The following is a 40,556-nucleotide window of genomic DNA, read 5'->3' on the forward strand; positions in this document are numbered from 1 at the left end:
TGCACCGCCTCCCGCCGCCGACTTCGGAGCCCGCCGATCGTTATTTCCTCTGCAGGCGCGTCTGAGGGGCCGAGACGACCCAAATCTTCAGGGGCCAAATCTTCAGGGGCCAAGTCTTCAGGGGCCAAGTCTTCAGGGGATCGTATAGACTGCTATCTCCCGCTCAATGCCGCGCAGCGAGACCTCGTGGGGCACGGGCGTCAGCGCGTTCCTGTGCAACAGATCGGCGGTGAGATTGTCGTCGACCACCGCACGAGTGGCGAAGATCGCCTGTGCGTTGGCAAGGTTCTGAACCCGTGAAGCAATGTTGACCGTCTGGCCGAAATAGTCCTGTCGCTCGTTCATGGACACGGCGATGCAGGGGCCGGCATGGACTCCGATCTTGAGCAGCAGATCCTCGCGCCCGCTCTTGTCGTTGAGCTCACGCATGGCATCGCGCATCCTGAGGGCCGCGGCAATCGCACGATCAGGCGTCGCGAAGGTCGCCATCACCGCATCACCGATCGTCTTCACCACCGCGCCCGCCTCCGCCGCGACGATCTCATGCAGAACCTGGAAATGCTCGCGCACGAGATCGAAGGCTGAAAGATCGCCCACCCGCTCGTAAAGCTCGGTCGATCCGCGCAGGTCGGTGAACAGGAAGGTCAGGCTGGTGATTTTCAGGCGCTGGTTGATGTCGAGCGTATCCGTGCGATAGAGATCGCGAAAAGTCTGGTTGGTGAGCAGGCGCTTGGCGGTCAGGAAGGGCCGGCGTTTGCCCAGGAAATCATGCAATTCCTGGCCGGCGATGAAGACCGTCGGCAGCACGCGGGCATCGGTCCTGTTCTCCAGCGAAATTCGCAACGGGCCGGGTTGCATCTCCAGCGTCTGGTTCTGGACATGGTCGCGGTCGAACACCAAAGAGAGGCTTCGGCGCTCTTTTGTTGGTTCGCCCTTCCCGTCGATGAACTGCACTGAATGGGTGACCGGCTCGAAGACGATGACGAATTCAGACGGAAGCTGTATGGGCAGAACCGCCTTTTCACCAGGGGCAAGCTCGATATCCTCCAGCGAGAATGCTTCCATCTTCTTCGCGAAATCCTCTTCCGGCAGATCGACGCCGGACGCCCAGTAGATCTGGCGAAAATATTCCATCAACGGCAATTCGTGTGGATTGTGAGCGGCAATCCTGCGCACGCGGGGGCTGACGGTGAATGTCACCTCGACCATCTCGTCGAGGGTCGGCGAATAGCCCTCGGAGCATAGCGCGCAGGTGTATTCGTCCTTCTGCAAGGTTTTCAGCGTGGCGTTGGTGTCGAGCACGCCGCCACAGCCGGGGCATAGAACATTCCAGGAAATGTCGAAGATGCCCACCCGTGCCGCATGGAGAAAGGCGCTTATGGCGCGCTCCTCGTCGAGGCCATGCTTGCTGGCGAAGGCTGGCACATTGATGCGACAAAGCTCGCGGTCGTTGCCCTCCTCGATGGTTCGCTTGATCGCGTCGATTGCCAGTAGATCGACATCGGTCGATTGCCGCAGAAGCGAGAACAGATCCTGAGCTTCGTTCATCGTGCAGGCTCCGGGAAATGCACCCTAGAGGCGTGTTGGCCGGACCGGTTTTCGGTCCGAGCGCTCCATCTTACTTCGAAACGGACCGTACGGCCATTCGAATGGATAAGCCGGTGACAGCTCAATTTCCATTCGGGCGGATTTTCACCGGCCGCAAGCGGCACTATGATGGGTCCATGAGGCATTCATCTTTGGGACTTTCTCCCATGCCGACATCCGACAACCCGCCATTTCCCGCGGCTCTGCGCCTTTTCTCGGTGGTGGTCATCATCGTCCTGATCGTAGGCGCCTGCCTGTTTTTTGCGCCTGTGCTGGTCAAGCCGCGCTGGCCTTGGGCCGTCACGCCGTTCAATGCCCGCTTCCTCGGCGGCTTCTACACCGCCGAAATGGTCATGATGGTGGCGTTGCTGGTCTGGAACCGTTGGTCGCCCGGCAGGCTCGTGCTCGTCATGGCCTTCATCTTCACCGTCATCGTGTCGGTGGCTTCGTTCATCAATCTCGGCTATTTCAACTTCGAGCGCAAAGCGCCCTGGCTCTGGTTTTTGGTCTATCTTGCTTCGGTCGCGGTATCCGGGCTGTTCCTGTGGCGGACCAGGGCCCGTCCTTCTGCAAAAGGCGTGATCTTAAACCCCGCATGGCGCGGCTACATGCCGGTGGAATCGGCGATCCTTGGGCTCTATGGAGTCGGCCTGTTGCTGTTTCCCCTGACATTCAGCGGCTTCTGGCCATGGCCGATCGATGCCTTCCACGCTCAGGTCTACAGCGCTATCTTCCTCGCCGGTGCGGGCGGTGTGTATCTCGTCTGGAGAAGCGCGCCGCGCGAGGAACTGCTGGTGCTCGGCTTGGCGCAGTTTCTGGTTGGCCTGCTTGCCATCCTTGGCCTCGTCATCACCGACGCTGCGGTGCACCGGATCGACTGGACGGCGACCGGGACATTGCGCTGGCTCGCCCTTTTCGGCTGGATCGGCATCAGCGGCGTCTTCAAACTCTACGCCGCCTCCCGGTTTTTAGCTCGCAATCGGCATAGGTTGCGGAGACGGCTGGATTTTTAGGTGACGTCCGGTGCATCGTGCCGGGCCGATTGCTTTGCCGGGAGCGCCATGACCAGCACGACCTCGCCATCTTCCGAGAAAATCCAGCCGCAGCTCCGGTCCGTCCGGCTAAGCGATGCGGAGGCGCTTTGCGCTATCTTCAACATGCCGGGCTTCCGCTGGGGCACGCTCAGGATGCCCTTCGAGATGGTGGAGCAGGTGGAGCGGCGCATCGCCAAGTCCGGCCAGGAAACCACCTGGATCGTTGCGGAGTTGGACGGCAAGGTCGTCGGCCATGGCAGCCTAGTCGTGCAGGGTTCGCCGCGCCGTTCGCATATCGGCGAAATCAATATCGGCCTTGACGATGCCTTTGTCGGCAAGGGCATCGGCTCTGCCATACTTGGCGCGCTGCTTGACGTGGCCGACAACTGGCGCGCCCTGAAGCGGGTCGAATTGACGGTCTATGCCGACAACGAACCGGCCGTCCGTCTCTACACAAGCCACGGCTTCGAGGTCGAAGGCCGGCATGTGAAGGCCGGTTTTACCGACGGGCAGTACCACGACCTGCTGAGCATGGCCCGGCTGCGGTTCTGAGATCCGCTGCTTGGCCTTAACTGTTTGGCCAATCTAACAATTCGTGCCGGCGAACAGGTGATTGCTCATGGAGAGCTCCGTAGGATACGGTCAATTTCGTCTCACACCATTTTGATCGAGTTGACAGTCTACGTGTGGGCCGGCTGCATCCAGCACGTCTGGTCTCCCTTGGCGTTTGCGCCGCAAGTGGCTAGACGGGACCAATGACCGCTGTCTTTGACCCAACCCCTACGCCTCCGGTGGAAATTCTGGCAGTGCTGTCGCTGCTCTGCCCGGAAGTTGTGCGTGACATAGAGCAGAACTGGAATGCACCGGTTTCCGATTATGCCCGCCATCTGTGGCGGCCGGTGGCAAGGCCTGCTTCGGGCCCGGCGATCGCTGCCCGCTCGATCCTGCGCGAAGTCCTGCGTCAGCGCCTTGGGGTGATCATGCAGCCTGAAGAGATCGGCAAGGCCCTCGAAGAGTTCGAGCACAGACCGGTGATTCAGTCCGGCCTGCACTGCCTGCTTCTGATGGACCGGATCACCTTCGATGCCCTCCTGCTTGCCTGGCTCGGCGCGGTCGAAAACGGGCTCTCGGCCTTCTTCAGCTTCATGGGAACGACGATGACCATGGAGACAATTGGCCGGGAGGGGCCGGGATGGCTCGATGTCGGTGACGACAAGGTCAACCTGTTTGGCATGGGGCGCCACAAACTGTGCCGCAAAAGCGCCTGCGTGGCCGGTCCCGTCACCCTCAACAAGCGCGCGCTCGAAGCGGTGGGCGACGAAACGGATGCCAGCCGCTGGCTGGGCACACTGCTTGCCAGCCAGGACAAGGTGTTTGGAACCGCCGCCGATGCGCTGACAGCCCTCAACGAGGATCTGGTCGCCGATTGGGATCGTTCCGGCATGGCCCTACCGGTTTTCATCGATGATCGGCTCGCCGCGGCTGCCGTGGCGCGGCATCTAGAACATGATGGCAGCCTTCTTTCCGGGCTGCTCATTGAGCCCGCAAGGCGCCAGCGTCTGGAATGTGCCTTGCAAGCGGCCGCATCGAGCCCATTTGGCAGATTCCTGCCCAATGCCACGGCCTATTTCTGGGGCATCCGCGAGGAGCGCGTGCGCAAGCTCGTCCTCGAGAACGGGCACCTGATCGAGCCTGACAGGCCGAATGGTCTTTCCATCCCGTTCGAGCGGCCGCATCTCAGGCAGGCGCTGCTGGACGGCGTGCTGCTGCCGAACTTGTTCCTGATGTTCCTCGTCCTTGCCATATTGCCGCGCGTGCGGGTTGTGGGCGGCCTGAGACAGATTGGTTATGTAGCGCTTTTCCACTCTATCCTGCTGGCTGCGCTAGATGAAAACTCGCCGGAAGAGCGCGATCTGGCTGCGGAGCTGCAGGTTCGGGAAAATGCCTGGGGCCTGCGGGTCATCGATGAAAAGATCTCGGTCCGCGAGCAGCTTGCCGGCCTACCGGAAGGGGCGCTCTTCCCGGACCTGCTCCGGCAATACCGTTTGCGGACACTTGCCGAGACGACCGACGACCTGAAACTGGTTCGCGAAAACGCCCGATGGCGCAAGATCGGCCAGGCAGAGATCAAGGCGAGCTGAGCCTCGCTTCAGGTTGATTTTCTGGTCCGCAACCCCAAGCGACGGCGATCTATGGGTGAGCCTCTGGTGTCTGATCCGGCCGCTTCCTTGACGCTGATGCCTTTCGGGATTTCGACGACGGCTTCCGCCTTGATCGGCAGCGCTCTGCCACCGGACCCACACTGACCGTTCGATGCCCATTTGCGCTGCCGCTTGCTGGTCGACGGTTATCGGTTCATCCTTGTGAAATACCCTGGCCGTGAAGTGCGTAGTGAGATCACGCCGGCACGGCCCCTAGTGAGGTCTCGTCCTATGGACTGCTCGGGCTGCGGTTTCGAGGTTGAGGGCGGTTACGCTTTCTGTCCGAGGTGTGGCAGGCGCCAGCCCGTGCCATGCGCCAGTTGCGGCTACCCCTGCGCACCTGATTTCGAGTTCTGTCCGAAATGCGGGGCAAGCGTCGGTGCGCCCGCAAAAACCGTCGAACGGCCTGCTCCCACACCAAGCCGGACCGTTGTGCCGCCTTCTCGAACTCCGTCGCTGCTTCCGAACATCGAAAGCGAAGATGGGCTGCATCCCGTCTCTGACGCCGATCGCCGGACGGTAACAGTCCTGTTCGCCGACCTTTGCGGCTTCACGACACTCAGCGAGCAGCTCGACCCCGAGGTCATGCAAGCGCTGCAGAACGAACTGTTCAAGGAATGGACGGCGGCCGTGCGAAACTTTGGTGGTTTCGTCGACAAATTCATCGGCGATGCACTGCTCGCCTTGTTCGGTGCGCCGGTTGCGCATGAGGACGATCCGGAACGTGCGCTTCGCGCCGCTCTCGACATGATCGCCCGGACGGCGCGGCTCGGCGAAAGCACCCCCCACTCCGGCTCGCCTCTGTTACTCCACATCGGCATAAACACTGGTCCCGTCGTTACTGGTGGATTGGGCATCGGCACCGCCAAATCCTATTCGGTGACCGGCGACACAGTGAATACGGCGCAACGCCTGCAATCGCTGGCCGCACCGGGTGAGGTGCTGGTAGGCGAGCTCACTTATAGGCTAACCCGGCATGCCTTCTCTTACGAGCCGCTGGGTGATGTCGTGTTTCGCGGCAAGGCTGGCAGTGTGCTCGTCCATCGACTGGATGCACCGCTTGCGGCGCCGCGTGCAGCACGTGGGCTCGAGGCGCTCGGCCTCAGTGCGCCAATAATAGGTCGAGGTGCGGAGCTCAATAGAATGCTGGCGAGCCTTGACCAGGCGTGCAGCGGCTCGGCCCAACTTGTCCGCCTCGTCGGAGAAGCCGGTATCGGGAAATCGCGGCTGGTGAAGGAGTTCGTCGCCCGTGTCGGCGACGACGATCGTTTTCGCAACGTCGCCGTGCGGCTGGCCACCTGTTCACCGCTGGGCGAACAATCATTTGGCGCCTTGGGCGCAGTGGTGCGCAGCGCTGCCGGGATGATGCAAAATGACAGTGGGGACGAAGTGCGGGGGAAGCTCGCAGGCTTGCTTACCGATCTCGGCCTACAGGGCGAGGAGGCGAAGCGGCTGATGCCTTTGCTCTACCATGTGCTCGGCCTTGGCGACCCGGACGCCACCTTGCAGCATGTCGAGCCAGAGCAGTTGCGGCGGCAAATTCTCTACGCAGTCCGCACAATCATCGAACGGCGGCTTGCGTTGTCGCCGCTGTTAATTGTCGTCGAAGACCTGCACTGGGCCGACGCCGTGTCGCTCGAGGCACTACGTTTCGTGATGGACAGGTTGGAACGCACGCGGTTGATGTTGCTGGTCACGCATCGTCCGGCGCCGGACAACGGCCAGCTCGACTCTAGTCGGGTCAGTCACACAGCGCTCAGGCTTTCGCCGCTCAACAATGATGACGGACGCAGCCTGCTGGCGGCGCTTTTCGGCGAGAGCTGGGTAAACTCCGCAGGAGGGCTTCTCGACCAGATCCTCGAGCGCGCGGGCGGCAACCCCCTTTTTGTAGAGGAGATCGTTCGCGGCCTTATCGATCGCGGTGTACTGATGCGCGAGGGCCAGCGATGGCGGACTGTGGCAGGCGAAGTCGCAACCGGCATTCCCGCCACTATCCAGGCAATGTTGCTTGCTCGCGTCGACCGGCTGCCCCAAGAAGTGCGCCGGTTGGCCCAGGAAGCCGCGGTAATCGGCCCGCGCTTCGATGCCACACTTCTGAAAGCCGTGACAGCCGACCCCGGTCGGCTAGAAGCCGGCTGCGAACTGCTTTGCGATGCGGAAATCATCGAGGAAGTTGCCGGATCAGGCTCGGTCTCGTCGCAAAGCTACCGCTTTACGCAAACATTGCTGCAGGACGTGATCTACCAGAATCTGCTCCTGCAACGCCGGACCGACATCCATGGGCGGGTCGGTGCTGCCTTGGAGCAACTGTGCGGCGACAAGCCGGAACGGCTCGAGGATTTGACTGTGCTCGGTCATCATTTCGCACAGAGCGCCGAGCGGGAGAGGGGCGCGCATTACCTGCAGGCGGCGGGCGATCGCGCTCGCATGATATACGCCAACGACGACGCCCTTCGTTTCTACGAGCGAGCACTGGCTGCGTTGGGCGCGATCGGGCAAACACCGCTCAAACTGGCAATTGCAGAGCGCATTGCCGATTTGAGCGGCCCGGTAGGCCGCCGCGAGATCGCGCACCACCACTACGAGACGGTGTTGCAGGCATACCGCGAGTCAGCCGATCGTGTCGCTTCGGCGCGCGTTTTACGCAAGATCGGTCGGCTGCTCTGGGACGTCGGCAAGCGGGACAACGCAGAATCCCGCTATGCTGAAGCGGCAGCGCTCCTCGATGGAGCGGATGCCCCGATCGAGCAGGCGCATCTCTGGCAAGAACGTGGCCGACAGGCGTTCCGTAGCGGAGATCACGCTCGCGCGGCAAAATGGGCAGACGCGGCGCTGGATTGCGTACGCTCTCTGACAACGGAGCATGTCTCCGAGGTAGGGTGTGATGCCACTCTCGTGACCGCCGAGGCACTTAATACCAAGGCTGTTGCGCTGGCTCGCCTTGGGCAAAACCGTGAAGCCGTGCGTCAGGTTGAGCGTAGCATTGAATTGGCCGAAGCCGCCGGTCTACTGGGCGCGGCGTGCCGCGGCTACACCAATCTCGGCGTGCTTTACACGACCATCGATCCGGCACAGGCGATGGAGGTCTGTAGGCGCGGTCTTGAAGTGGCGCGCCATATTGGTGATTTGGGTTTCCAGGCGCGCCTCCTCGCCAATCTGGCGGTCGCTTGTTGTACTTTCACGGATCGCTGTCCAAGGGAGGGCGTGCCTGCTGCCGAGAAGGCCATCGAGATCGACCGGGCGCTCGACCAGCGCGAGCACCTGCCGGTGCCGTTGATCGTGCTTGGGCAGATCCACCAGTGCAACGGCCGTCCGGAACTGGCGATTGGCTTGTTCCACGAAGCACTCGACGTAGCCCGCGAAACGGGCGAGCCCCAACTGCTGTTTCCGTGCTATGATGGGCTCGCAACGCTTAATCTCGACCTCGACAATCTGGCCGAGGCCGAACGCTACTTTTCCCTGGCGCAGGGAATATGCGCCCAGCACGGGCTCGACCCGGAAGCGCTTGTGGTGCTGCCTTTTCTCGACTAGCCGGGTTGGAGGTTGGAAATGTCCGCGCGTGCTGACTTGGTACCGCTTCAACCGGGCGACCGTGCGCCGAACTTGGTTCTCGACGCCATTACCCAGGAAGGCAAGATTGCGCTTGACGACTTTCGCGGACAAAAACCGGTGCTGGTCGGCCTGTTTCGAGGTCTGCATTGTGCGTTTTGCCGGCGCCATATCGCCGCCCAGGCGCGGCTTGATCCGGAACTGCGCGAAAAGGGCGTGGAGAGCCTGACGGTGGTCAACACGCCGATCGAACGGGCGCGTCTCTATTTCCGCTACCACCCGATACCGAATCTGCTCGCGGCCTCCGACCCTGAACGCGCTTCACATCGTGCTTTTGGACTGCCCAATCTCGAATTCACCCAAAACGAGACGAAATGGCCGTACAAGGTCTCGATGGCAGCGGTAATGGATATGCGGGTCGACATACCAAGCGAGTTGCCCGGTCCTATGGATCCTCTTGCGGCCGGCGAAATCCTCGACAAGAAGGACAATTACGAAATGACCGAAGCCGACGAGCAGATGATGGCAACGGGACACGGACAACTGGTCGGTCAGTTCCTCCTGGACCGGCAGGGGATCGTCCGCTGGAGCTTCACGGAGGTTCCAGAGGGTGGGCGATACATGTTTGGGGCGCCAAACCCCCAGGAGCTGATGTCAGCGGTGTCCCAAGTCGCCCAATAGACTTGCGAACGAGGTAAACGAGCGGGACACTGAAATGACACTGACAAGTTCACCGCTCTTCGAGCACAGCCTCGACAATGGCAACAAAGTCATCGAGTGAGCGGTCTCCGCGAATCTCGATGCGCGGAAGGTCGATGGGATCGCAGTCGAGGCCTGCCGGCCCGTGTCTGCCGGCGAAGCCGATTTGATAGCCGCACTCCTTGGCCAGCCGGCCAAGCCGTCGGTCGGTGACAGAGAAGGGTGCCGCGAACGCCGTGGTTGGCCGACCGGTCCACCGTTCGATAAACATACGAGAGCGCAGGAGCTCGGCGGCCAAGACCGAGCTCGACAGACCATCGATTGCGCGATGCGTCGCCAGATGGCTTCCGAAGAACGCACCTTCGGCGGAGAGGCGTCGCACCGTCCCGGCGTCCATAAGCTGCGTCGGCGGACCGGTATAGGCGTCCCACTGTGCACTTTCACCCACCAAGTCCGTCACCAGGAACACTTCCGCGGTCAGGTCGTTCGTGCGCAAGGTCGGCCAGGCGTGGTCGGCAAAGTTCTGGAAGCCGTCATCGAAGGTGATGAGCACTGGGCGACCAACGAAAGGGCGACGGTTGGCGATGAACTCTTCCAACTGCTCAGACCCAATCGCGTGAAAGCCATTGGAGCGCAGCCATGCCATCTGGCTGGCGAATGCGGCGGGCGTGAGCCGAAAACGGGCGAGAGCGGCCGGACCATCATCGGAGACGCTGTGATACATGAGGACAGGAATACGCTGCCGCCGCTCGCTACGTGCAACGTCGCGGCGCAAGGCCCGCGCGCCGCCCCAGACGATATTTCGCGCGACCCCGATTTCGATGCGCGCGCGGATTGGCACATGATCTATCATCGGTTCCGTAGCCACGTCGTCGGGCGACAGGCGGCGGAAGCGGTCTATGCGATAGAGCTCGGTCTGGATCGATTGCTCCAAGACGAGGCCTTCAGTCGCTGCCAGCGTCTCCGAGATCGCTTGTGCACCGAATGTGTTCCAGTCGAAGCCCGTCCTTTCAACATTGTCACGCAGCACGAATGCGTGTGCGCTGATGAAACTGCCGCCAGGCGCCAACGCCTCTGCGAATTTTTTGGCGATGCGCCGCAACTCGGCCAGATCATCCAGATAGTAAAGCACTTCCGAACAGAAGATCAGATCCATCTCACCCGGCAGCGTGTCGGCAGAGAAATCCAGTACGCCGAATTCAATATTCGGCTGATCGCCGCATCGCGCGCGGGCCCGTTCGATGGCTATGGCGGAGATGTCGGTTGCGGTCAAATGGCCCACTCGCGGCGCCAGCTGCCGCGTGAAATGGCCCTCCGCGCAGGCCAGCTCAAGCGCCCGTTCGATGGGACCGGCAGGCAGAATTTCGAGTTGCCGCTGATATTTTTCCTGCTCATAGGGCGAACCGTAGTTCCAGGGATCCTCGGTCGCGAAATAGCCATTCCAGAACGACGTGCGATCCTTGTCGTGCCTGACCCGTGCGCGGCGCGGCGCCGCGGGAGGCTCCGCAGGTTCGGCGCTCGACCTAACCAGCTCCCGCGCTTCCTCGGCCAATTGGGCGAGTCTGCCGAAGTGACTGTCCGGATCGGACCGGCGTTCAAGCCGCTCAGGGGGCACGACATTCAGGAGCAATTCAATCCAATGACGCCTTGTCACTGTCCCGAGCACGCCGAATTGCACGACAGCCTCGATCTGGCCATCCATCATCAGATAGGCATAGATTTGATCGATTCCTTGCGGAATTTCGGTCGAGGCCGGATTTCGACCGTCGACGCGAATTCCAAGTGTCCGCGCCAGCCTGCGCGGCGCGGCAAGATCGTCGACGTCGAGAAGCATTTGCTCAAGGTGATACTGGACGCGGCGACCCGCAACGGGGTTGTCCCAGAGCTTGCCGAGTTCGATGATCAACTCGGTGAAGGAGCCGCCGAACCTGTCCCACTTGGCAGCCAATTGCGCTGGCACCGATAAGCTTCCTACCATAAGGCCATCGAAGGCCACCTTGGCGATCTCACGCGCCCACTTACGTCCTGCCGGGAGCGCGCGCAGCGACTGCGGGTTGATCGAGCGTGAGCCGCAGCCGCAATCCGACGCGGCGTTCCACAACGCGAACCACGCGAGTGCCTCGGAAGCGGTGTGGCCGCTCGCCTCGATCGCTCCATTGGCGTGTGCTGATGCTGGGTGTTTGACCCTGGGATCACGAGAAAAGCCGCGGGTGATCACGATTTCCGCATCTACCAGCATCTGCGCCGAATTGCGGCTGAGCGAGTTGGGGCTGATACGATAGAAAGCGAGCGACTCGTCGACCATCACCCAATCTTTGCCCAGACGCGCGAGGCGCTGCCACAGATCCCAGTCCTCGCAGGTGCGCAGCGACACATCGAAACCGCCCAACTCGACAATTGTCTCCCGGTCGACTAGCAGCGCGTGAGTGCGGATGGCACACCGACGGGCGAGTGTTTCGAAGGGCTGGGTCGCAACCTCCGTCGAGATGCTCGGCGGGGTGAGTTCGCCATCGGGCATCACGCGCCGAGAACCGCAATAGGCCGCCACTGCATCGGGAGCTGTTTTCAGCGCGGCCAGCATTTTCGCAAGGAAGCTGGCATCCACCCAATCGTCCGCATCCAGAAACATCAGCCAATGGCCGCGCGCTGTCGAAATCCCGCTATTGCGCGCGCCGGCGGCGCTATACGCGCAAGAGTTCAATGTCCGAAATCGGGCATCGCGCTCCACATAACCGGCGATGATCGCGGAGGTGCGGTCAGTGGAGGCGTCGTCGATGATGATCGCCTCCCAATCCACTATTTCCTGATCGAGAAGGCAATCGAGTGCGCGCGCCAGCGTTGCCTCCGCGTTGTGCGCAGGAACCACGATTGAAACCAAGGGATTATGCGCCACGCCGTCTTACCCGCGCCGAAGATACAACGAGAGTCCCGAAACATAGCCGGCGATTTCCTGCCAAAGGGAACGGTCCTCAGGCACGCTGCGTCCAAACAGTCTCCTGCGAACTCTTCCGAGCCGCCGCGACGCCGCCATTTGGCTGCAGCGCGAGCTTGCTCCTGTCGTGCTACTGATGTTGGAAGCCTGGCGCAGCATTCGCATCCGTGCCGCCGAGCTTGGGCGCCAGCTGTCGCAGATGCACGTCAAAGCAAGCACGCCGCATACTCATGTCGATCCCCGGAATCGGCGCCATCACCAAAAGCTGCGGTCCCTGGCGCCGTACGACTGCAATAGCTATGGCAAACTGACGTCCTTTGCAATCGGGGGGCGCATTAAAGCAAGCCACTGAAGCCTTGGTGTGAATGACTGCAGTTATCGGGACTACTGCTCCCCTCTTATCGACCGAAATGCCTCGATACCGAGGTGCACTCTCGAACAGCCATTCTCCGTGCGAAGAACACCTTCCTTCTACCGTTGGGCCCGCACCGGAAGCTGATCGTCGCAGTATACAGCCGGACGCGAGGCAGTATGTGTACCGACATGTCATCTAATTTAGATACTTCTAATGAGTCCGCGCTACTTAATTGCGCTCCAGTAGCTATAGCCCGATATTGTATTGCTCATTTCGATAGTAGATTTCATCAAATGGTTGATTAGACTAGCCGATTATGGCCTCTATAACAAGAGATGCAAAAGCTACACCAGTCGGAACTCGTTTATTTGCTGCTAGTCCAAGAGATGTAAAAGGGACGCACGAATTGGTTTAAGCCAAGAAGATTCCGGCTTGCGAGCCGGGTATTTTGCTGACATTCTTATCCGTTTCTGAGTTTCGCACTGTGGCAGTTGTTCAAAAGAAGGGGCATAAGGATGGCCAAGGAATCTTCGAATAGCGCTTCTCCAGCAAATAAAGCGGACGTAAATCTAATAGGTAATGCAGACGGAAACGGGCTGGCCTTCATGGCGGCCCAGGCTCGCGAGAGCGGAGGCCCAGGCGACGCTGTAGGTGTCGACAAGATACGTGATCTGCTGTTCGGCAACCAGATGCAGGACTATGACCGCCGTTTTTCCAAGCTTGAAGAACGGTTCTTGCAGCGCTTCAAGGATGTCGAATCCGAGGCCAAGCGCAATCTTGAAATGTACGAGTCAAATGCAAAGAAGCAGGTCGAATCGCTTGCGGGGCAATTGCGGAACGAAAAAGATGCACGAGCCGAGGCCGACAAGGAGATTGACCGGAATCTTCGCGAGCAAAATCAGGCGCTTGAAAAGCAGGTGCGCGCGTTGTCGGATCAATTGAGCGAGCTTGAGCGCGAAGTTGCGGACCGGATAAATCGAAGCGATCAATTGTTGCGTGAGGAAATCAAGCAAAAGAATGAAACCATTCAGATGGTAATGGAGAAAATGTTTTCCGATCTCAGCAACGTCAAGACCGACCGAAATCTTTTGGCTGGCCTGTTTGTCGAGGTTGCAAAATGTCTAAATCAGGATCCCGTCGGCAGCAAGAGCAACTCGGAACGTAGCTGGAAAGTGAGTTGATCGGAACTTGACGTCGACCGTCGACCCAATCAGCCTTCCTCAAGCGGCTTCGAACGATACAGAGATTGATCGCGAGGCTCTGGCTAGTCTTTTGGTCGAAATTGCCCGGAACGTTGATCCGGACTATCGTGCGCGTTTCGACGGAGTTCCAACCGCCGATCCTCGCATGGAAACGCTGCGCCAGTTGCTGGTCGGCCGCGAAATTTCGGAGCTTTCACGAGTTACGCACCTGCTCGACGAACCTGAGCAGCTTGCGTCTGCAGTTGGGGGTGTTCTCCCCAGTGCAGCCGCACGCGCGCCTTATGCGCAACTCGGCGAGGCCCTTGCGCCAGCTGTCGAGAGGGCCGTGCAACGGTCCATCCAGAAGAGCCCGCGCACGCTTACGGATATATTATACCCGGTGTTTCTGCCGGCAATTCGCAAGTCGATCGGGGAAAAGATCGATCAGACCTTTCAGTCGCTGAATGAAACTTTAAGACATATATTTACCTGGCATGGGCTCAAGTGGAGATTTGAAGCTTGGAGAACTGGTGCAAGCTTCTCAGAAGTTGTTCTTAAGCATTCACTTGTCTACCGTGTAGAACATGTCTTTCTCATTAACCGCAATTCCGGGCTTTTGATAGCGCATGTAACTGCCGATAATGCAACTAGCGAAGATCCTCAACTCATTTCTTCGATGCTTAGTGCAATTCAAGATTTTGTGAAAGATTCATTTAACGAGAAAGAACAGAGCGGCCTGGACACTATCCGTTTTGGGGAGCTTCGTCTCTGGTCAGAAGTTGGACCGTTTGCGACGTTGGTTGCGGTGATCCGGGGAAATCCGCCAGAGGAATTACATGAAATAATTCGCGATGTGTTGCTTCGCATCCATGATGAATGCTCACAGGCTTTAGAGCAGTTTGACGGCGACAGTTCGCAGCTGGCCGGCGTAGAGACGCAGTTGCAGACCTGCGTTGAACTGAAGCAGGAGGACTCAAACCAGGGATTTCCGTGGCTGGTGGTGGCTGCAGTCCTGCTGGTTTTGATTCCGGCAGGCGGTTGGTTCTTTCTTTCCTGGCAATCCGGGCAGCGCTGGCAGGCCTATGTGTCGCGGCTGAGTACCCAGCCGGGCATCATCGTTGCCGAACAAAAGGTGCGCGATGGCCAATTCTATATTGCCGGCCTGAGAGACCCGCTTGCCGCCGACCCGCAGTCGCTGTTGTCCGGAACGCAGGTCGATCCCGCTCGCGTTCATTCGCAGTGGCAATTCTATCAGAGCCTTGAGCCGGAGTTCGTGCTGAAGCGGCTAACGGAGTCGCTGACCCCACCGAAATCAGTTCGACTTTCGATCGTCAATGATCGCATCATTGCCGAGGGTGAGGCTCCCGACACCTGGATAGATCGGGCACGCGCAGCGGCCCGACAGCTTTCGGCAGGCGGACCGGTATTCGACATCTCCAAGGTTCGTGATGTGAGCCCCGAAGCACGCGCGGCGGAGCGCTGGCAGCATTATGTGTCGCGACTTGAGGCCCAAGCGGGGATCATCGTCGCCCAACAAACGGCGAGGGGCGGACATTTCTACATTTCCGGCCTGAGAGACCCGCAGGCCGCCGACCCGCAGGCTCTGCTGTCCGGAACAGGGGTTGATCCGGCTCGCGTTCATTCGCAGTGGCAATTCTATCAGAGCCTTGATCCGAAGTTCGTGGTGAAGCGGCTGATGGCATCGCTGGCCCCGCCGGATTCAGTACGATTTTCGATCATCAAGGATCGCATCGTTCTCGTGGGTGAGGCTCCTGCCGCCTGGATAGATCGGGCGCGGGTCGCCGCCCAACAACTGGCCGCGGACGGACTCTCTCTAGAAATTTCCGAGCTGCGCGAGTTGACCCCTCAGGAACTCACTCGTTTGAGGGAGGCTATCCAAGCGGTCGACATTTTCTTCGATTCTGGCAAGGCTGTACCGGGACCAGAGCAACTGCCAGTTCTCGACAAATTGGCGAATCAGTTGAAGGAATTGGCCAAGGACGCCCGCAAGGCGGGCGTAACAGCACAGTTCATGTTGACTGGCCATTCGGACGCCGTGGGCCGTGAGACGACCAACGCGTCAATCAGCGCCGCCCGCGCCGAGACAGTTCGTGCGCTTCTCAAGAAGCGCGGCGTCGCTCCGGAATCGCTTTTGGTTCGCGGCGCGGGCACCTTTGAGCCGGCGGAGACTGAGAATAGCCGAACCGGGAGCTCCGCCAATCGCAGAGTTTCGGTTACGGTAAACTTCCACTAGGCGGAGCCCAGGATATTGCAAAAGAAGATCTGCATGTTGGGCGGGTTCGCTGTCGGAAAGACGAGTCTGGTTCGCAGGTTTGTGCAAAGCATCTTTTCAGAAACCTACTTGACCACGGTGGGAGTGAAAATCGACAAGAAGAGCGTCGCATTCCCGGACAAAACCGTGGATCTGATTCTGTGGGATTTGGCCGGCGAAGACGATATCGGCTCATTTCGCGTCAGCTATGTGCGAGGTGCGAGCGGGCTCGTGCTTGTCGTCGATGGGACCCGCGCCGCTACACTTGCCGTGGCGCTCACGCTGCGCGAGCGGGCCGAGGCCGAATTCGGCGCTATGCCGTTTGTATTGCTGTTCAACAAATCCGATCTGGCCGATCGGTGGGCAATCTCGGATAGTGAGATTAACGAACTGAGGCAACTTGGATGGCAAATCTATCTAACAAGCGCGCTTTCGGGTGAACATGTTGATGATGCATTTCGTCAGCTTGCTTCGATGGTCACCAAATAGACCATGCATGGATTGCCGAGAGAAGTCAGAAGCTGGATTTACGATTTCTTCTACAATGAGCATTCTGTCGCATACCTGAAAATTGACGCCCAGCTTTGCATCGCTGCGAAGGGCGGTAGTGTTGAACATTACGGACTCTCATCACTTCGCATTGGTAGGCCTGTTGCCGAGCAACTTGAATTCATGGAAGGCTTGCTGCCTTGCCCGGAGCTGCCATATCATATGGCCATGGTCGAACTGCCCAGCGGGCGTGTCGCGGACCTTCATCTTTTTGCTGACAATGCCTGCGTGTGGCTGCTCTTTCTTGACGCCACCGCCGAACGCGACAATAGGCAGCGGCTTCAACAGAAGGCTTATGAAATGACACTCCTGCAAGAGAGGGAGCGTCAACTCAACGAAAAATTACAATTGACGAACGAGGCGTTGAGGCAGAGCCAAGAGGGATTGTCGCGTGAATACCAGCGCGCCGAAAGCCTACTCCTCAACATTCTTCCAGCGTCGATCGCGGAGCGGTTAAAAGCGGACGAACAAATTGCAGACAACCACGCTGAGGTGAGTGTGCTTTTTGCCGACATCGTCGGCTTTACGGAAAGAGCACGGAGCGTCGGAGCCGAGACAACGCTCGCTATTTTAAATTACTTCTTCAAGGCGGCGGATCTGCTCTCGGAACGATACGGCTGCGAAAAGATCAAGACAATTGGCGATTGTGTGATGGTGGTCGCTGGCCTCCCCGTCGCGCGATCCGATCATGCGGAAGCCCTTGCGCACTATGCACTTGAACTGCGGAAGGCGGTTAAGCTCGAGCGCTTCGCAGGAGAACCGCTAAGACTCAGAATTGGAATTCACTCAGGACCAATCGTCGCGGGCGTCATAGGCAAAAGGCGGTTTGCCTACGACCTGTGGGGCGAGACCGTTAATCTCGCAGCACGTATTCAAACGTCCGCGGAGCCCGATGAAATCCGTATTTCGGATGCAACTCACAAACTGCTTGGACCGGATTTTGCTTGCGACCCACTCGCGGAAACGGAATTGCGTGGTACAGGTCGTGTACGAATGTGGCGGCTCCCGGCCTGATTTGCCGCTTGGCAATGCCGACCCTGGAGCGCAGCTTGCTCGATCCATCGGCATCAGAACCGCCGAAATGCGGACGGAACGGAGCTTAAAGTCCGCCGAACCTACGCTATCGCCGCCGATTCCCCCTACTCCCACTCGATTGTTCTGAAGCAGAACGCATTGACCCATCGAGGAAAATCTTTCCGCTGACGATGAAGAACCGTATCCCGGATCCGTCAGAAATTCTCGCTCTTGAATTCAAAGGAGAATTTCGGCGATCCGCGATTTGCTCGGTTTCACAGACTATCGATATCGGTTGGTCTATTCTCCTCGGAGTCCTCCGCAAAAGCGGCGTCTCCAGCCTGGCAAAAAAACCGTCAGCGATGATGAAGTCCGTCGTCCGTCGGTAGTGTGGCCCTCGCGCCGGTTGCGATACGGCGCACCATTCGCGGATTGAACGACGCCGCTTCAAGCGATCGCAGCTCGGCTTCCGACCGGACTACGGCAAGCGTCGCCGGCGACCTGCCGGGCGTCAGTCGCGCGATATGGACAGCCCCGTGAGAAGCGGAGCGTACGCGGCGAGCCTGCGGGATACGAACTCCGTGAAGAGCCGCACGCGCTTCGTCTTGCGTGTTTCCCCCTGTGTGAGAAGCCAGAGCGTTCCGTACATGTGCAGGTCTGTGCCCGGCACCCTCACCAGCAGGGGGTCGGCATCTCCGACGAAGCACGGCAGTGTCGTGATCCCGAGGCCCTGCCGTACAGCAACGATCTGCGCGTCGGCGCCCGTAGTCCTGAACGGAACCTCCGTGGTGCGAACCTCACCCTCGCTGGCCCAATCCGGAATTCCATGCATGCTTATGACGATCCACCGGATGGGATCAAGCGAGCCCGCACGCCATGCGGCTAGTCTATCCCGGGACATGTAGACGCCGCCGAACACCTCCGGTCCCTTCAGTCCGTGAAGATTGAGCGGCAGGGTTTTGCGGTCGTAGACGACGCGTATCGCCACGTCGGCCTCTCGGTTGGTCAGATTTGCCAGCTCGCCGGACGACACGATTTCCATCTCGATGTCCGGATGCAGACGCGCGAAATCGGCGAAGTCCAGCATGAGCAGGTGTGTCGCAAGGGTCGGAGCCAACGTCACCCGCAGAAGCCCGCGCACGCTCTGGTCGCGACCGAAGACGCGCGTCTCCAACTGGTGCGACGACGCTTCCATCTGGTTCGCGAGCTCGAGGACCTCCTCGCCCGCAGCCGTCAGGCGGTAGCCCGAAGGCAGCTTTTCGAACATCTGCGCCCCGAGGCGTTCCTCGAGCTGAGCGATGCGTCGCAGCACGGTCGAGTGATACACCCCGAGGCGCTCGGCGGCAGCCCGCACTGAGCCTCCGCGCGCGACGGCAAGAAAGTAGCGAATGTCATCCCAGTCGATCATGGTGCAATCCGGCACCGCGCGGTGCGCCTTCCAAAGTCTGTATCTAACACATCGAACAGCAATACAGGCGGTCATCATAGCCTATGTCGACGAGCGCGGCCCAATTGCGAAAAGCGGACACCGATCGTCGCGGCTGGCGTCGGTCGTCCAGCCGGATCGATTTTGCACCACCGATGTGCGCGCTTCCGCACTCAACAACTGACGCCGGCGGACCCATTTCGAGGGTCTCGGAGGCAGATGCTGTCCCGACACCACGACAGGAGAAGTCATGGGAAAGCTTGGCGGTAAGGTTGCAGTCATCACGGGTGGATCGAGCGGCTTGGCGCTGGCGAGCGCCAAGCGGTTCGTTGAAGAAGGCGCCTATGTTTTCATCACGGGCCGGAGGCAGGAGGCGCTGGACGAGGCCGTCAAGCTGATCGGCCGGAACGTGACCGGCGTGCGCGGCGACGCGTCCAATCTCGACGACCTCGACCGCCTGTTCGATACAGTCAAGCGGGAAAAGGGCAAGATCGACGTCCTGTACGCGAGCGCCGGCACGGGCGAAGCCGTCCCACTGGGCGAGATTACCGAGCAGCATTTCGATGCGACCTTCGGCCTGAATACGCGTGGCACGCTGTTTACGGTTCAGAAGGCGTTGCCGCTGTTCAACGATGGCGGATCGATCTTCATGACCGGGTCAGTTGCTTCGATCAAAGGTTTTCCTGGTTACAGCGTGTATGCGGCGAGCAAGGCGGCGCTGCACGCATTCGCGCGCGGGTGGCTCAACGAGCTGAAGGGCAGGAATATTCGGGTGAACGTGCTGCACCCGGGGCCGATCGCCACACCGATGCAGGACCAAGTTCTCACCGAGGAGGCGAAGCAGATGTTCGAATCCCTGATCCCGCGGGGAAAGATGGGTCGTCCTGAGGAAATTGCGGCGGTCGCGCTGTTTCTTGCTTCAGACGATTCGAGCTTCGTGAATGGGGTGGAGTTGTCTGTCGACGGCGGCTTCTCGGCTATCTGAAATCGCGCCGGATCGCGGGAAGCGGCTGATCGGCGGGAACTAGCGTGTCCATGGTTCACGGCGAGACGTCTACGCAAAGGTCGCCACACAGCAGAACGGATAACCCAGCGCCGTTGAAGGCCGGGGAATCAATACCAACACGGATCGGAGAAGTATTATGAGCTACGCAATTGTAGGATTCGGTAAGGTAGGCCAGGCCCTCGCCCACGCCTTTGCCCGTAAAAACATCAAGGTGACCGTCGCGAGCCGCCGTCCGCCCGAGGCGTTGGCGCCGCAAGCTCGGGCGATCGGACCCACGGTCGTCGCCAAGTCGCTGCGGGATGCGCTTGAGGCCGACACAATCATCTTGGCGGTCCCGTTCGGGGAGCATCGCGAGGTTGCGAAGGCCCTGCCGAGCTGGGAAGGCAAGACAGTCATCGACGCGACGAACATGTTTCCAGTCCCTGAAGAGCTGGACGGCCTCCCGTCCTCCGCCGTCATCGCGAAAGCGTTCACCGGCGCCAAGCTCGTGAAAGGTTTCAATCACCTGATTGCGGCCACCCTGGCTACCGATCCGCTCGTCGAGGGCGGTCACCGGGTCGTCTTTCTGACGAGCGACGACGAGGACGCGATCGCTCCCGTGGCGACCTTGGCCAAACAACTCGGGTTCGCACCCGTCAAGCTGGGAAAGCTCAACGAGGGTGGCGCGCTGGTGCACGCACGCGGCCGCACTTGGGGCCAGCTCATCTTCCAGGATTTGTTCAAGAAGGAGCAGTAATCGATCTACGACCGTGCGATCGGCGCCGAGAACTGGTCGCGCGCGCCAATTTCTTCGAGCAGCGCGCGACCGAATATTTGAACGCCACAAAGTCGCGAAGGTTGGGCTGGGCCTGACGGCGTATGGGCCGGTTAGCCTCGGCAAGATCGCGGAAGGCGGTCAGCTAGTGCAGGCGCGGGACAAGAGCTGGGCGCCATTGATCTTCCAGGACCTGTTCAAAAAGGACAAATGAACCATGTACGACCATGTAATCTGGCCGGAGCGGTATGACCCCAGAACGTCGGCCATCTATGCGCTGAACGACATCGACGTTAAGGCGCCGCCTGAAGTGGTCTGGAAGCTGCTCGTCGATGCCGAGAATTGGCTGAGCTACTTTCCTGCCGAAGACCAGGTCAAGATCCTGACAGGTGAGGCGGAACTGGCGCTCGGAACCACGTACAGTCGAGTCACCGTCGGATTCCCGATGAGCCTTGTCGTGACCGAGTTCGAGCCCTTGCGCCGGCTCGCTTGGGCGACGACAGTCGACGGCGATGAGACCGGCTCGAGCGCATATCACGGCTGGGTTATCACGCCGACTAACGATGGCTGCCATGTCCTGACCGAGGAGACGCAACAGGGAGCCTGGTTTCTGGACCTTCTCGGGCACAAGCATCCCGGCGCGCTCTACCGCTATCACCAGGAGTGGGTCGAAAGCCTCGCCCGCGCAGCGGAGGCTGAAGCAGCAAAGAAAGCGAGCTGACGCCCCTGTCCTGGCGCTATCCACGCTTCCCAACGCTGCCTTCGTCCGGATGTTGCCCGTACTCGACGGGCGACAATCTGCGCTTCCAGCCTGGATCAGTGGATCGATCGCCTTGTTCACCTATAATTTGGAGATGAAATAACATGAATATCGAACTGAAGGGCCGCAAGGCGATCGTTACGGGGTCAACGGCAGGCATCGGCCGTGCTACCGCGGAGGGACTAGCCCGTGCCGGCGCATCGGTCGTCATCAACGGCCGTGGATACGTCCGGATTGACGAGGCGGTACGGCAGATGCGACAGGCCTTTCCCGGAAGCGACATCTCGGGTATCGCCGCCGATCTTGCGACAACGGAGGGTGCCGAAGCCTTGATCGCGCAGGCGCCGGACGCCGATATCCTTGTGAACAACGTGGGCACGGCTCACATCCGGGGCTACAGTGGCGTCGAGGACATCGCGAAGATCCCGGACGAGGACTGGCTTGGTCTCTTCCAGTTGAATGTAATGAGTGGCGTGCGCGTGACCCGTCATTATCTGCCGCGGATGGTGGCGAAAGGCTGGGGCCGCGTCGTGTTTGTAAGTAGCGAGTCCGCAGTCAACATCCCCAAGGAAATGCTTGACTACGGCATGACTAAGACAGCTCAACTCGCGGTCTCGCGCGGGCTTGCCGAGGCGGTCGCGGGCACGGGCGTCACCGTCAACGCCGTCCTGCCGGGACCCACCCGCTCTGAGATCCTGGGCGACTTCATGGCGAAGCGGGCTGACGCAAACGGGATCACGCTTCAGGAAGCCGAGCAGGGCTTCCTGAAGGCGATGCGTCCGACCACCCTCATCCAACGCTTCGCGACCACCGACGAGGTAGCCAACATGATCATCTACGCATGCTCGGAGCAGGCTTCGGCGACAACCGGCGCGGCTTTACGGGTGGATGGCGGCGTGGTCCGTTTCGTCGCGTAGCAGGACGCCAAAATTGTTCCGCTCGCCGACTTAGGTCCGCCGTCGGCCAAGCTGCTGAAGAACGGCACGCCGAAGGTCTACAAGGATCTGCCGCACGGCAGCCCACGCCCCACGCAGACATCATCAAGGCGGACCTGCTGGCCTTCTTTAAGGCCTGATGCCGCGGTTGCCGACTTCAACGTTCGCCGCGGATTTTGTGCCAGCATCTGCGGGCAAGCGGCATTGGCTGGTACAGCACGACGGTCGGCGTCATGCAGCTCGTCGCCAGCCTCATTGCGGGAGCACTCTGGAACTACGGGGCCACGAGAGCGTATTCAGCTATGGCGCCCTTTTCGCTGTGCTCGGCGGCCTTGTGCTCGTCTCGTTGGTCTCGACCGGGCTTAGACCCTGATACAAATCCCCGGAACATGAGGTCTATTGTCCGAGGATTTTTATCGGCGCTCCAATCCCAATCCGAAGCATGTGCCGTGAACGGCGCGGTGTATCGATCCCCTTGAACATCTCGACACACAATCGCAAGGTCTATCGCCGATCTGCAAAACTGCTGCTCGTTCTTGCAGAATCGCCCGCGAACTATCGCCCACTATCGGGGACCAACAATTTCCGAATGTATCCGACAGTACTCCAATCTACTCCACTCCCACTCGATCGTTCGGCCCTGTGCTAACTAGTTGAATTTTCTGAAGAAAATATTTTTCCGTCCAAATACTACCGGCCTAGGACCCGTCAGGATCCTACCGTTCTGATTTAGTTGGCGAAATTTTGGCCAACCCCACGAGCGATCTATCGACTACTATCGGCTCTCGGCCCGCCTTTCCAGGCCTGACATTCGAAACGTGAGCACACCCAAAAGTACCGTCAGGTTCCCGACCAACGATAGCTACGCGACCAGGCAAAGCCGCAGCGGCATCAAACATCCTTCAACCACGGAGGATAAACATGACCAAGAAGCCAGATCGCGTTCGCATCCTGATGATACCGTATCAGGATTACGACGACAAAGACCCGGTGGGATATTCTGGTCCCGCCACCGTGCTGACCGGGCTACCACGAAACATCCGACGGAATGAGCTCCGGCTCATCGTACCGCTCGCCGACAGCACGATCTATGAAATGGAAAAACGCGAGGAATTCCCTCGCCGCTTCAATCTCACGCCGCGATGCATCGTGTGGGACCTGGAGGAGGTCGAAGCGTGGCTGGAGCAGCGCCGCCAGACCTGTCTTGAGGGCCGAGCGAAGATCGCGCCCGGGCCGGATGTCCATCAGCGCAAAGCCCGGCCGGTCAAACAGACTGATAGGTCATCGGACTAACACTGAAGCCATCGCATCCCATGGATGCGATGGCTTATCGTTGCAGACCGTTGGCATCGTCAGTTGGTGCGAAGGCTTCCATTTCCGCCGCCTCAGCGGCTATCGTCGCGAGTTGCAGTTGGGCGTCCATCTTCTTCAGCCGCGGTCGGGCCCATTCGATGAAAGCATGAAAGGCAGACGCTTCCTCGGAGACGGGGTCAGCGGGAAGCGTCGTCAGAAACGTCCGTAGTCGATCACGCGGCTCTGCCTGCGCGAGCTTGCGATCGAGATATTCTACCCGCTGTTCTTCGAGCTTGGCCAGCCGCGCCTGCTCGGCACACCGCTGGCGGGCAATCTCCACGAGCCGTGCCCGCTCGTGAGTGAAGCGGAACACGCTTGTTCGTTCAGATCGCGGCGAGCGCGATCTTTCGCAAATCGTCGGCGTAGAGTTCCGGCGTTTCCCAGGCCGGAAAATGCCCGCCACGCGGAAAGACGGTGTAGCTCCGCACATTGTAGAGCCGCTCCGCCCGCTCGCGCGGCGCGAGCGTCAGATCATGTGGCCACATAGCGACGGCGGTGGGGACATGCACGAAGTCATCTGCCCGCAGCGGCGGCCGCAGCCGGGCGGCGTCGTAATAGTAGCGGACAGACGACCCGATCGTGTTGGTCATCCAGTAGATCGTCAGAGTGTCAGTCAAGGCTTCGAGTGGCCAGACAGAGAGGATGTCGCCATCGCAGTCCGTCCAGGCCCGGAATTTCTCGACAATCCACGAGGCGAGGCCAACAGGACTGTCGGCAAGCCCAAAGGCGAGAGTTTGTGGCCTCGAGCTCTGGATCGCCTGATAGCCCCCTTCCTCCCGGCTCCACAGTTGGAGGCGCTCGTCATAGTCGATCTCGGCTTTCGACAGGGGCGACGCATCTTCTGGAATCGGCTTCAGCGCGACCGCCGAGACATGCAGAGCCAGCAAACGCGCCGCATGCCGAAGGGCTATCCGGGTGGCAAGGCCGGAGCCGATGTCAGTCCCGGCCACGACGAACCGCCCATAGCCTAGCATCGTCATTAGCTTCGGATAAAGGTCACTGGGCTCCGCCTCGTAGGGCCCGGTTGGCCTGTCCGAGTAGCCGAAGCCGGGCATGGTGGGGATCACGACATCGAATGCCGGCGTTCCCTGGGTAAGCAGCGGCGCTATACGCTGAAACTCCACGAAGCTGGACGGCCACCCGTTCATCAGCAGTAGCGGGATAGATCCACTTTGTCCGCTGCGAAAATGCAGAAAGTGTATGCCATGGCCGTCGACCGTCGTCCAGAAATGGGGAAGCTGGTTAAGCCGGTCTCGCCGCTGCGCCCAGTCATAGCCGTCACGCCAGAAATCGATGAACTGGTTGAGGACGCCGCGCTCGGTTCCCATGGTCCAGTCGTCAGTTACCGCGTCGGCCCAACGCGTCCGTGCGAGGCGGCTACGAAGGTCAGCGGTCTGGTCCGCATCATAGGGAATCTGGAAGGGAGTGATCATGATCGATTCCTTGGCTGTAGTGCAGCAGAAGACCGGCCGACCGGTCTAATTCGAATTGACCTCCGATGTGCGCTTCAGCCTATTAGCATGGCTCGAACGTCGGGGCGGTGCTATTGCCGACTATGTGTTTCCGAGCCGCATTGACCATGCGAACCACATGGCACCCGACAGCACGCCCGACTCATCGGGTGACGACAGCCATCGGATGACTTGCTTCCAGTGGTGTTGCGGATCTGCCGGTGAGGGCTGATGTCGGTGATTCAGCCGATATCGACGTTCATGGCGAAGTCCCAGGTGCCAGCGCCGTTTTTGGCGAGGCCAATCATCATCAAACCGAGCGCCTCCAGCGTCTGGGCCATGTGCAAGCCGCCCACGTCGAGCGGACGCAGCCCGAGACTTTCGAGGAACGTCGAGACGCGCGCTTTCGCCTCCGCATCGTCGGCTGCGATGAACGCGTCGAGGCGTCCACCCTTCGCAAGCACGTGACCAAAGATCGTGTTGAACGCCTTCACAACATGCGCGCCGGCGGGGAGGCCCTTTGCGGTCTCCTGCGCGCCAGAGCTGCCGTGGGGCGTGACGAGGCCCGAGAGGTCGGGGGCAACCGGGTTGGCGATGTCGACGATCACCTTGCCATCGAGCGCTTTCCCAAAGTCGGCCACCGCCGCCGCTGCACCGCTGTACGGCACGGCGAGGATGACGATGTCGCCCGCGGGGGCGGCTCCGTATGTCCCAGTGGTCGCTCCGGCTCCAAGTTGGTCGGCGAGCGCCCGCGCCTTGGCGGGGTCGCGGCCGACCACCTCGACAGTGTGTCCAGCCTTGGCGACACGGCCGGCAATCGCCGTGGCCATAGTTCCAGAGCCAATGATGCTGATAATGCTCATGTGCAGTCTCCTATTGAGATGGGGTTATTGCTGGTGGTCTCTAGACGGGGGATCCCGTTTATTGGTTTGACGAATTACGGGATCGCGATACGGCCCGCCGGGAAGTAATGGCCGTTGTCGAGGTCCTCGATCAGGCCCGGCTGAACTGGATCCCAGCCGAGAGTCTGGCGGGTGATGGCGTTGGACGCCGGAAGGTTCAGCGTGACCAAATTCGCGAGAAAGCCGAAGAAGCCAGGCAACATCAGTACGTCCGCAGGGATGGGCACGGCGGGTACGCCCATACGGCTGCCAATGGCCTCAGCGATCTCGCGGAACCGGATGCCGTCGCGCTCAATCCCGTGCCAATATTTGCCAGCCGGCCCCTTCTCCAGCGCCAGGCGGAACAGGGAGGCCAAGTCGCGGGCATGCACAGCCGGCCAGAGGTTCGCGCCGTCTCCGGGGTAACCGATAACGCCCTTCTCCTTCGCGAGACCGATCAGCAGCTGGAGGAAGCCGGCATCGGTCGTGCTGTGCGCGATGGGAGGAATTCGGACGACCGAAGACCGCACGCCCCGTCCCGCTAAGCCGATCACGGCGAGTTCCACGGCGTTACGAACCCGCAGGGTGCCCTTGTATGCATCGCCGCCGGGAAGAGCCGGATCTTCCTCGGTGGCTGGCCGGCCCAGGTTTTCCCACCCCGGCGAGCCGATGCTCCCCGAGACGACGAGCGGCTTTCCGGTCCCCGCCAGCGCCTCGCCGTAGGCGAGCATGATTTGGAGTTCCGCGGCGGCCACGGCGTCGATCCCGCCAGAGGGCAGCAGGTCTTGCCGGTGCGCGACGTGGATGACGCCGTCGGACTCCGCCGCCGCGGCCTTGAGCCCGTCGAGGTCGGTGATATCCCCGCGACGTGCCTTGGCGCCGAGCGCCGACACCGCAGTCGCGGATGTGTCCGACCGGGCCAGGCCAATGACCTCATGTCCGGCCGCGATGAGCTCGGGGATGATATACGAACCGATATGGCCGGTCCCGCCAGTAACTAAAACGCGCATACTGCTGCTCCTTGGGTAATGTGATGCGAGACGTGGTGCCATGGGCTCAGCCGAGGAGGCTGACGCGGATTGAGAAGTTGGTGTGTTTGATGGAGTGGGTCATGAGGCCCAGCCACAGCATGCAGGCGTGCTCTAACGTCCGCGCCATAATCAGCCGCCCGGTATCCATCGGACGTAGTCCGAGGCTGTCGATGAACGCCGAGACGCGCGCCTTCGCCTGAGAGTCGTCCCCGGCGATGAACACGTCCAATGGATGGCCCCCGATTGGACCGGCAGCCAGGACCTGGGCGTTCTGGGTGTTGAACGCCTTGACGATAGTGGCATTGGCAGGAGCAACCTTGGCGATCTCCTGCGCGCCGAAACTGTCTTCAGGAGTCAAGAAAACCCTGAAGTCGGATTTGATGGGGTTGGTGATGTCGACGAGGAGCTTGCCTGCCAGCTTCTCGCCGTACTGCTTCACCACGTCGAGAACGGCCGAAAAAGGCACCGCCAGGATGACGATGTCCCCGACCGGAGCGGCGCCAAACGTTCCGGTCGTCGCGCCGGCTCCAACCTGCTCGGCCAGCGCCCGCGCCTTGGCGGCGTCGCGACTCATCACCTCGACGCTGTGTCCGGCTTTGGCGGCAAGGCCGCCGATCGCTGCGGCCATACCGCCTGAGCCGATGATGCTGATAGTGCTCATGTTCATTTTCCTCGCGGGGCGGGCAGCGCCTTTGTTGCCATTTGTGCAGACGCACTCTATTTAGTGGTTCACCGATCCGCCTAACAATCGGATCACCGATCCACATATACGGATCACCGATCCGGTTATCAAGGCATCTCATGCGAGCCGACGCAAAAAAAAATTACAACCATATCCTCGCGGTCGCGCGTGACGTCGTCACCGAGCACGGTATCAATGCGTCCATGCGCGATATCGCCCGCCGGGCCGACGTCGGGTTGGCCACGCTGCTGCGTCATTTCCCGACGCGAGAAGCCTTGTTCGAAGCGTTGCTGTGTACGAATCTGGACGCACTGACTCAGAGGGCAGATGAACTCGAAACGTCGAACTCACCTGACGAAGCGCTCATCTCCTGGTTCCAGGAATGGTTGGTGTTCGCCCAAAGCTATAGGGGCGTCGTCGCCATGATGGCCGCCGCCCACACGAACCCGGACTCCGCTCTTTATGCTTCATGCGCTGCGGTGCACTCGGCGAGCGCGCGACTGCTGCTCCGTGCACAAGCCGAAGGCGCGGCGCGGCCCGACATGAATGGGGATGACCTGTTCGCCCTGATGACGGCTCTCGGCTGGGCGGTCGACCAACCCTCATTCGCGCCGCGGGCCGATCATCTCTTTCGCATCATTACGGGCGCCATTCTGGCGAACCCGTCGACCGGATCGGCTTCTGCTGCGCTCGACCGTCAAAACTGAGTATCCATCATACTGCTGACGAGAGGCGGAGCACTTCATCCTTTGCTTCCAGGCGTCACCTCGGCCGCACGCATCGGATCGAGCACGATCCGATGCGTGCATCGTGTCCCTGCCGGTGGGGACGTCATGTTCATCAGTCGAACTTGACCAGGTCCTTGAAGATCAGCCGGCCCCAGCTGTTTCCGCGCGCCTGCACGAGCAGTCCGCCTTCCGAAAGCCCGCCTAGCTTGATCGGCGCGAAGCCGAGATTTTCCGCGAGCGTACCAATCTGCACTGCAGCGCCTTCATCATCGCTCGCGAGGAATATGACTCTCCTGCCACCCTTTACGGCCGGATCCTGGTCAAGGACCGCGGCGACCAAATGGTTGAAGCCCTTGACCAGTCTTCCACCAGAGAACGCCTGCGCAATGAACTTGGAAGAAGGCTGTCCGCCCAGTTGCTCAGGGGGCACGCCATAGGCATTGGTCACATCGACGATGGTCTTCCCCTGCCAGGTGGGAAGTGCCTTCGCGACGTCCGGGTGCGAGTCGAAACGCACGGCCAAAAAGATGATGTCTGCCTTGACCGCTTCCGCCAGCTTTTTGGGAACGATCGTAGGCCCGATCGCGGCCGCATCGGATGCAAAGCTTTCCGGGTCGCGCGTGGTTGCGACGGATACTTCGATGCCCTTGCGGGCAAATGCCTTGGCTAGGGCCTTGCCGATATTGCCGAAGCCGACAATTGCGTAGCTCATATTTATTCTCCTTTATTTTCCCACGCCGGTCGGGCTCCGAGTATCGAACGGAACCCGTCCAGGTGTAGCGCGTCAGAGTTGCGCTAGGCCGCCGTCAACGGCTACCTCGCTGGCGGTCATGAAGCTGCTGTCCGATGAGGCGAGGAAGGCAGCAGCCGCCCCGAGCTCCGTCGGATTGCCCATGCGCTGGAATGCAGTCATCGAGCCGTAGGCCTTCAGGCCCTCCTCGCCCAACGCTTCGGTCGCGAGTTCGGTCGCTATCGCCCCGGGCGACAGCACGTTTACGCGGATGCCGGTGCCCTTCAGATCCTCCGCCCAGGTCCGCGCGAGGTTGCGCACTGCCGCCTTGCTCGCGCTGTAGGCAGTGAATGCCGGGGCGCCCGTGGTGCCTGCGCTCGATCCGGTCAGGATGATCGAGCCGCCTTCGCCCATCAGCGGCAGCGCCTTCTGGATGGTGAAGATCGTACCCTTCACATTGACGTCGAAGGTTTCGTCGATGTGCTCGGCGGTGATCTCGCCGAGCTTAAGCTGGCTTCCTACCCCGGCGTTCGCAAAGACGATGTCGAGGGTTCCACGCTCGGTCTTCACCGCCGCGTAAAGCTTGTCGAGATCGGCCTCATCGGAGACCGAGCCCTGCACCGCGCGGGCATTGGACCCGAGCTCGACGAGGGCGGCGTCGAGCGCATCCTGCCGACGGCCGAAGATGAAGACGAAAGCGCCCTCCTCGATGAAGCGCTTTGCAGCGGCGAGGCCGATGCCGGTGGCGCCTCCGGTGATGACGGCGGTCTTTCCATTCAATCTGGTCATATCGTGTATCCTTCGTTTCGCCATCTCGGGACTTTGGCTGTACGGGAGGTCTTTCCGAGAGGCTCAACATGGCCCTGCCGAAGTCAGCCAGGCAGTGAGCAATCGCACACATCGGTGGTGCGAAAACGATCCATACCGATAACCAGACGCCGCGATGTTCGCGCAAAATCCGACTCTGTATGTTAGAGTGAGCTTCGGAAGCCTCACTGCGCGGCGCGGGAATGCACCATGATCGACTGGGATGACGTTCGCTACTTTCTCGCCGCCGCGCAAGGAGGCTCAGTGCGGGCCGCCGCCAAACGTCTCGGAGTGAACCACGCGACCGTGCTGCGACGCATCGCCCAGCTCGAGGACCGCCTCGGGGCGCAGATGTTCGAAAAGCTGCCTTCGGGCTACCGCTTAACAGCTGCGGGCGAGGAGGTCCTCGAGTTCGCGGACCAGATGCAAGCGTCGTCGCACCAGCTGGAAACGCGCGTCTTGGGGCGCGATCAAAGCGTGCGCGGGCTTCTGCGGGTGACGCTGCCGGCGCCCCTCGCAGCACACCTGCTAATGCCGAACTTCGCGGATTTCGTACGCCTGCATCCGGACATCGAGATGGAAATCCTGTCGTCCGGCGAGCTGGCAAATCTGACCAACCGAGAGGCCGACGTGGCGATCCGTGTCGTCTATGACCGCGAAGCCTTGCCGCTCAATCTTCACGGTCTGAAGGGACCGGAGCTGTACGGCGGCTTCTACATGTCCGGCGATCGACTGGCCGAGTGGCAGGCGGGCGGGCCGGATCCCAGGTGGATCGCCATAAGTGGTCATGGAGTACCGGACTGGACCCGCCAGGGAGAACTTCGCACGACTGGGACTCCGTTCCGGACTATGGATTTCGAAGCGCAGATCGCGGCGGTCCGGCAAGGTATAGGCATCACGACGCTCCCGTGTTTCGTCGGAGATGCCGATCCCTTATTGGAGAGGGTGCCAGGTACCAACCTACACCTGTATGGACCGATCTGGGTTCTCACTCAGGGGGAGACACGCAAGACGAAGCGCGTGCGGCTCTTCACCGAGTTCGTATCCCGCAGACTCGCCGCCTACGCCCCACTTTTAGCGGGGCTGTCCATATCGCGCGACTGACGCGCAGTAGATCGCGGCGACGCTTGCCGGGTCTTGCTCGTTTAGGGGAAGAATGGGGGTAAATGCGGGAACGTCGGCTTCTGTCGCAAACCGACGTGCAACGGTGCAAGCGGGAATGGCTGCAAAGTCCAAGCTGAAAACGTGAGTGTACCGCTTCTCAGGCCGCATGCGGAACGGCCGGTTTCGGGATCGCCGTGCACACTCCTGACCGACGACAACAACGGGGCTCGAAGCAGACCCGCCTTTGTGCACGCTATTCTACGCCAGAGCACTCCCGCCAATGGAAGCGGCTTTACACCATCCTGAAGCGGGCGCAGATCGATCCTGTAGGAAAGAAATGGAGTAGGCGAATTCAATGGAAGTGAAAGACGGATGGGAGCGGCAATTAAGCGGAGGCGAAAAGCACCGCCGAAACTACGCTATTGCCGCCGTTTTTATCCCTCACTCCCACTCGATTGTGCCGGGCGGCTTGCTGGTCACGTCGTAGACGACGCGGTTGATGCCGCGCACCTCGTTGATGATGCGGGTGGCGGCGGCGCCCAGGAACGCCATGTCGTAGTGGTAGAAATCCGCGGTCATGCCGTCGACCGAGGTGACGGCGCGCAGCGCGCAGACGAATTCATAGGTGCGGCCATCGCCCATCACGCCGACTGTCTGCACCGGCAGCAGCACAACGAAAGCCTGCCAGATGGCGTCGTAGAGGCCGGCCTTGCGGATCTCGTCGAGATAGATGGCGTCGGCCTCGCGCAGTATCTCCAGCTTTTCGCGAGAGATGCCGCCCGGGCAGCGGATGGCGAGACCGGGACCTGGAAACGGATGCCGGCCGATGAAGCTTTCGGGCAGGCCGAGCTCCTTGCCGAGCGCCCTCACCTCGTCCTTGAACAGTTCGCGCAGCGGCTCGACGAGCTGCATGTTCATGCGCTCGGGCAGGCCGCCGACATTGTGGTGCGACTTGATCGTCACCGAGGGGCCGCCGGTGAAGGAGACGCTTTCGATGACATCGGGATAGAGCGTGCCCTGCGCCAGGAAATCGGCGCCGCCGAGTTTCTCGGCCTCTTCCTCGAACACCTCGATGAACAGCCGGCCGATGGTCTTGCGCTTCTTTTCCGGGTCCGACTCGCCTTCGAGCGCGCCGATAAAACGGTCCGAAGCGTCGACAAGGATGAGCGGCAGATTGTAGTGCTGGCGAAACATCTCCACCACGCCAGCAGCCTCGTCCTTGCGCATCAGCCCGTGGTCGACGAGGATACAGGTAAGCTGATCGCCGACCGCCTCGTGGATCAGGAGTGCTGCGACCGAGGAATCGACGCCGCCCGAAAGCGCGCAGATGACCTTGCCCTTGCCGACCTGCTTACGGATCGTCTCGACCGCGTGCTCGCGGTAGGCGCGCATGGTCCAGTCGCCTTCGATGCCGGCGATCTTGTGGACGAAGTTTTGGAGCAGCCGGGCGCCGTCCGGCGTGTGCACCACTTCGGGGTGGAACATGATGCCGTACATCTTGCGCTCGATATTGCCGAAGATGGCGAAGGGCGAGCCTTCCGATTTTCCGAACACCTCGAAGCCCATGGGCAAGGAGATGACGCGGTCGCCGTGGCTCATCCACACCTGATGGCGCTGGCCGGGCGCCCACAGGCCCTCGAACAGCGGGCTGTCCTTCTGGATCTCGACGAAGGCGCGACCGAATTCGCGATGGTCGGAGCTTTCGGCGACGCCGCCCATCTGCACGCACATGGCCATCTGGCCATAGCAGATGCCGAGCACCGGCACACCGGCATCGAAGACGATCTGCGGCGCGCGCGGGCTGCCGATGTCGCCGGTCGAGGCCGGGCCGCCGGACAGGATCACCGCCTTCGGCTTGATGCGCTTGAACGCCGCTTCGGCCGACTGGAACGGCACGATCTCGGAAAACACGCCGGCCTCGCGGATGCGCCTGGCGATGAGCTGCGTAAACTGGCTGCCGAAATCGACAATCAGGACGGTGTCGGGATGATTGGCTATCTTCATGGCGAGCGTTTAGAGAAAGAAACGAGTCGGCGCAATGGGCTGAGAGGCGGCTCTCAATCCGATTTCGCGTCCTCATGCGATGGTCCGAATTCCAGCGCGCCGGACCCGATCGCCTGTTCGAGCCGCATGACCGCATCCGCCAGCTTCTCGTCGATGACGTGGAGATACTCCTTCCAGTCGCCGACATGCCTGAGATCGGCCGCCCCGTCGGAAATGCCGCGCAGGCCGACGAGTGGCACGCCGAACAGTTGGCAGGCACGCAGGCAGGCGAAGGTCTCCATGTCGACCATGTCCTGCGCAATCGCATCGTAGGCGCTGCCGGAAATGATCGCCGCGCCGGTCGACAGCGTCGCCTGTCTTATATCAGGAATCCTGAACGGCAGCGGCACGGTCACCGGCAGGTCGAGAAACGGCGTCGCGCCCTTCTCGAAACCCAATGGCGAGGCGTCGATGTCGCGGTAGGCGACCGAAACGGCCTGATAGATTTCCGCCTGCTCCAGCGTCCGGCTGCCCGCCGAACCGAGCGACACGACGAGGTCCGGCAGCGCCTTTTCAGACTTCAGCCATGACAGTTCGGCACCCAGCCTGACGCCGGCCTCGACCGGCCCCACTCCTGTCATGACAGGCGTGAAAAGCCGCTGCAGATGCGGACCGTATTCGGCCTGCGCCGCCATCACGAAGAGGACGTCCCTACCCGCAATCCTGACAGCCTTGCGCATCGGATCAGCCTTCGATGCCATCGCGACCGACCACCGTCATCATCGTTCCGGTCATAGTGGCGATCAGCTTGGCCTCGCCGTCGACAGCGAAGGCATAGGCCTGGCCGTCGGCGACGATGATGGTGCGGCCGGGCTTTGTCACCGAGCCGCGGAACAGGAAGCGCTCGCCCCGGCCCGGCGCCAGCAGGTTGACCTTGAACTCGATGGTCAGCACGCCGGAGTTCTCCGGCATCAGCGAGAATGCCGCATAGCCGCAGGCCGAGTCCAGCGCCGTCGAAATGACGCCGGCATGGAGGAAGCCATGCTGCTGGGTCAGCGCCGTCGAATAGGGCATCTCGATCTCGATGATGCCGGGCGTCACCAGCGTCAGCTCGGCGCCGATGGTCATCATGGCGTTCTGCCGCGCGAAGGACGTCCTGACGCGATCCTCATAGTCGGGGGCGGGTACGATCTTTGCAGCCATGGCTTGTCGCGCTCCTGTCTGAAAAGCTTATTGCAGAGGCATGAGCGGCAGGCAATCGCTATTGCTGCACTGCAACAATCAAGTCCGCTGGCAAGGTTCAGCCGCCCTTGCGCAGCGCGCAGAAATAAAACCCATCGGTACCGCTCAGCGCCGGCGACAGCGAAATGCCGCCTGCGGCCCCGATACGCGCGGCCGCCTCGTGGCCCGGAAAGCGGCTGTCCCAGAGCTGGCGGTGATCGACTGGAATAAAGTCGCTGTTGCGATCCTGGAAGGCTACGACCTGTTCTCCATTCTCCTCGTCGAACACCGAGCAGGTGATATAGACCAGCAGCCCGCCCGGTTTGACGAAGGCGTTGGCCGCGTCGAGGATCGCCGATTGCTCGCCTTTGCGTGCATCGAGCTGTCTCTGCGTCAGCCGCCATTTGGCATCGGGCCGGCGCCGCCAGGTGCCGCTGCCGGTGCACGGTGCGTCGACCAGGACGATATCCATGTGGCCCGAGAGGGTGCTGAGCTCCGTCGGCTTGGTGACGATTTGCACGTTGCGGTTTTCCGAGCGGCGGATGCGGTCGAAGATCGGCGCCAGCCGCGCCTTTTCGGCATCATGGGCAAACACCTGGCCACGATTGTCCATCGCCGCCGAAAGTGCCAGCGTCTTGCCGCCGGCGCCGGCGCAAAAGTCGAGGACCTGCATCCCCGCCTCCGCGCCAGCCAGCGTGGCAGCGATCTGCGAGCCTTCGTCCTGAACCTCGAACCAGCCCTTCTGGAAGGCCGGTTCCGCCTGGACGTTCGGGTGCCTGCCGTCGCCTGCGATCGGCGGGATGCGGATGCCGTGCGGCGCGATCCGTGCAGGCTTGGCATCGGTCTCGGTCAGTTCGGCGAGCACCTTGCTGCGATCGGCCCGCAGCGTGTTGACCCTGAGGTCGAGCGGCGGACGCGTCGCAAGTGCAGCGCCTTCATCGACCCAGTTGGCGCCGAAGGCCCGTTCGAAAAGCGGTTCGCACCAGTCCGGAATGTCGGCGCGCACCGCGGGCGGCGCATCGGCAAGCCTGCTATGGGCGACCGCCTTCAGCTCGTCGGCATTGAGCAGCGGCGGCGCGAATTTGTCGCCGTCGAGCGCTTCGTTCAGCGACTGTGCGGTCTGGTTCCATTCGAGCAGCAGAGCACCGAAGCCGACGGCGCGCGGCGTGTCCTCGCCCAGCAAAAAGCCGGCCGAGCGCCTCCGACGCAGCGCGTCATAGACGATGTTGCCGATCGCAGCGCGGTCGCCGCCGCCGGCGAAGCGATGCGACAGGCCCCAGTCCTTCAGCGCATCGGCCACCGGCCGGTGCCGTCGGCCGATATCCTCCAGCACTTCGATGGCCGCCGCCAGCCGTCCGCCCAGTCGCATCTTCTTATTCCGTTACCCAGCAAATTACTTCCGCCCTGCTCTAAAGCGCGCGACTGGCGCACACAAGCGGGGAGAGTCCCGGACACCAGATCGAGCGCAGATATGCTGGCACCCACAGCTCTAGCGCATGACCCCGAAAATCGGAATGGATTTTCGGCTGGGGATTATGCGCAAAATCAAAGTGCTACAGCGTCCTTTGCGCGTCCCAATGGACGCGCGGCGCTGTAGTCGGCGCAATGCTTGTGCTTCCAAACTTTTGAAGTTGCGATACTCTTTCGCTGCGTGATTCGCCAAGAACTGCAAGCGGATCGGCGGGAAATTACGAGGAGAGGGCAATGAAGACTTATCTGGCGGAAGTTCTAGGAACATTTCTACTGGTGTTCATCGGCACGGCCTCGGTGGTGACGGGCGGCTTCGGCGGCGCGCTGCCGCTCGGCCAGGAAGGCATCGGTCTTGCATTCGGCATCGGCCTGATTGCGGCTGCCTATGCGATCGGCCCGATCTCGGGCGCGCATCTCAACCCGGCGGTGACACTCGGCGTGTTCCTCGCAGGCCGAATGCAGGCCAAGGACGTCATCCCCTATTGGATCGCGCAGATCATCGGCGCCATCATCGCGTCGCTGGCGCTGTGGATCATCGTTTCCGGACAGGTCGGCGGACACACCGGCGGCTTCGGCGCTAATGGCTGGGATGCGACGAAATGGGGCGTCAGCTCGGCGTTCCTGTGGGAGCTGATCGGAACCTTCACCTTCGTGACGGTGATCCTCGGCGTCACCAGCGGCAGCCACACGACAGCCTTTGCCGGCCTCGTCATCGGCCTGACGCTGGCGGGGCTGCACTTCGCCATTATTCCGGTGACGGGCACGTCGCTCAATCCGGCCCGCTCGATCGGCCCGGCGCTGTTTTCGGGAAGTGCCGCGATCGGCCAACTCTGGCTGTTCATCGTCGCACCACTGATCGGCGGCGCCATCGCCGGCGTGGTCGCCAAGACCCGCATCTTCGAGAAAGACTGATTTTCGAAGCCTGAATATACGCAAAAAGCGCGGGCCACGGCCCGCGCTTTTTTGTTGCGTCCAGAAATCCTTGTGCCTGGATCAGGCAGCGAGGTCGAAGCGGTCGAGGTTCATCACCTTGGTCCAGGCCGCGACGAAATCCCTAACGAACTTCTGCCCGGCGTCCGCCGACCCGTAGACCTCGGCAAGCGCACGCAACTGCGCGTGCGAGCCGAAGATCAGATCTGCGCGGGTGCCGGTCCACTTGACTGCCTTGGTCTTGCGGTCGCGCGCTTCATAGACTTCATCGGAGCCGGCGGCCGGATCCCAGACCGTGTTCATGCCGAGCAGGTTGACGAAGAAATCGTTGGTCAACGTGCCCGGCCTGTCGGTGAACACCCCGTACTTCGACTTGCCGGTATTGGCGCCGAGCACCCGCAACCCGCCGACGAGCACCGTCATCTCCGGCGCCGTCAAGGTCAGCAGCTGCGCCCGATCGACCAGCATCGCTTCGACCGACATCGGCTGCTTGCCCCTGACATAATTGCGGAAGCCATCGACTTTTGGCTCGATCGCGACAAAGGACTGGACGTCCGTCTGCTCTTGCGAGGCGTCCATGCGGCCTGGCGTGAAAGGCACCTCCACGTCATGGCCGGCGTCCTTGGCTGCCTTCTCGACCGCGGCGACGCCGCCGAGAACGATCAGGTCGGCAAGCGAGACCTTCTTGTCGCCTGTCTGCCCGGCGTTGAACTCGCTCTGGACGCCTTCGAGCTGCGCAAGCACCTTCGACAGTTCGGTCGGCTGATTGACGTCCCAGTCCTTCTGCGGCGCCAGGCGGATGCGCGCGCCGTTGGCGCCGCCGCGCTTGTCGGAACCGCGGAACGTCGAGGCCGAGGCCCAGGCAATTGAGACCAGTTCGGAAACGGACAGGCCAGAGGTCAGTATCTTCGCCTTCAGCGAGGCGATGTCCTGCTCGCTGATCAGTTCGTGATCGACGGCCGGGATAGGGTCCTGCCAGATCAGCTCTTCCTTCGGCACGAGCGGGCCGAGATAGCGGACAAACGGACCCATGTCGCGATGGGTCAGCTTGAACCAGGCGCGGGCGAAGGCGTCGGCGAACTGATCCGGATTCTCATGGAAACGCCGCGAGATCTTCTCGTAAGCCGGGTCGACCCGCAGCGCGAGATCGGTGGTCAGCATCGCCGGCGCGCGGCGCTTCGACGGATCGTGCGCGTCCGGCACGGAGCCTGCACCGGCGCCGCCCTTCGGCGTCCACTGATGGGCGCCGGCCGGGCTCTTGGTCAGTTCCCATTCGTAATTGAACAGATTATCGAAGAAGTTGTTGCTCCATTTGGTCGGCGTCGTGGTCCAGGTCACTTCGAGGCCCGAGGTGATGGCGTCGCCGGCAATGCCGGTGGCGTGCTTGCTCGACCAGCCGAGGCCCTGCGCCTCGATGCCGGAGCCTTCCGGCTCAGCCCCCACCAGCGATGCATCACCGGCGCCGTGGGTCTTGCCGAAGGTGTGACCGCCGGCGATCAGCGCGACGGTTTCCTCGTCGTTCATGGCCATGCGGGCGAAGGTTTCACGGATGTCCCGTGCCGAGGCCAACGGATCGGGCGTGCCGTTCGGTCCTTCCGGGTTGACGTAGATCAGGCCCATTTGCACAGCGCCGAGATGGCCCCGAAGTTCGCGGTCGCCGGAATAGCGCTCGTCGCCGAGCCACTTGGTTTCCGACCCCCAATCCACGTCCTGCTCGGGCTCCCAGACATCGGCGCGTCCGCCGGCAAAGCCGAACGTCTTGAAGCCCATCGATTCCAGTGCGACGTTGCCGGTGAGGATCAACAGGTCGGCCCAGGAGATCTTCCTGCCGTACTTCTGCTTGACCGGCCACAGCAGTCGGCGTGCCTTGTCGAGATTGGCGTTGTCCGGCCAGCTGTTGAGCGGTGCGAAGCGCTGCTGGCCGGCGCCGGCGCCGCCACGGCCATCGCCGATGCGATAGGTGCCGGCGCTGTGCCAGGCCATGCGGATGAAGAGCGGGCCGTAATGGCCGAAATCGGCCGGCCACCAATCCTGCGAATCGGTCATCACCTCATGCAGGTCCTTGATCACCGCGTCGAGATCGAGGCTCTTGAATTCCTTGGCGTAGTCGAAGTCCTCGCCCATCGGGTCCGAGAGGCTCGACTGCTGGTGGAGAACGGCAAGGTCGAGCTGGTTTGGCCACCAGTCACGGTTGGACCTGCGGGCCGATCCATGCGCGACCGGGCATTTGCCAGCGCTGTTGTCGTCGGTTTTTGCGTCCATCGTTCTCTCCGATTTGTGGATTTTTCCGGATTTAGATTTTCCGGGATTTGTTGATTTTCCGGACGGGCCTTGAGCCACGCCATTCTGGAATGGTTCCAGACTAGGCCGCATTGCCGATAAAAACAAATTGCCTTTCCTGTTTGTTGCGATAGGTTTTCCTTATGATAGGTCTCACAGTCCGCCAGATGCAATATTTCGAGGCGCTGGCACAGACGCTGCATTTCGGCCGCGCCGCGAAGCTCGCCGGCGTCAGCCAGCCGGCGCTGTCTTCGCAGATCGCCGAGATGGAGCTGCGTCTCAACTGCCGGCTGTTCGAGCGCGGCGGTAAATCGGTTCGGATGACCGACGAGGCGCAGGCCATGCTGCCGCGCATCGAGCGTATTCTTGCCGATATCCGCGAGATCGAGACCACGGCCCGGCGCGGGCGTCCCGCCATGGAAGGGCGCTTCCGGCTCGGCATCATCCCGACGGTGGCGCCCTATCTCCTGCCGCATGTGCTGCCGGAGCTGAAACGGCATTTTCCGGCCTTGCAACTCGAATTGCGCGAAGCGGTGACCGCGTCGCTGGTCGAGGACACCGCTCTGGGAAAACTCGACGCCTTCATCGCCGCCCTTCCCCTCGATCAGCCCGGGCTGATCACCGAGGCGCTGTTCTCCGACCGGTTCTTCCTTGCCGTGCCGGCCGGCGATCCCGCTTTCGCCTCGCCGCCGGTTCCGCCGGAAAGCCCGGCGCTGGAAAGGCTGATGCTGCTGGAGGAAGGCCATTGCCTGCGCGAACAGGCGCTTGCCGTCTGCGGCAGCGTGCGGCCGGTGGCAATGGCAAGCTATGGCGCGACCAGCCTGACGACGTTGCTGCAGATGGTGGCACACGGGCTCGGCGTCACGCTCATCCCGGAAATGGCGGCAGGACCGGCCAGCACTATCCCCGATCTGAAGATCGTGCCATTCCAGGAACCGATGCCGCAGCGCACAATCTGCCTCGCCTGGCGGCGCAACAAAGTACGCCATGACGAGTGTGTGGAACTGGCGAAGATTATTCGCGGGTTGGATGCGGCGGTGCTGGCGGCCTGAGGCGAGGCGTACTGTAGTATCTGGCGGAAAGTCTGTTGCTCTATTGCTGCACCCGCTCGAGCCCGCCCGGCCTGAGAAACCTCAACTTCAATCAAATCCGCGTGAACTGTACCGAACGCCCGGAACCGCCGACGCGTATGCCGCATTGGTTTTATGGAGGAGTCTGCGTTCCAGAAGGGAGCAGTATCATGGCTTACCGTGATTACATCCATACACCAGTGACGCCACGCGACATCCGATGGGGACTCCAGCAGGGGGCCGTTGCGGGCATTGTCGCAGGCCTTGTCTTTGCGGCGTTCGAAATGACGGCGAGTGCGTTCATGATGGGGGCGGATGCGTTCTTCATGCCCCTGCGCATGATCGGCGCCATCGCGCTTGGACCGGAAGCTCTCGATCCCGGCTATTCACTCCTGACGGCCAGCATTGCCGGCGTGATCGTGCATATGATCCTGGCCATCATCTACGGTATCGTGTTCGGGGAGATTGCCTCAATGCTGCGAGGATCCGCCGCCTTCATTGGTCTCGGCAGCGTCTTTGGCCTCGCCTTGTGGCTCGTCAATTTCTATGTGATTGCGCCGATCGCATTTCCTTGGTTCCTG

General features: G+C 61.2%; 34 protein-coding genes and 1 pseudogene. 20 read left to right on the plus strand and 15 right to left on the minus strand.

The window, feature by feature from the left end:
* Nucleotides 1-132: 132 nt before the first annotated feature.
* A complete protein-coding gene (locus EOB36_RS17090) occupies nt 133-1,548 on the minus strand; it encodes an adenylate/guanylate cyclase domain-containing protein (RefSeq protein WP_095483614.1) in 1,416 nt (471 codons plus the stop codon).
* A 206-nt stretch (nt 1,549-1,754) separates the two neighbouring features.
* Between EOB36_RS17090 and EOB36_RS17095 the strand changes: the two genes are divergently transcribed.
* From EOB36_RS17095 to EOB36_RS17115, 5 genes are all read left to right on the plus strand, one after another.
* Entirely contained in the window at nt 1,755-2,600 is an 846-nt protein-coding gene (locus EOB36_RS17095) for a hypothetical protein (protein ID WP_128285307.1), read from the plus strand.
* 48 nt (nt 2,601-2,648) lie between these two features.
* The gene (locus EOB36_RS17100; protein ID WP_095483612.1) at nt 2,649-3,173 is read left to right on the plus strand and encodes a GNAT family N-acetyltransferase; all 525 of its coding nucleotides are present in this window, start codon (nt 2,649-2,651) and stop codon (nt 3,171-3,173) included.
* A 203-nt stretch (nt 3,174-3,376) separates the two neighbouring features.
* Nucleotides 3,377-4,762 carry a hypothetical protein gene (locus EOB36_RS17105; protein ID WP_095483611.1) on the plus strand — a complete coding sequence of 462 codons (1,386 nt, stop codon included), beginning with the start codon at nt 3,377-3,379 and terminating at the stop codon, nt 4,760-4,762.
* Nucleotides 4,763-5,053: 291 nt separating this feature from the next.
* Entirely contained in the window at nt 5,054-8,353 is a 3,300-nt protein-coding gene (locus EOB36_RS17110) for an adenylate/guanylate cyclase domain-containing protein (RefSeq protein WP_127204586.1), read from the plus strand.
* An 18-nt stretch (nt 8,354-8,371) separates the two neighbouring features.
* A complete protein-coding gene (locus tag EOB36_RS17115; RefSeq protein ID WP_095483609.1) occupies nt 8,372-9,052 on the plus strand; it encodes a redoxin domain-containing protein in 681 nt (226 codons plus the stop codon).
* A 49-nt stretch (nt 9,053-9,101) separates the two neighbouring features.
* Here the strand turns inward: EOB36_RS17115 and EOB36_RS17120 are convergent, their stop codons facing one another.
* Nucleotides 9,102-11,963: a trifunctional glycosyltransferase/class I SAM-dependent methyltransferase/polysaccharide deacetylase gene (locus EOB36_RS17120; RefSeq protein ID WP_128285308.1), complete on the minus strand. Its 2,862-nt coding sequence runs from the start codon at nt 11,961-11,963 to the stop codon at nt 9,102-9,104.
* A gap of 909 nt (nt 11,964-12,872) precedes the next feature.
* On the opposite strand from EOB36_RS17120, the gene EOB36_RS17130 reads away from it, so the two are divergent.
* Genes EOB36_RS17130 through EOB36_RS17145 form a run of 4 tightly spaced genes read left to right on the plus strand, consistent with a single transcriptional unit; the run spans nt 12,873 to nt 17,373 of the window.
* A complete protein-coding gene (locus EOB36_RS17130) occupies nt 12,873-13,538 on the plus strand; it encodes a hypothetical protein (protein WP_095483607.1) in 666 nt (221 codons plus the stop codon).
* 7 nt (nt 13,539-13,545) lie between these two features.
* Nucleotides 13,546-15,792 carry an OmpA family protein gene (locus tag EOB36_RS17135; protein ID WP_128285309.1) on the plus strand — a complete coding sequence of 749 codons (2,247 nt, stop codon included), beginning with the start codon at nt 13,546-13,548 and terminating at the stop codon, nt 15,790-15,792.
* A 15-nt stretch (nt 15,793-15,807) separates the two neighbouring features.
* The gene (locus EOB36_RS17140) at nt 15,808-16,299 is read left to right on the plus strand and encodes a Rab family GTPase (RefSeq protein WP_245329770.1); all 492 of its coding nucleotides are present in this window, start codon (nt 15,808-15,810) and stop codon (nt 16,297-16,299) included.
* Between the two features lie 3 nt (nt 16,300-16,302).
* Complete coding sequence (locus EOB36_RS17145; protein ID WP_095483604.1) at nt 16,303-17,373, plus strand: adenylate/guanylate cyclase domain-containing protein; 1,071 nt, start codon at nt 16,303-16,305, stop codon at nt 17,371-17,373.
* Nucleotides 17,374-17,884: 511 nt separating this feature from the next.
* Here EOB36_RS17145 and EOB36_RS17150 read toward each other — a convergent pair.
* On the minus strand, nt 17,885-18,781 hold the full coding sequence (locus tag EOB36_RS17150; protein WP_128285310.1) for a LysR family transcriptional regulator: 897 nt from the start codon (nt 18,779-18,781) through the stop codon (nt 17,885-17,887).
* A 268-nt stretch (nt 18,782-19,049) separates the two neighbouring features.
* On the opposite strand from EOB36_RS17150, the gene EOB36_RS17155 reads away from it, so the two are divergent.
* The 6 genes and pseudogenes from EOB36_RS17155 to EOB36_RS17185 all read left to right on the plus strand — a co-directional run bounded on the left by EOB36_RS17155 (nt 19,050) and on the right by EOB36_RS17185 (nt 23,547).
* Nucleotides 19,050-19,784, plus strand: a complete 735-nt coding sequence (locus EOB36_RS17155) for an SDR family oxidoreductase (protein WP_095483603.1) — start codon at nt 19,050-19,052, stop codon at nt 19,782-19,784.
* A 127-nt stretch (nt 19,785-19,911) separates the two neighbouring features.
* Entirely contained in the window at nt 19,912-20,541 is a 630-nt protein-coding gene (locus EOB36_RS17160; RefSeq protein WP_280953352.1) for an NADPH-dependent F420 reductase, read from the plus strand.
* Nucleotides 20,542-20,776: 235 nt separating this feature from the next.
* Nucleotides 20,777-21,280: an SRPBCC domain-containing protein gene (locus EOB36_RS17170; protein WP_095483601.1), complete on the plus strand. Its 504-nt coding sequence runs from the start codon at nt 20,777-20,779 to the stop codon at nt 21,278-21,280.
* 143 nt (nt 21,281-21,423) lie between these two features.
* On the plus strand, nt 21,424-22,236 hold the full coding sequence (locus tag EOB36_RS17175; protein ID WP_095483600.1) for an SDR family NAD(P)-dependent oxidoreductase: 813 nt from the start codon (nt 21,424-21,426) through the stop codon (nt 22,234-22,236).
* 3 nt (nt 22,237-22,239) lie between these two features.
* Nucleotides 22,240-22,394 (plus strand): annotated as a pseudogene (locus tag EOB36_RS35195) (alpha/beta hydrolase); the annotation flags it as partial.
* A gap of 781 nt (nt 22,395-23,175) precedes the next feature.
* Nucleotides 23,176-23,547, plus strand: a complete 372-nt coding sequence (locus EOB36_RS17185) for an AlpA family phage regulatory protein (protein WP_095483599.1) — start codon at nt 23,176-23,178, stop codon at nt 23,545-23,547.
* Between the two features lie 34 nt (nt 23,548-23,581).
* Here the strand turns inward: EOB36_RS17185 and EOB36_RS17190 are convergent, their stop codons facing one another.
* The 5 genes from EOB36_RS17190 to EOB36_RS17215 all read right to left on the minus strand — a co-directional run bounded on the left by EOB36_RS17190 (nt 23,582) and on the right by EOB36_RS17215 (nt 27,637).
* Nucleotides 23,582-23,920: a hypothetical protein gene (locus EOB36_RS17190; RefSeq protein ID WP_095483598.1), complete on the minus strand. Its 339-nt coding sequence runs from the start codon at nt 23,918-23,920 to the stop codon at nt 23,582-23,584.
* A 10-nt stretch (nt 23,921-23,930) separates the two neighbouring features.
* Nucleotides 23,931-25,040 (minus strand): epoxide hydrolase family protein, encoded by a 1,110-nt coding sequence (locus tag EOB36_RS17195; protein ID WP_128285311.1) that lies wholly within the window; start codon nt 25,038-25,040, stop codon nt 23,931-23,933.
* Nucleotides 25,041-25,300: 260 nt separating this feature from the next.
* On the minus strand, nt 25,301-25,921 hold the full coding sequence (locus tag EOB36_RS17205; RefSeq protein WP_027152442.1) for an NAD(P)-binding domain-containing protein: 621 nt from the start codon (nt 25,919-25,921) through the stop codon (nt 25,301-25,303).
* 74 nt (nt 25,922-25,995) lie between these two features.
* Complete coding sequence (locus EOB36_RS17210; RefSeq protein ID WP_095483596.1) at nt 25,996-26,949, minus strand: SDR family oxidoreductase; 954 nt, start codon at nt 26,947-26,949, stop codon at nt 25,996-25,998.
* 46 nt (nt 26,950-26,995) lie between these two features.
* Nucleotides 26,996-27,637 carry an NADPH-dependent F420 reductase gene (locus EOB36_RS17215; RefSeq protein ID WP_348631804.1) on the minus strand — a complete coding sequence of 214 codons (642 nt, stop codon included), beginning with the start codon at nt 27,635-27,637 and terminating at the stop codon, nt 26,996-26,998.
* 134 nt (nt 27,638-27,771) lie between these two features.
* Between EOB36_RS17215 and EOB36_RS17220 the strand changes: the two genes are divergently transcribed.
* On the plus strand, nt 27,772-28,359 hold the full coding sequence (locus EOB36_RS17220; RefSeq protein ID WP_095483595.1) for a TetR/AcrR family transcriptional regulator: 588 nt from the start codon (nt 27,772-27,774) through the stop codon (nt 28,357-28,359).
* A gap of 133 nt (nt 28,360-28,492) precedes the next feature.
* Here the strand turns inward: EOB36_RS17220 and EOB36_RS17225 are convergent, their stop codons facing one another.
* Both EOB36_RS17225 and EOB36_RS17230 read right to left on the minus strand, forming a co-directional pair.
* Nucleotides 28,493-29,092, minus strand: a complete 600-nt coding sequence (locus tag EOB36_RS17225) for an NADPH-dependent F420 reductase (RefSeq protein WP_095483594.1) — start codon at nt 29,090-29,092, stop codon at nt 28,493-28,495.
* A 72-nt stretch (nt 29,093-29,164) separates the two neighbouring features.
* Nucleotides 29,165-29,899, minus strand: coding sequence for an SDR family oxidoreductase (locus EOB36_RS17230; RefSeq protein ID WP_095483593.1), 735 nt, complete (start codon nt 29,897-29,899; stop codon nt 29,165-29,167).
* Nucleotides 29,900-30,127: 228 nt separating this feature from the next.
* Between EOB36_RS17230 and EOB36_RS17235 the strand changes: the two genes are divergently transcribed.
* Nucleotides 30,128-31,021, plus strand: a complete 894-nt coding sequence (locus EOB36_RS17235) for a LysR family transcriptional regulator (protein ID WP_095483592.1) — start codon at nt 30,128-30,130, stop codon at nt 31,019-31,021.
* A gap of 441 nt (nt 31,022-31,462) precedes the next feature.
* Here the strand turns inward: EOB36_RS17235 and guaA are convergent, their stop codons facing one another.
* The 4 genes from guaA to EOB36_RS17255 all read right to left on the minus strand — a co-directional run bounded on the left by guaA (nt 31,463) and on the right by EOB36_RS17255 (nt 35,594).
* The gene (gene guaA / locus EOB36_RS17240; protein WP_128285313.1) at nt 31,463-33,025 is read right to left on the minus strand and encodes a glutamine-hydrolyzing GMP synthase; all 1,563 of its coding nucleotides are present in this window, start codon (nt 33,023-33,025) and stop codon (nt 31,463-31,465) included.
* Between the two features lie 53 nt (nt 33,026-33,078).
* A complete protein-coding gene (locus EOB36_RS17245; protein WP_095483986.1) occupies nt 33,079-33,744 on the minus strand; it encodes a 5'-methylthioadenosine/S-adenosylhomocysteine nucleosidase in 666 nt (221 codons plus the stop codon).
* Nucleotides 33,745-33,748: 4 nt separating this feature from the next.
* Entirely contained in the window at nt 33,749-34,207 is a 459-nt protein-coding gene (locus EOB36_RS17250) for a PaaI family thioesterase (RefSeq protein ID WP_095483590.1), read from the minus strand.
* A 97-nt stretch (nt 34,208-34,304) separates the two neighbouring features.
* Nucleotides 34,305-35,594, minus strand: coding sequence for an RsmB/NOP family class I SAM-dependent RNA methyltransferase (locus EOB36_RS17255; protein WP_128285314.1), 1,290 nt, complete (start codon nt 35,592-35,594; stop codon nt 34,305-34,307).
* 335 nt (nt 35,595-35,929) lie between these two features.
* On the opposite strand from EOB36_RS17255, the gene EOB36_RS17260 reads away from it, so the two are divergent.
* Nucleotides 35,930-36,607, plus strand: coding sequence for an aquaporin (locus tag EOB36_RS17260; protein ID WP_128285315.1), 678 nt, complete (start codon nt 35,930-35,932; stop codon nt 36,605-36,607).
* Nucleotides 36,608-36,688: 81 nt separating this feature from the next.
* Here EOB36_RS17260 and katG read toward each other — a convergent pair whose 3' ends face one another.
* Nucleotides 36,689-38,887: a catalase/peroxidase HPI gene (gene katG / locus EOB36_RS17265; RefSeq protein ID WP_128285316.1), complete on the minus strand. Its 2,199-nt coding sequence runs from the start codon at nt 38,885-38,887 to the stop codon at nt 36,689-36,691.
* 161 nt (nt 38,888-39,048) lie between these two features.
* On the opposite strand from katG, the gene EOB36_RS17270 reads away from it, so the two are divergent.
* Both EOB36_RS17270 and EOB36_RS17275 read left to right on the plus strand, forming a co-directional pair.
* Nucleotides 39,049-39,957, plus strand: a complete 909-nt coding sequence (locus EOB36_RS17270) for a hydrogen peroxide-inducible genes activator (protein ID WP_128285317.1) — start codon at nt 39,049-39,051, stop codon at nt 39,955-39,957.
* Between the two features lie 35 nt (nt 39,958-39,992).
* Nucleotides 39,993-40,556, plus strand: a 564-nt coding sequence (locus EOB36_RS17275; protein WP_245467825.1) for a hypothetical protein, incomplete at its 3' end; no start/stop codon positions are given.

Source organism: Mesorhizobium sp. M6A.T.Cr.TU.017.01.1.1, from assembly GCF_004023115.1.
Classification (GTDB): Bacteria; Pseudomonadota; Alphaproteobacteria; order Rhizobiales; family Rhizobiaceae; genus Mesorhizobium; species Mesorhizobium mediterraneum.

What these genes read in the sequence shown, in the direction of transcription:
- EOB36_RS17090 (WP_095483614.1), bottom strand. Translation starts at nt 1,548, where the DNA reads ATGAACGAAGCTCAGGATCTGTTCTCGCTTCTGCGGCAATCGACCGAT.
- EOB36_RS17095 (WP_128285307.1), top strand. Translation starts at nt 1,755, where the DNA reads ATGCCGACATCCGACAACCCGCCATTTCCCGCGGCTCTGCGCCTTTTC.
- EOB36_RS17100 (WP_095483612.1), top strand. Translation starts at nt 2,649, where the DNA reads ATGACCAGCACGACCTCGCCATCTTCCGAGAAAATCCAGCCGCAGCTC.
- EOB36_RS17105 (WP_095483611.1), top strand. Translation starts at nt 3,377, where the DNA reads ATGACCGCTGTCTTTGACCCAACCCCTACGCCTCCGGTGGAAATTCTG.
- EOB36_RS17110 (WP_127204586.1), top strand. Translation starts at nt 5,054, where the DNA reads ATGGACTGCTCGGGCTGCGGTTTCGAGGTTGAGGGCGGTTACGCTTTC.
- EOB36_RS17115 (WP_095483609.1), top strand. Translation starts at nt 8,372, where the DNA reads ATGTCCGCGCGTGCTGACTTGGTACCGCTTCAACCGGGCGACCGTGCG.
- EOB36_RS17130 (WP_095483607.1), top strand. Translation starts at nt 12,873, where the DNA reads ATGGCCAAGGAATCTTCGAATAGCGCTTCTCCAGCAAATAAAGCGGAC.
- EOB36_RS17145 (WP_095483604.1), top strand. Translation starts at nt 16,303, where the DNA reads ATGCATGGATTGCCGAGAGAAGTCAGAAGCTGGATTTACGATTTCTTC.
- EOB36_RS17150 (WP_128285310.1), bottom strand. Translation starts at nt 18,781, where the DNA reads ATGATCGACTGGGATGACATTCGCTACTTTCTTGCCGTCGCGCGCGGA.
- EOB36_RS17155 (WP_095483603.1), top strand. Translation starts at nt 19,050, where the DNA reads ATGGGAAAGCTTGGCGGTAAGGTTGCAGTCATCACGGGTGGATCGAGC.
- EOB36_RS17170 (WP_095483601.1), top strand. Translation starts at nt 20,777, where the DNA reads ATGTACGACCATGTAATCTGGCCGGAGCGGTATGACCCCAGAACGTCG.
- EOB36_RS17175 (WP_095483600.1), top strand. Translation starts at nt 21,424, where the DNA reads ATGAATATCGAACTGAAGGGCCGCAAGGCGATCGTTACGGGGTCAACG.
- EOB36_RS17185 (WP_095483599.1), top strand. Translation starts at nt 23,176, where the DNA reads ATGACCAAGAAGCCAGATCGCGTTCGCATCCTGATGATACCGTATCAG.
- EOB36_RS17195 (WP_128285311.1), bottom strand. Translation starts at nt 25,040, where the DNA reads ATGATCACTCCCTTCCAGATTCCCTATGATGCGGACCAGACCGCTGAC.
- EOB36_RS17205 (WP_027152442.1), bottom strand. Translation starts at nt 25,921, where the DNA reads ATGAGCATTATCAGCATCATTGGCTCTGGAACTATGGCCACGGCGATT.
- EOB36_RS17210 (WP_095483596.1), bottom strand. Translation starts at nt 26,949, where the DNA reads ATGCGCGTTTTAGTTACTGGCGGGACCGGCCATATCGGTTCGTATATC.
- EOB36_RS17215 (WP_348631804.1), bottom strand. Translation starts at nt 27,637, where the DNA reads ATGAACATGAGCACTATCAGCATCATCGGCTCAGGCGGTATGGCCGCA.
- EOB36_RS17220 (WP_095483595.1), top strand. Translation starts at nt 27,772, where the DNA reads ATGCGAGCCGACGCAAAAAAAAATTACAACCATATCCTCGCGGTCGCG.
- EOB36_RS17225 (WP_095483594.1), bottom strand. Translation starts at nt 29,092, where the DNA reads ATGAGCTACGCAATTGTCGGCTTCGGCAATATCGGCAAGGCCCTAGCC.
- EOB36_RS17230 (WP_095483593.1), bottom strand. Translation starts at nt 29,899, where the DNA reads ATGACCAGATTGAATGGAAAGACCGCCGTCATCACCGGAGGCGCCACC.
- EOB36_RS17235 (WP_095483592.1), top strand. Translation starts at nt 30,128, where the DNA reads ATGATCGACTGGGATGACGTTCGCTACTTTCTCGCCGCCGCGCAAGGA.
- guaA (WP_128285313.1), bottom strand. Translation starts at nt 33,025, where the DNA reads ATGAAGATAGCCAATCATCCCGACACCGTCCTGATTGTCGATTTCGGC.
- EOB36_RS17245 (WP_095483986.1), bottom strand. Translation starts at nt 33,744, where the DNA reads ATGCGCAAGGCTGTCAGGATTGCGGGTAGGGACGTCCTCTTCGTGATG.
- EOB36_RS17250 (WP_095483590.1), bottom strand. Translation starts at nt 34,207, where the DNA reads ATGGCTGCAAAGATCGTACCCGCCCCCGACTATGAGGATCGCGTCAGG.
- EOB36_RS17255 (WP_128285314.1), bottom strand. Translation starts at nt 35,594, where the DNA reads ATGCGACTGGGCGGACGGCTGGCGGCGGCCATCGAAGTGCTGGAGGAT.
- EOB36_RS17260 (WP_128285315.1), top strand. Translation starts at nt 35,930, where the DNA reads ATGAAGACTTATCTGGCGGAAGTTCTAGGAACATTTCTACTGGTGTTC.
- katG (WP_128285316.1), bottom strand. Translation starts at nt 38,887, where the DNA reads ATGGACGCAAAAACCGACGACAACAGCGCTGGCAAATGCCCGGTCGCG.
- EOB36_RS17270 (WP_128285317.1), top strand. Translation starts at nt 39,049, where the DNA reads ATGATAGGTCTCACAGTCCGCCAGATGCAATATTTCGAGGCGCTGGCA.